The sequence below is a fragment of the Planctomycetia bacterium genome (assembly GCA_021413845.1).
Lineage (GTDB): Bacteria > Planctomycetota > Planctomycetia > Pirellulales > PNKZ01 > PNKZ01.
Genome location: JAIOPP010000118.1, coordinates 1 through 56,782, shown reverse-complemented (window position 1 = coordinate 56,782; position 56,782 = coordinate 1). Strand labels below are relative to the sequence as shown.

Sequence of the window (56,782 nt, the reverse complement as noted above, 5' to 3'; positions counted from 1 at the left end):
GAAGTAGATGGTTGCGCTGCGGCGTGTGCAGTCCGCGAAATCGCAAGCGTGAGCGGCTTGACGGTTTACGGGGCGATCGTTTGCGGGTCGACGTGCGACGCGTGCTACTTCGCCTTGCGGGCCGCGTGCAGCTGCGCGCGGGCTTGGGCGATCGTGCGGTCGCGGATGGCGAGCAGCTCGTCGGTGTTGGCCGGCATTTTAATCGCCGCTTCCAGCTGTGCTGCGGCCGTCGCAGCGTCGAGGTCTTTCACGTCGACGGCTTTGTTCGTCAGGACCGAGATGACGTCGTCGGCCACTTGCACGAAGCCGCCGTCGACGTAGAGCCGGCGTTCGTTGTCGCCGCGCTCGATGCGCAGCTCGCCGAAGCCTAAGCGGCCGATCATCGGGCTATGGCTGGGTGCGATGCCGATCTCGCCGTCGAACAACGGCAAGGCGACGAAATCGGCCGTGTCGTCGACGAGCGTCGCTTCCGGTGTGACGACGACGACGCGCATCGTGTGCGTGCCGCGGACGGGAGTTTCGGTTGCTTGCGACATAGCTTAGCGCTTGACCTTCTTGGATTGTTCTTCGGCTTGCTCGATCGGGCCGACGTACAAGAACGATTCTTCGGAGAGGTGGTCCCATTTGCCGTCGCAGATTTCTTCAAAGCTGCGAATCGTGTCGGCGAGCGAGGTGTATTCGCCGGACTTGCCGGTGAATACTTCGGCGACGAAGAACGGCTGCGACAAGAAGCGTTCGATGCGGCGAGCGCGATGCACGATCAGCTTATCGGTCTCGCTCAATTCATCGACGCCGAGAATCGCGATGATGTCTTGGAGCTCGCGGTAACGTTGCAAGGTCCCTTGCACGCGGCGAGCGACGGCGTAGTGGCGATCGCCGACGTAGGCCGGATCGAGAATACGGCTCGACGACGCGAGCGGATCCACGGCCGGATAAATTCCTTTTTCCGAGATCGAGCGTTCGAGATAAAGGAACGCGTCGAGGTTGCCGAACGCCGTCGCAGGAGCAGGGTCGGTCGGATCGTCGGCCGGCACGTACACGGCTTGCACGGACGTGATCGCACCCTTGGTCGTCGAGGCGATGCGCTCTTGGAGCGCACCCATTTCCGTGGCGAGGGTCGGTTGATAACCGACCGCGCTCGGCATACGACCGAGAAGAGCTGACACTTCCGAACCGGCTTGCGAGAAGCGGAAGATGTTGTCGATGAAGAGGAGCGTATCGGCCCCGGTGGTGTCGCGGAAGTATTCGGCCATCGTCAGAGCCGAGAGGGCGACGCGAAGACGCGCGCCGGGCGGCTCGTTCATCTGGCCGAACACCATGCAGGTTTGCTCGATGACGCTGCGGCCGGTGTTGCCGATCTTCGTCTCTTGCATTTCGAGCCAGAGGTCGGTTCCTTCACGCGTGCGCTCGCCGACTCCGGCGAACACCGAATAGCCGCCGTGCTGCTTAGCGATACGAGCGATCAGCTCGGTGAGAATAACCGTCTTGCCGAGACCGGCACCGCCGAAGAGACCGGCTTTACCGCCGCGGACGAACGGCGTGAGCAAATCGATGACCTTGATCCCGGTCTCGAAGACTTCGGTCTTCGTGGTGAGGTCGGTGAGCGGAGGAGCGGCGCGATGGATCGGCCAGCGATCTTCGGCATCGACGGGCCCCCGATTGTCGATCGGATCGCCGGTGACGTTGAACACCCGACCGAGCGTTGCCTTGCCGACCGGCACGGTCACGGGCTTGCCCGTGTCGACGCAATCGAGGCCGCGAATCAAACCATCCGTGCTGCCGAGCGCGACGCAACGCACGCGCCCGCCGCCGAGATGCTGCTGCACTTCGCCGGTGAGGTTGATCTTCATCCCTTTTTGCTCGGAATGGATCGTGACGGCGTTGTAGATCGCCGGCAAATGGCCTTCCGCGAATTCGACGTCGAACGTCGAACCGATGACCTGCGTGATGTGACCGATGTTGTTTGCTGTTGCGGTAGACATGGCTTCTGTTTCGCTGGTGGAGCGGGATTCAGTTATTGAGTCGTTATGCGTTGATCAGGGTTTCGAATGACTAAGGTCTAATGACTAATGTCTAAAAAGTGTTACTTCAGTCATTAGGATTTAGTCATTAGTCATTATTTATTTTTGAGTGCTTCGACGCCGCCGAGCACTTCCATGATCTCGCCCGTAATCTGGCTTTGCCGAGCGCGGTTGTAGGTCATCGCGAGTTTCTTGATGATCTTGTTGGCATTGTCGGTCGCGGCTTTCATGGCCGTCATTCGTGCGATCTGCTCGCTCACGGCCGCATCGAGAAAGAACTTGAAAAGCTTCACTTTGAAGCTCGTCGGCACGACCTCTTCGAGGATGCTCTGGGCCGACGGCAAGAACTCGTACTGCACTTCGGCTTTCACTTCTTTTTTCGCCGCGGCCGCATCGGCTTCCGTCTTCGCCGCACCTGGCTTCGCGGCCCCGTCGAGGCCTTCCAAGGCACCGAGCGGCAGCAGCGTTTCGACGGTGACGTATTGTCGCGACATCGTCTCGAAGCGCGTGTAAGCGACGTCGAGGCGATCGAGCTTGCCGGTGAGGTATTCGTTGAGATAACGCTGCGCGAGGACTTCGACTTCATCGAACCGAGGCTTGTCTTCGAAGTGCGTAAACGTCACATCGGCCGTGATGTTACGCGTCTTGAAGCCCGAGATGCCGCGCTTGCCGGAGATCTCGACGGACACGCTCGGGACGGCTGCCTGAAGCTCGACGACGCGGGCCGCCGCGGCCCGAATGATGTTGGAGTTGTACCCGCCGCAGAGACCGCGGTTGCCGGTCAGCACTAACAGCTTCGCGATCTTCACTTCCGGCCGCGCCTCAAGCAACGGATGGCTGACGGCGAGGCCGGCATTAGCCAAGTCGGCGACGAGCGAGGAGATACGCTTCGTATAAGCCGAGGCGGCCGAAGCACGATCCATCGCCTTCTTGAAACGCGCAGTCGCGATCAGCTCCATCGTCCGCGTGATCTTGCGGATGTTGCGGATCGCTTTGCGACGTTTATCGAGTGCGCGAGCCTTAGCCATGTGCGTTCGTTCGCGGAAAAAACTGGTTGCTTAAGAGTACTTATTCGAGCGATTCGAGAGACGTTTACTTCTTGGCGAGGTCGGCCTTGTGGGCGGCGTATTGCTTTTGGAACTCGACGATCGCCGCTTCGAGCGCGGTGATGGTTTCGGCGTCGAGCTTCTTCGAGTCGGCCAGGCGCTTGCGAACTTCCGACTTCTGCTCGCGCATGTACGCTAAGAATTGCTTCTCCCAAGCGGCGACTTCGTTGCGCGGCACCTTGTCGAGAAACCCGCCGTTGCCGGCGAAGATGCTCATGACTTGGTCGATCACGTCCATCGGCTGGTATTGGCCCTGCTTCAGCAACTCGATCATGCGGTAGCCGCGGTCGAGCTTCGACTGCGTCGCGGCATCGAGATCGGTACCGAGTTGCGCGAACGCTTCGAGTTCGCGGAACGCAGCGAGTGCGAGACGCAAACCACCGGCGACGAGCTTATGCTTCATCGCCGGAATCTGAGCGGCGCCACCGACGCGGCTGACCGAGATACCGGGGTTCATGGCCGGACGTTGACCGGAGAAGAACAAGTCGGGCTGCAGGTAGATCTGGCCGTCGGTGATCGAGATCACGTTCGTCGGGATGTACGCCGAGACTTCCCCTTCGAGCGTTTCGATGATCGGCAAGCTCGTCAGGGAGCCGGCGCCGAGATCGTCGCTCAGCTTTACCGAACGCTCCAAAAGACGGCTATGGGCGTAGAACACGTCGCCGGGATAGGCTTCACGGCCCGGCGGGCGACGCATGAGCAACGACAACTGACGATACGCTTGGGCTTGCTTCGAAAGATCGTCGTACACGATCAGCGCGTGTTGACCGGAGTAGGTGAAGTATTCGGCCATCGCGGTGCCGGAATACGGCGCGACGTATTGTAGCGGAGCAGGGCTCGAAGCACCGGACACGATGACCGTGGTGTAATCCATGGCGCCGTTCTTCGTGAGCGCGTCGATCACGCCGGCGACGGTCGAATCCTTCTGACCGACTGCGACGTAAAAGCACTTCACGCCCGAACCTTTTTGGTTCAAGATCGCGTCGATGCCGATCGCGGTCTTGCCGGTCTTACGGTCGCCGATGATGAGCTCGCGCTGGCCGCGGCCGATCGGCGTCATGGCGTCGACCGCCTTGATGCCCGTTTGGAGCGGTTCGCGAACCGGTTGACGACCGGCGATCCCCGGCGACATCGACTCGACCATGCGTCGATGCGACGTAACGATCGGGCCCTTGCCGTCGAGTGGGTTGCCGAGCGGATCGACGACGCGGCCGAGCAAGGCCTCGCCGACCGGAACGCTCAGGAGTCGCCCGGTGCTCTTAACCTCGTCTCCCTCGGCAAGCGTCAGGTAATCACCCAGGATGATTACGCCGACGGAGTGTTCTTCGAGGTTGAAAGCGAGGCCGATGGTGCCGTTGGCGAATTCGACCATTTCGCCGGCAGCAACGCCCGCGAGGCCGTAAACGCGCGCAATACCATCGCCCACTTCGAGGACTCGTCCGACTTCGCGGACGTCGATCTGGGCGTCAAACTGCTCAATTTCCCGTTGGAGAACTGAAGCTATCTCGCCGGCGTTGAATTTCATGGACGCTCCTATTGATCAACTGTTCTTTGAGTCGTGCGAGGCTGTTGGAGAGGGAACCATCGAGTACCCGATCGCCGACGCGCACGATGAGTCCGCCGATCAAGCTCGGATCGACTTCTTCGACGAGGACGACATCGCCCCCGAGAAGCGTCTTGAGCCGGGCTTGTAAGGCGGCGCTTTGCTTGGAATCCATCGGCACGGCGGAGACGACGGTCGCCTCGATCCGGCCCCGGAGTTTATCGAGAATACGGTGCGCTTCGTCCCGGATCGGTCGGATGATTTCCAACCGCTCGTGCGACGCGAGCACCTTTAAAAACTTAACGAACAACGGCTCGGCCTTCGGCAAAGCCCGATCCACCATCTTGAACTTCTCTTCCGCATCGACGACGGGAGAGGCGAACAGCCGATCGAGCTTCGGGTTCTTCGCCAAAACGTCGTCGATCCAGGAGTCGAGTTCGCCGACGACCGCTTCGCTGCGGCCGGCTTTCTCGGTTGCCTCGATCAACGCCTTCGCGTAGGCATCGGCGATGCCTTGCGCACCGACGTCGATGTCGGCTTCCGGCTTCTTGATGTCGATTTCGGCTGCGGACATGGATCGAGACTCTTAGTTCAACGGTTCGTTCAACGGCAACTAGTTCGCGAAGACGGGCCTCGCGAAACTATTTACCCGAAGTTAATTCAACTGGGCCGTGCTCTTGGGAAACTTCGCCATCGCTTCGTCGATCAGTCGGGCATGGTCGGCGGGCTTCAACTGTTGTTGCAGCACCTTGCCGGCCAGATACACGGCCTGTTCGGCGGACGTTTCGGTGAGGTGCTTCAGGGCTTGATCCATCGCCGTCTGCACTTCGCGCTTCCCGCGATCCATTTCGGCCGCCGCTTCGGCGCGAGCCGCGGCGACGATCTCTTGCTTGGTGTGTTCGGCATCGCGACGAGCTTCGTCGAGAATACCGCGCACTTCCAAATGGGCCGCTTCCAGCTTCTTTTGATACTCCGCGAGCATCGCCTTCGCTTCGCGATTGGCTCGCTCCGCTCCCGTGATGTGCTCGGCGATGTGGTGCTCGCGCGCTTCCAAACCGGAAGCGATCGGGCCCCAAGCGAACTTACGCAAGATCACGACGAGCAGAAAGAACACGGCGGCGGTGAAGATCGCCATGTCCTTCTTAATCTCGCCCGGATCGACGTTGGCATCGCCATGCCCGAGGTGAGCATGGTCGCCGTGGGCATCATGCGCGTCCGCCGCAGCGGCCGGAGCCGCCGTTGCGACCGTCGGAACGGCAACGATGCAGGCGATCGCCGCAAGCAGCGCCGCTACGTTAGTTCTCAGCAAAAGCATCACGGCGGTACCCATATTCCCGGGAAGCCAAGGAAGACGAAGAAGCGTTCGATACGTCGGAGAAACTACTTGCCGACGCTGTTCAAGCAGACGACCAACGCGAAGAAGGTGAAACCTTCGATGAGCGCGGCCGCGATGATCATCGCCGTTTGAATGTTGCCGGCCACTTCCGGTTGACGGGCCATGCTCTCGTAAGCGCTCGAGGCGAGCTTACCGATGCCCAACGCGGCACCGAGCGTAACCAGACCGGCACCGAACGCGGCGCTGAAGCTGATCAACGGAACCGGAGCGGTGGTGACGACGGCGGCACCGGCCGGAGCGGCAGGGGCTTGGGCCATGGCCGGAGCGGCCGAGAATGCCAAGACGATAACGGATGCGAGCACGAACTGAGCGAGCTTGTTCACGGATAAGACTCCTAACTGAGATCAAAAAAAGCGAACTGTAAGGGATTAACGGGATGCGGCGAACCGACAACAACTCAGGCCCGACGGCGGACGTACGAGAATCGGCCTAATGTTAGTGTTGATGCACCGCAGCGCCGATAAACAAAGCGGAAAGAAACGTAAACACATACGCCTGCAGGAAGCAGACGAATAATTCCAAGCAACTGAGCAACGTCGAACCGACGATCCCGGCAAACGACACCGTGCCGTAAATCGCGGTGGAAGCGTTGGCTTCGGCCGCGATGACGATCAGGCCGAGGATCGACAGCAACACCAAGTGCCCGGCGACCATATTGGCAAGCAACCGAATCGCCAACACGCCATGCTTGATGACGAGCCCGAGCAGTTCGATCGCGAAAATCATCGGCTTCAGGAAAATGGCGATCGGGGTCGGCAGATCCATCGTCGGAACCTGATTCTTCCAGAAACCGATGGGGCCGAACTTGATTATGCCGGCGATCAACGTCGTGGCGAACGTGCAGCAGGCGAGGGCCAGCGTGACGCTGAACGATCCGGTCGGCGCACCGACCCAAGGGAGCATGCCGCCGAGATTGCAGAGCAAAACGAAGAAGAACATCGTCCAGAGAATCGGCAAGAACCGATCGCCGTCGTGCTTATGCACGGCGCCGTGGATATGGCCGACGCCGTAGTCTTCTTGTTCTTGATCGTGCGGAGCGTGTGAGGTGTGGTCGTGTTCGTCGTGGCTGTCGATCGCGGGCCGAGCGATGCCGTCGCGAATGAACAGGAGCGACGCCTCGAACATGTTCCAGAAGAAGCCCTTGGGCGCGAGGCCCGAGGCGACCTTGGGAGCCAATTTCGTGAAGATGAACACGATCAGAGCGGCGATCGCCAACTCGATGATCATGAACTTCGAGATACAGAAGCCGGATTCCGCAGAGTAGAAACTCGACAATTTGCCGAACGGCTGCGGAATGACGATCTTGCCCGACAATTCGTGATTGACGTCGGCGATCGTGGCGTGGTGCGCTACGGCATCATGCTTCAAGAAATCGAGATGCGGCGGCAGTTCGTCGATGCTCTTGTAATGCGCGGGCCACAGCACCTTCGGCACTTCGAAGTAGTAACTGTCTTTGATGTGGAGAATCGGGTCGGCCATGGCGCTACGCTCCCACCTTCGTTGTCGTCGCGGTTGCCGCACGTTTCGCTAGTTGGGCCAGCGGCGCGATTAAGAGCGTCTTCGTCGTCAAGGAGACGAGGAAAAACAGGACGATCCAGTTCAGCAGCCCGGCCTCGGCGAGCGGACCGCCACGCTGTGAAACCAAGGTTACGGTAGTGAGCGGCAAGGCCATTGCGATGCCGTCTCCGGCGAGAATCCAACCCACGGCGTTCGGCGTGACGCTATGAATCGAAGCCAGGATCACGGCCGAGATGGTACCGCAAAGACAAACGGCCGCGGCCAGAAACGTCGCTTGAGCGCCGACCGCGCCGTGTTCCCCATAGGCGATCGGCGCGGCAATCGCCAACACCACCGCAACGACGCCGATTACCAGCGCGCAGCGCGACACGAGCGATTGCCGTGTGACGAATGCGGTGTATCGGTCCATCAAGGGGTTCACGTTCGCTCCCACCATCTTACTGACGTATCTAACGCAGACTGTTTCTATCTCTAACGACCCCAGCAAACCGGCTAAGGCTCGCGATCGGACGTTCGCTTTTCTTGATCTAGTACCGCATCGATCTCCCTGGCGATCTCGGCCGTCGACGCCGAGGTCGCACGAGGCGAGTCCGCAGGCTTCACTACCTTCGATCCCCAGAGCTTCCGTGCGGCATTCTCACTTTTCTTAGCGGCGCTGTTCCGAGCAGCGCTCTTCTCGGCAGACCGCACCAAGAGCATCAACTGCCAAGCCCCGAGAACCAAACCGACGACTAAACCGATCGGGCTCCAATAACTCGTCGCCAGCCGACCATCGAGCCATTGGCCCCCCAAGATCGGCAAGACCGTCATCAAGGCCACGGTCGTGATCCGCGACACCCATTGCATGGCTTCGGCAATCGGCGATCGCGAACCGGGTGACTCTGAAGGTCGATCCGCCATAGACAACTCGCTTTCGCGACTGCTTTACTCGGAGCGACAACCAGCGCTAACGCATTGATGGCCGGTCGCATTCAGAAGTCTGATTCCAGCATCATCCTGGAAAGGAGTTAGCCCGAAAGTCTGGGAAAACTCCGTCCGAAGACGCGCGGAGAGCGAGCAGGCAACGATTCGTTAAGGTGGTTAATCTATCGGAGGGTTTGGGCAGTGTCAACGATACATCGTGTTTTTTTTCACAAAGTTTTTTGTAATCTGTAACACAAGTAAAGACAATGGTTTATGGAAATCGTTCGCGCGGTACGAATTCATTTTGAGAGAGTGTTTCCAAGGTAAAAATTGCCGATTTGTAAGACCCTGTCGTTCCGGCAAACAGATCGCAAAAACTCGACTAACTCTTTTGTCACGAATGGGATAGGCCTGTCACGGTTCCTTCACGAAAACTACCGCTTTAGAGCGGTCGCAGATTGCAACCGGGCACAGTTTCGGTTAAACTCGGAAAACTGCTTTTCTTTCCTCTCTCGTGCTTGTCGCGACAGGGCACTAGCCCGACGTCGCGAGGAGTCCCGCCTACGAGGGAAGTGATGCACTTCGGATTGCGACCGGCATCCTCTGTCGGCTCGCGGTTTGAAACTCGGCATAAACGGACTTGTCTTGGAATCGCGCGTCAAGGTTTCCCCAACCTTCGCTCGGTTCGACTGCGACCGACTAGGACAGTCGGCGTGGTACGGCATCTCCGTCGGACGGTCAGGGACGACGTAATTCATGGCATCGGCTTGCGCACGTACTCCGGCTACGGAGTGTGCGGAGCCCCTGGTCGGGAGACGCCGCCTGATGACCGCCGAAACTCTCAATAGCTATAGCGCCAAAGACCTAGCCGAAATGGCGAAGAATCGCCGTGTCCCCGGCTGGCATTCGATGCGCAAAGACCAACTGATCAAGGCGCTGCTCAAAGCAGTTCGCCTAAAGGCCAACAAGTCGAAGGCGCAGACCGCGGTTCGCTCGACGGCAACGCAGTCGCGAACATCGACTTCACGCACGTCGCCTTCGCGAACCACACCCTTGCGAACGGCTGCCGCGAGCAAGCCCCTGCAGCCGGCGCAAGCCCCCGCCGCACGCACGAACGGCACTTCCGGCATCGCTGCCAACGGCTCGGCTCGCAACGGTTCTTCCACCAACGGCGCAACGCACACGACGAACGTGCAGAACGGCGTCGCCTCGCGAGCCCCCGTCGCCGGCCGACCGATCGCGACCTCGAAGCCTGCGGCCTCGCAGCCGAACGCTAAGACCGCGGCTTCCACGACGGCTCACGTGACGCGCCCCGCCATCGCTCGCCCCGCGCCTGCCCCGCGTCGTCCGGCACCGGCTCCGCAGCCCCCTTCGGAAGGCGCCTAGAAGCTCGGCGTCATTCGTACGGCCTCGACGATCAAGAAAGACTTGGCGTACCTCTCGGTGCAAATGGCGGCCGGCAAAAACGGTCGCGGCATTCCGAAGGTCATTAAAGACCGCCTCGTCGTCATGGTGCGCGACCCCTACTGGCTTCAAGTCCATTGGGAGCTGTCCCGCAACGGCGTCGAACGGGCTCAAGCAGCCCTCGCCCAAGAGTGGCACACCGTGAAGCCGATCCTCCGTCTCGTCGAAGCGACCGACGGCGGCACGACCAGCGCCGTGGAAACTCCCCTGCGCGATATTGAGATCCACGGCGGCGTCAACAATTGGTATGTCGATGTTCCCGATCCGCCGAAGAGCTACCGCGTCGACATCGGCTACCTCACGACGAGCGGCCGGTTCTATGTGCTGGCCCGCAGCAACGTCGTGACGACGCCGCGCGCCGGCAGCAAAGACGACATCGATCAAAACTGGAGCGACATCGCTTCCGACTTCGAGCGGATCTACGCTCAAAGCGGCGGTGCCGACGGCGACGGCAACGGCAGCGTCGAGCTGCAAGAAGTGTTCGAAGAGCGGTTGCGCCGCCCGATGGGCTCGTCGCTGATCTCGCGCTTCGGTCCCGGCGTCGATGGCCTCCTCGGCGGCCGACGTCCGTTCCATTTCGAGATCGACGCCGAGTTGATCGTGTTCGGCAAGACCGATCCGGATGCGAAAGTGACGTTGCAAAACGAGCCGATCAAGCTTCGGCCCGACGGCACGTTCACGGTGCGCTACAGCATGCCGAACGCTCGGCAAGTGATTCCGGCCGTGGCCGCCAGCGCCAACGGCTTGGAACAACGAACCGTGGTGCTCGCCGTCGAACGCAACACGAAGACGATGGAACCTCTCATCCGCGACGGCGGCAACAACGCGGCCAGCAATCCGGAATAGTCGCCGGCTTAAGCGGCGGCGAAGCGAAATACGGCGAGTCCGCTCGGCGCGTGGAAACACGAAGTCGAGCGGACTCGCTTCGTTTATTACGTTCTTCGTTTAGCGATTCGCCTCGCGAGCGCCGGCCCGTTTTCTTGCCTTGGCCTTCGCCGTCCTTTACGATCCTCGTGTCCTTCCGCATTTCGCACCCCCACGCTCAGGACTCGAATATGGATCGTCGCACGTTTCTTCAGGCCGGCGCTGCGGCGCCGCTGACTTCGCTCACTTCGTTCTCCGCCCTCTCTTCGCTCGCGCATGCCGATGTCGCTCGGGAGCGCAAGCCCCGTCGGGTCGCCCTCATCGGTTGCGGCTGGTACGGCAAGTGCGATCTGTTGCGGCTCTTGCAGATCGAGCCGGTCGAAGTCGTGGCGATGTGCGATGTCGATTCGAAAATGCTCGCCGAAGCCGCGGACATCGTCGCCGCGCGACAGGTCTCGAAGAAGCGCCCGCGCACGCATGCCGACTATCGTGAACTGCTGGCGGAGAAAGACGCCGAGATGGTGCTGATCGCCACGCCCGACCATTGGCACGCGCTGCCGATGATCGCGGCGGTCGAGGCCGGGGCCGATGTCTACGTGCAGAAGCCGATCAGCGTCGATATCGTCGAAGGGCAAGCGATGCTCGCCGCCGCGCGGCGCACGGGCCGGGTCGTGCAAGTCGGCACGCAGCGCCGCAGCACACCGCACCTGATCGAAGCTCGCGACCAAATCGTGCGGCCGGGCAAGCTCGGCAAAGTCGGGCTCGTCGAGATTTACTGCTACTATCACATGCGCTCGAATCAGAGCGTGCCCGACAGCGCTCCGCCGGCGAATCTCGATTACGAGATGTGGACCGGTCCGGCCCCAATGCGGCCGTTCAACAGCCTCGTACATCCGCGTCGTTGGCGCTACTTCCAGGAATACGGCAACGGCATCGTCGGCGATATGTGTATCCATATGCTCGACACGGTGCGCTGGATGCTCGACCTCGGCTGGCCGAAGTCGGTGAGTTCGAGCGGCGGCATCTTAGTCGACAAGCAAAGCAAGGCGAACATCAGCGATACGCAATCGGCCGTGTTCGACTTCGGCGACGTCGAGGTAGTGTGGCAACATCGCACTTGGGGGAGCGCGCCCGATCCGCAATATCCTTGGGGCGCGACCCTCTACGGCGATCAGGGAACGCTGAAGGCCAGCGTGAACAGCTACGATTTCATTCCGAACAAGGGAGACCCGATCCATCGCGACGTCGTGATGGAGCTGGATAAGTATCCCGAAGACCGCGACGAGAAGGACTTGGAGAAGCAAGTCGCGCCGGCGATTCGCGGCCACATGCGCGATTGGCTGCAAGCGATCGACACGCGCGGCAAGCCGGTCGCCGACATCGAGCAAGGCCACATCTCGACCGCCAGCTGCATCCTCGCCAATCTCTCGTCCGACCTCGGCCGCACGCTCCACTGGGACATCGCAGCAGGAAACATCCGCGGCGACGAAAAAGCCAACGAACGCCTACGCCGCCCCTACCGCGCACCATGGATCCATCCGGAAGTGCGCACGTAGTAGCACGTTTCCTTGCCTTTATCCCGGCGTTCCACTACCATTCCCCTGTCCTCTGCCATGTTCGTGCTGAGTCGCCTCATTTTCCGGGGAGCCTATAATAAGTCCGTTGGGTGCCTGAAGAACGTTCTCGGCCGCGTGTATAGCCGACGCCCGGGCTCTTCGGAGTTTCCGGATCAAGCGGACGGATCACACAACCCGAGGACCGGTGTGCCCACCGTTTCTACGGTTAAACGGGCTCTCGAAAACCGCGTCGCCACGGCATTACGGTGGAGGATTTTTTTCGCTCTGAAGTAGTCATGCTCGAAGAACTGAAACCGGCCGATCTTGCTTCCACCGACCTTCCTCAAGAGGTTGCGGCGAAGTGCGATCGGCTGGTTTCGTTTATGGCCGGCCTCGGCCGGTGCGTGGTCGCCTTCTCGGGGGGCGTCGATAGCACGGTCGTCGCGCAAGCGGCCCGTCTCGCGCTCGGCGAAGCGGCCACGGCCGTCACCGGCAACAGCTCGAGCCTCGCCGCCGGCGAGCTCGAAGAGGCCCGGCGCTTGGCCGAGCGGATCGGCATTCGCCACGAGATCGTCGCGACGCGCGAGTTCGACCAGCCGGCCTACCTCGCCAATGGGCCCGACCGCTGTTACCACTGCAAGACCGAACTCTACACGCGGCTCGAGGAGCTCGTCGCGATGTTCCCGGACGCGATCGTCGTCAACGGTGCCAACCTAGACGACCGGGGCGATTACCGGCCCGGCATGACCGCGGCCCGCGAACATCGGGTGTTGAGCCCGTTGATCGAATGCGGGTTGACGAAGGCCGACGTTCGCGCGCTCGCCGCGCATTGGCAACTTCCGGTGTGGGACAAACCGGCCTCGCCGTGCCTCAGCAGCCGGATTGCGTACGGCGAAGAGGTCACGCCGGAGCGAACCGCGATGATCGACCGCGCCGAGCAATATCTGCGCAGCGTCGGTCTGCGCGAGCTGCGCGTGCGCTACCATAAGGGAGACTTGGCGCGGCTCGAAGTCCCGGCCGAAGCGATCGCCCGACTCGCCGAACCGCAACTGCGGCGCGACCTCGTCGAGCATTTGCGCACCCTCGGCTTCAAGTTCATCACGCTCGATCTCGAAGGTTTCCGCAGCGGCAGCCTGAACCAGATCATCGGCGTCGACATGCTCACCCGCCCGCGCAGCTAACGCGGCGCTCGCAATTTCGCGGCCTGCGGGATTGCTCCTATGCCCCTCGCGACAGGCTCCTCTTTCTCGCCGGCGGCAAACATGCGACAACCGTAGCCGTCTGCTTTCGCGGTTTGAGTCTGCCACGTCGTCGGAGCATCACCGTGTCGCCAGTCGCACCATCGTCCCCCATTAAGCTCTCGGCCGGCGGCCCGAATCCGCGCTTCGCCGTCGCGTTGTTGTTGCTCATCAACCTGATGAACTACGTCGACCGCTACGTGCTCGCGGCGGTCATCCCGAAACTCCGTGCGGAGTTTTTTCCCAACGGCGGCGAACATGCCGACGCCGAACTCGGCTCGCTTGCGCTCGCGTTCATGATCTCTTACATGATCGCCTCGCCGATCTTCGGCTGGATGGCCGATCGGATGTCGCGCTGGTTGATCGTGGCCGGCGGCGTGATCGTGTGGAGCCTCGCGTCCGGAGCGTCGGGCCTTGCTCAGACGTTTACGATGTTGCTCGTCACGCGCATCTTCGTCGGCATCGGCGAAGCGGCGTATGGGCCCGCCGCGCCGACGATCATCGCCGACCTTTATCCCGTCGAGCGGCGCGGCAGCGTGCTGGCTTGGTTCTACGTCGCGATTCCCGTCGGCAGCGCTTTGGGCTACACCTTCGGCGGCCTCATGGCCGAGCATTCTCACTGGCGCTGGGCGTTCTATCTGTCCGTCGTGCCGGGCATCTTGCTGGGCGTCTGGGCGTTGTTCATGCGCGAGCCGTCGCGCGGCGGCGCTCAAGCGACTGCGCCGAAACGTGCGGCCAAATTGGCCGACTATCTCGTCTTCCTTAAGACTCCGTCGTATCTGCTGAACACGCTCGGGATGACGATGATGACGTTCGCCGTCGGCGGCATCTCGTATTGGATGCCCGACTACGTGCATCGCTTCCGCAACGGCGGCGACCTCGGGAGCGTGAGCTTCACGTTCGGCGCGATCACGGCCGTCGCCGGACTCACCGCCACGCTGCTCGGCGGCTACGTCGGCGATAAGCTCCGCACGCGCTACTCCGGCTCCTACTTTCTCGTCTCGGGCATCGGCATGTTGTTGGGTTGGCCGTTGTTTCTCGCGGTGTTAGTGACGCCGTTTCCCTATGCCTGGGGGCTCATCTTCTTGGCCGAGTTCTGCTTGTTCTTCAACACCGGTCCCTCGAACACGATTCTCGCCAACGTCGTGCATCCGGCGGTGCGGGCTTCGGCCTTCGCGTTCAACATCTTCGTCATTCACGCGCTCGGTGATGCGATCTCGCCGCTGCTCATCGGCTGGATCAACGGCCGCAACGACGGCAACATGAACTACGGATTCGCCGCCGTAAGCGTCGCGATTCTCTTTTCCGGCGTGTTCTGGATCCTCGGCGCAAAGCATTTACAACGCGACACGGAACTCGCCGACACGCGCTTGGCGGCGTAACTCATGAATCGACGCTACCTCATCGCGATCGCAATCGTGGCGGTGTTGGCCGGCGGTGTGTGGTATGCCTACCATCGTGTGAAGTCGATAGTAGGAGATGCCTACGCCGTGTGGTGGGTCGCCGATCTTGTGATCCATCATCTCGATGCGAACGATCTTGTTTGGCCTAAAGACTGGAGCGATCTTCAGGACGACTTCGAAGAACTCACTACGAAGGAAGGCCGCCCATGGACGTTTGAAGAGTTGCGCGCTCGTGTCGAAGTCGATTGGACAGCTGATTCCGGCAATCTTAAAACTTTGGCGGAGAGAAGCCCACGGAAACCGCTGCGAGTTATTTGGCTTCGTGACGGAACCGATGTTTTTTACGAAGGCAAAGAACCGAATGAAATGATCGCGGAATATCTCCGAAGCGGTATATCGGAGCGCAGGAATTAAATTACGCCATGCCGGCCGACACTTCTAATCTCGATACGCTTAGACAACAGATCGATCAGCACGGCTGGGCAACGACTCCCGCGATCATCGAGCCTGATTTGTTGGACGAAATCATCGCTGAAACGGCCGTGGTCGAAGCGAAGCGGCGCGGCGGCATGCGTGATCCATTGGCGATCTCGGCCGGGATCCGGACTTTGGCGATTCATCCGAGCGTGCGGCGCGTGGCGGAGTCCGTGCTTGGCCCGAGGTGCTTCGTGGCTCGCGCGTTGCTGTTCGATAAGACCGAGCGGGCCAATTGGAAAGTCGCGTGGCATCAAGACCTCACGATCACGGTGCAGCACCGCGTCGACGTGGCCGACTTCGGCCCCTGGTCGGTTAAGGAAGGGATCGTGCATGTGCAGCCGCCGGTCGAAGTGCTCACGCGGATGCTCGCCGTGCGTGTGCATCTCGACGACTGCCATGTCGACAACGGCCCGGTGCGTGTGCTTCCCGGCAGTCATCTCCATGGCCGACTCACTGCGGATGAGATCGAAGCGTGGAAAGTGCAGCACCCTGCGGTCGAGTGCCTCGCTGCCCGAGGGGCGATCCTTGCGTTCCGTCCGCTGCTCGTGCATGCTTCGTCGCCGGCGCGCGTGCCGGGGCATCGCCGTGTGGTGCATTTTGAATTCGCCGCGGATGATCTTCCCGCCGGCTTAGAGTGGCACCGCCGGAGCTAGCAGCGTGTTTCGGCGGCGTTTCCGTCGAAGTGGTGAGGATGATTGCGAAATCGTGGTGCGAGCCTTACGATCAACGGCTGCGGTGCGCACTGCCTCTCACTTAGGTGTCGCGTCATGTCCTCTGCTTGCATGAAGCTGGCGGTGATCTCGGTCGTTCTCGTCGAGATTCTCTTCATAGGGAACGCGATGCCGAACACGGCATCGGCCGATGAGCCCGACGGGAAGCAGAACTCTTCGCCACTGCAGCCGTTCGTGCTGCTCGTCGGCGGGATGACTTACGATCTTGCGAATCCGCTGCCGATTTGGGGCGAACGGATCGCGGCGAGTTCCGAAAGCTCAGGCGAGTCGCCGACTTACACCGGCATGCTCGGCGCGCTGGTGCGCGAAGGCTATCGCTACGGCGGCACGGTGACTACCAAGAAAGGGCGCATGGAACTTCCCGAGGCTCTCGCAGCGGCGACGACAGATAACGCCTCAACGCAACCGAATCTCTTCGTCTTGGAGTTCTCGGATTCGGCTCGTATCGACGGGCTCGGCATCAAAGCGCTCGAGTTGGCGGAGTGCTTGAAGGAACTTCGTCGAGCGACCGGTCGCCCGAGCGCGCAGATCGTGGCGCATAGCGCCGGCGGGATTGTGGCGAGAACGTATTTGCAAAGCGCGCTGCCGGGCATTCGCTATGCCGGCGATGTGCGCAGCCTGATCACGATCGGCACGCCGCATCTCGGCTCCGATCTCGCGACGCATCTCGGCGATTGGCTCGGCACTCGGGCCACGTCGCTCATGCCCGGCGCTCCGCTGATTCGGCAATTGAATGAAGAGCTCGATTTGCCGGCCGAGGTTCGGTTTGCGGCGATCGTCGTGCGCGGGCTCGGGGCCGATCTCAAGGGAGAAGGCTCCGCTTACGATGAACTGCTCGATCGAAAACTATTGGAGTCGTTGCCGCTCGACTATCGCCGCGGCGGCGACCAGATCGTGCATGTCCGGAGCCAGAATCTCGCACTCGCGTCGTGCGCGCGGCGCTACGAGCTTGTCCATCGCCGGCCGGTGCAATACTTGGCCGTGCGCGTCGAAGATCCTTCGCCGCAAGACTCTTGGCCGTGTCAGACGACGGTGCATGAGGTCTCGCCCGGCGATGCTTCGGTGCAGTCGGCGGTGCAGGCGTTTCTCACGGCCTCGCGAGACGATGACGCAGGCTCGGCATCAACCAAAGAGCGAAACGCCGCCATCGGCATGATCCATCTGTTGCATGCCCGCTGCCGTGCGCTGTCGGCGGTCGAAGCGGGTGCCGACGGCGAACATCCCTGCTGCCAAGTCGTCTCGTCGAGCGATCTCGCGATCGGCGAACTGCGAAGCGAAGCCGATCGCATTACCGCTTCGTTCACCGGCACGGCTCGCTCGCGCGGCCCGTTCCGCGTGTTCACCTACACGACGAAGCCTGAAATCAACATTGCTGGATAGGCAAAATTTTTGCGACACGCAACATTGCTGTTACGACCCCGCATTCAGCGTCAACAAATTCTTCCCTGCCGCCTCTTCCTTCACGCTCAGGTCCCCCGCCACTGCCATCTTCCGGATATCTTCCGTGATCTTCATCGAGCAGTATTTCGGCCCGCACATGCTGCAGAAATGCGCGCTCTTGAAGGTCTCTTGCGGCAGGGTTTCGTCGTGCATCCGGCGGGCCGTTTCCGGATCGAGCGACAAGCGGAACTGTTCGTTCCAATCGAACGTGAAGCGGGCACGGCTCAGCGCGTCGTCGCGCTCGCGGCAACCTTTGCGATGTCGCGCGAGATCGGCCGCGTGGGCCGCGATCTTGTACGCGATCACCCCTTGCTTGACGTCTTCACGATCCGGCAGGCCGAGGTGTTCTTTCGGCGTCACGTAGCAGAGCATCGCCGCGCCGCTCCAGCCGGCCAAGGCCGCGCCGATCGCGCTGGTGATGTGGTCGTAGCCGGGAGCGATGTCGGTCGTCAACGGGCCGAGGACGTAGAACGGCGCCTCTTTGCAAACCTTCATCTGGCGCTTCACGTTCATGTCGATCTGGTCCATCGGCACATGGCCCGGCCCTTCGACCATGACTTGCGTCCCCTTCTTCCAGCCGCGCTCGGTAAGCTCGCCGAGCACGTCGAGCTCGGCGAATTGCGCTTCGTCGCTGGCATCGGCAATACTGCCGGGACGCAAGCCGTCGCCGAGGCTCCATGTGACGTCGTATTGCTTGAAGATGTCGCAGAGATCCTCGAACGATTCATAAAGCGGGTTCTGCTTCCGATGCGTCATCATCCACTTCGCGATGAGCGATCCGCCGCGGCTGACGATGCCCGTCACGCGCTTGGTCGTGAGGTGCAGATGTTCGTAGAGGAGTCCGGCATGGACCGTCATGTAGTCGACCCCTTGCTTCGCCTGATGCTCGCACATGTCGAGGAAGTGCTGGGGGCGCATGTCTTCGATGTTGCCGCCGAGCTCTTCGAGCATTTGGTAGATCGGCACGGTGCCGATCGGCACGGGAGAGCTGTCGATGATCGCGGCGCGAATCACGTCGATGTTCTTGCCGGTCGAAAGATCCATGACGGTGTCGCTGCCGTAATGCACGGCCGTGTGGAGCTTTTCGAGTTCCGAAGCGATATCGCTCGTCACGGCCGAATTGCCGATGTTGGCGTTGATCTTGCAGCGCGCGGCCACGCCGATCGCCATCGGTTCGAGATTCTTCGTGAGATGCACTTTGTTGGCCGGAATGACCATCCGGCCGCGCGCCACTTCGTCGCGCACCAATTCCGGTTCAAGCTCTTCGCGCTTCGCCACGAATTCCATTTCCGGGGTCACGACGCCGGCGCGGGCTTGTTCGATCTGGGTCATAGCGAAGCACATCTCCGTAACGAAAAAGGGCCGAATTCGTTCCCGCCCGGCGCCATTGGCGTCCGTTCGCAAGGAAGGGAGCACCAAACGGCCTGCAGCCGACGATTCGGGTTGTCTCTTGAAAATCAACCGGGCCAACGACTTGCGCTCGCCCCACAACACATTCGCGTTTTATCGTACCGCTCTGGGGGAAGAAATGCAAAACGCAAAACCCAAATTGCGGGCTCGCGCGAGCCATCGGCGCACCGGTTGCGTAGAGTAATTGACCGCCGATTTTCATTCACGCAGCGGGAGCGACTCATGCGTTCTATTCCTACGCTCGCGCTGTTCCTTGCCGATGCATTTCTCGCGGCGATGCTCATCGTGGCGACGTCGGCCGTGGCGCAAGAACCTGTCGCCCCGGCCGCAACGGGCGCGCCTGTCGTGCTTCCCCCCTCGCGGCTCTCGGCTGCCGAGTCGCAAACGCTCGTTGCGTTTCACGATGCCGCGCGGAAAGAGGTCGGCGTCGGGCCGGTCCGGTGGTCGCCCGAGGTCGCGGCGTTCGCGCAGCAATGGGCCGACCACATCGCAGCGACCGGTAAGTTCGAACATCGGCCGTACGACGTCGCCACGTCGGAAACCGCGCCGCTTGAGCCCCAAGCGGCGAAGCAGATCTATGGGGAAAATTTAGCGATCGGCAATTCGCCCGACTACGGCCCGGCCGACGGCGCACAAGGTTGGTATGCCGAAAAGAAAGACTACGTCGCCGGAATGCCGATTCCCACCGACTTCGCCGAATTCAAGGCCGGCCATTACACGCAACTGGTTTGGAGCAAGACGACGAAGATCGGCGCGGGGAAAGCGGTCGTGCAGGTCGGCGAGTTCAAAGGCTGGACCGTGATCGTTTGCAACTACGACCCGCCGGGAAACTATGAAGGGCGTGCGCCCTTTGCGGAAAGTCAGAAGTAGAAATGCAAAATGCAAAACGACGGAAATAGGCTCACGATCAAACCGATCGTCGCCGCACAACACGCCTCCGTACTTTTGCCTTCTGCATTCCGACTTCTGACTTTCACAGCGGCGGCAGCACGTCCGGCTCGATTTGGAAGCCTTCGGCCAGTGAGTTCGTCATGTTGAACAGGCCGGTGATCGCCAGCACTTCGCCGAGCGCTTCGGTCGAGAGGCCGAGTTTGCGAAGCGCAGTCGTGTGCGAGTTGACGCAATAAGCGCAGCCGTTCGTGGCCGACACCGCCAGCGCGATAATCTCGCGCGTCTGCGGATCGAGCAGCCCCTTGCGTCCTTCGGCTTCCGGATGCATGAGCCGCTTCAAACTCGTCCAAACCAATTCCAACTCCAGCGGATTCACGGCCAGCACGCGCCACATGTTCGGCACGAAGTTGATGTTCTTCGTTCGCTTGATGTCGGCGAAGATTTCGGCGACCCGGCCCGACGCTTCGCTTTCGGCGATGGGGCGCACCGTCGCGACGCGCGGCTCACCGCTTACGACAAGCTTCGGGGCTTTCGCTTTTTTCTCGGTTTTCGTCCGGTTCGCTGATTTGTTTGTCGCCATCATGAAGTTCCCTGGTAACGCTGACTAAAACGGACTTATCGCTGAAAATCGGGAATTGCTCGAATCATGAATTCATCGAAGAGCGGAACCGTAAATGCCATATCACCATGAGCAGGGCTATAGACCATTCCTTTTTGAATGAGCTTGGCTCGCACCGGCCCCAGACTTGTCACTTTTACGTTCAACTTCTCGGCAATGTCTGCCGTTCGCTGCGGCCCGGAGCCGAGTTCCGCCATTGCGCGTAGATAATTCTTTTCTCCAGGCGTGAGTCGGTCGAACCGTACCCGAAAAAAGTTTTTATCTAGTCGAGGAATCACAGCTGCCGTAGCGTTACGAACGACATCGACCGTGATGGGACTGGCTGGAGCCGAGTTCCATGATTGGTAGCCCCATTCCTGCACGAAGTACGGATAGCCTTTCGTGAGTCGATAAACTTCATCGAGTGCCGTCTGCTCGAATACGACCCCGGCAGCCTGTGCCGGTTCGCGCAATGCTCTTGCAGAATCGTTCTCCGACAGCGCACCGATGTCGGGAAAGGAGAACAGACGCTCCGCGTATGACTTGGCATCGCCCGCAAGTCCCGGCAAGATCGGCAACCCAGCGCCGAGCAGAACGACCGGGAGTTGTTGTTGCTGGATCTTGTGCATCGCCATGATGATGGCGGCCAGTTCCTTGCTACTAAAATATTGAATTTCGTCGATCAAAATCGCGACGGCTGTCCTACGGTTCTCCGCGGCTTCACCGATCGCTACGAAAACACTCGGAAGATCGATTTCCAGATCGCCGCTGTCGGCGGTTCCTTTCTCCGGATCGATATCCAGCCCATAGGTCATGTCGTCGACCGTGACCTTCAAGGCACCGACGAAACTTCGTAGGACTGCGAGCCCGCGTTTTACTTTATCGCCGACTCCGGCCATTCGATCGAGTTCGTATAGCAGTTTCCTCAGGTAGGGTGCGATCAACGACCCCAGAGGCTTCTCTTCGTGGGCTTCGACGGCGATCGTGCGATAGCCATCGGCTTGGGCTAACCGTTCGATCTCATTCAATAAAACAGTCTTACCGACCCCGCGCAGGCCCGTCAGTAGCATGCTTTTTTCAGGGCGTTTCTGCCTGACTCGGCCAAGCAAGATACGTGCTTCAGCCAAAACAGGATCGCGCCCCACCAACTCTGGCGGCGGCGCTCCGGCACCTGGTGAAAACGGATTTTTGATGGGATCCATGATGCAATTTATAACAACTTATAGTGAATTATAGCAAATTATAGTGGACTTTGGCTATAAATGGTTGTAGTCGGCTTTGGTTAGATTCTAAGCTTTGAGTCCGCTCTTTTGAGGAGGCAGCGAGTAGGCTCGGAACGGCTTTCGCAAAGTCGAACTCTTTGCGAATTTAGGGGATTTCCGCCGCATCCTTGGTTGGACTCCGGCCAATTTCTTCCTATGATTCACCGTCTGCATAGCTTTGCCAAGCGACATACACGTGTCACTGCCCGAACCGAAGGAATTTGCCGATGGCCAAACAGGGCCCTCGTAAAAAGCTGCCGAAAGAACTCGCCGTCATCAATGCCGACAATTGCACCGGCTGCGAGTCGTGTCTCGAGGTCTGTCCGGTCGACTGCATCATCAAACTGCAGCAATACGACCAATTCCACAACCTGCAGAGTTGGTGCCAGATCGACCTGGAGCGGTGCGTCGGTTGCGAAGTGTGCGTCCATATCCCGCAGAAGAAGACGAACCCGTACGAATTGACGGTCTGCCCGTGGGACGCGATCGAAATGGTCCCGACCGAGCAAGTGGCGATCGCCGTGGCGCAAAGCGGCGGCCCGCCGGACTACATCCGGGCCAACTGGGACCGGCTGGTGGGCACGGCTCAGCACCTCGCCGAGATGAAGGCGAACGAAGGGGCGAAGTAGGGCTTTTCTTTCGCTGCTTGATTGGCGTACGGGGAACGATGCAATGCTCGACCTGTCGTAAGCGCAGTACATATTGCGTGCGTCTGCACTTTGCGAAGCAGTGAAGGTTATTGGACAGCACATGTCCATTTCATCGAGCAAGATTCGAGCTGAATTGCTGTCGAAATGCTTGCCACTTTTTGTAGAGATGCGTGAATTGACGCGCGTTCGATTCACCAAGCAGGCGTCCTATATTCTCGCCGGGGTCGACGAATATGAAACCGCGATCATAGCGCTTGCCACGTTGAACGACGGTCAAATCAGTGCGGGTTGCCTGAATGGCAAAAATGCCTGCCCTGTGTGCGGCAACGACACGCATGCCAATCATCCACATGGTTGCCGGAATTGCAGCGAGGCCTTTATGGCAGCTTATGATAAGCTCGATTCTTCCGAAGGCTTCGCGACGTGGGCTATATAGCTCGCATCTAGGACCCCTACGCCCCGACCTTATCGACGGTGCTGAGCATATAGTCGATGCTTTCCTTCGCGAGCCGTTCCGACCCGAGCGTGTAGTCGAACACTTCGACCGAGACCCAGCCCCGGTAGTCGATCTCGGCCAGCGCCTCGAAGATCGGCACGAAGTCGAGCGCTCCCATGCCGGGCCCGCGCAGGTTTGGGTCGTTGGCGTGGAAGTGAACCATCTCGCGACGGTATTTTCGGACGAGATCAGGAATTGGGATCGCCTCGCTCGACATCGCTTTGCAGTCGAGGTGCAGGCGACAGTGCGACGAGCCGATCATTTCGCAGAGCCGTACTCCTTCGGCGGCCGTGTTCAGGAAGTTGCCGTCGGAGGGGCCGAGCGGTTCGATGGCGAGCGTCACGTCGAACTCTTCGAGCGTCGGCATGGCGCGCTCGATCGTTTCGGCGGCGAAGCCCAGCGCTTGCTCCATCGAAACGCCGGGCAGCACGTTGCGCTGCAGCGGCGAACCGAACACCATCAACGAGCCGCCGAGATCGCGACAGAGTCGGGCCAACTCGATGAGATAGTCGCTCGTCTTGCGGCGCACCGCTTCGTCGTGTGTCGTGAGATAGTAGCCGGTCGTCTTGGCGAGCAGCCAGTGGAGGCCGATCACGTCGAGCCCGGCCGCTTCGGCTTGCCGGCGCACTTCGACACGCTTCGCGGCCGAGATGTCGCGTGCATCGAGGGCCATCGTAAACGGCGCGATCTCGATTCCCGTGTAGCCGCAGTCGCGCGCGAAGGCAAACGCCTGCTCGAACGGCATGTCTTGAAAGGTCTCGTTGCAAATGGCGAATTTCATAAGTGCGCGGGCTTCCGAAAGCGAGGGAGGCAAAAGATCGCAAACCAATTCCAAATCAAACGGTCGATAGACGCAATCGACCCAAGAACGATAGGATACGGGATATTGCACGGTGTGCAATGTTTCACGGTTCGTGGTTCCTCGTTCGTGGTTTTAATGTTCGTGGTCCTCATTACCCTCTTCCTTCTGCTTTCTGCTTTCTCTCCTGACCTCCGACCCCTGACCCCTTGCCGCTCCCATGCTCACCTACGATCCCGACGAAGCGATCGCCCACTTGCGGAAGCGAGATCGAGATCTGGGGGCGATCATTCGCGCGGCCGGGCCGTTTACCCTGAAGCCGCCAAAGACGATCGACCCGTTCGAGGTGCTGTTGCGGGCCATCGTCAGTCAGCAGCTTTCGGGCAAGGCCGCCGCGACGATTCTCGGCCGGGTCCATGCGCTGTTCGTCACCACGAAGAAGCCTGATCCGGAAGCGCTGCTGCTTCTCTCGACGGAGTCGCTCCGCGCGGCCGGCCTGTCGGGAAATAAAGTGCTGGCCGTGCGCGACCTTGCCGCGAAGACGCTCGACGGCACGGTGCCGACCCCGCGTAAGCTGCGCGCGATGAGCGACGAAGAGATCGTCGAACGGCTGACGCAGGTGCGCGGCATCGGCGTCTGGTCGGCCGAGATGTTATTGATGTTCTCGCTCGGGCGGCCCGACGTCCTGCCGGTGGCCGACCTCGGCGTACGGCAAGGGTTCATGTACACTTACGCCCTCGAAGCCCCCCCGACGATCGCCGCCCTCACCGAGCACGGAGAGAAATGGCGCCCCTTCCGCTCAGTCGCCAGCTGGTACATGTGGCGCGCGGCGGGAATGATGAAGGAAGAAAAGCAGAAGGGGAAGAAGAAATAGTGGTCGGTGATCAGTGGTCGGTGGTCAGTTGGAGACGACCCGAGGCCGACGTGATCGTGACCAACCGCCGAACACTTGCCACCTCCGAACTTTTGCATTTTGCATTCTGACTTCTGCGTTTCCCCCTCTGACCCCCGACCCCTGACCTCTGACCCCTCTTTCTCCCATGAACCTCGCCACCAAATTCGAATCCGGTCTTTCCTACGACGCCTTCCTCACGAAGTACGGCACGGCTGAGCATCAGAATCGCTGGGCCAAGATGCATGCGGCGATCAAGCTCACGCCCGCGCAACGCGCGCTGCTCGGATCGTTCACGCGCGAGATGAAGGTGTTTTGTTTCGCCGGTGCATGGTGCGGCGACTGCGTGAATCAGTGCCCGATCTTTGATCACTTCGCGCAAGCGACGTCGACGATCAACATCAAATACTTCGATCGAGACGACAACCCGGACCTCGGCGAGAAATTGAGCGTCTGCGGCGGCGCTCGGGTGCCGGTGTTGCTCTTCGTGAGCGAAGACAATTTTCAAGTCGGCATGTACGGCGACCGGACGTTGTCGGCGTATCGCAAGGCGGTCGCGAAGCTTTCGGGCGAATCCTGCCCGACGGGAATCGTGCTCCCCGGCGAATCGGAGCAAGCCGAGGTCGTTCAAGACTGGCTCAACGAGTTCGAGCGCGTGCAGTGGATCTTGCGCACCTCGGGCCGGCTACGGAAGCTGCACGACGATTAAGCTGCCCATGCAGGCTCGTTCGCAGCACGGATCATCGAGCACCCAGCACAGGCTGCTTCATCCCATTGCGCAACACATACCAAGCCACGACGCCGAGCGCCGCGGCGACGACGAGCGGGTGCGGGCCGGAATCTCCTTCGCAACTCACTCCGAGTCGGACTTTCTCGCGGTAGCGCTTCCAAGCTTCGGCCGCGGCGACGATCTCGCTTCCATCCGCACGGCCGGCGAGCGAGCGAGCCTCGGCCGCGGCGTTGGCTTCGGCTCTTTCGGCACGTTGCTTGCCGAGAAACCAGCCGCCGTAAAGACTCGCCGCGATGAGCAGAATGCCGCAGATGGTACGCACGACGGTTCCTTGGCGAGGCCGTGAGATTTCGGAAGGGTCTGGGCCAAGCATTTTGCAACGCTCGCGCCGCGCCGCGCGTGGATTCGCGCCGGCTGTTCGTAAGTCGCCGCTCCCGCGAGGCTTAATAGAAAAAAGGCGCCGGCTCGGGCGATTGGCGTCGGCATCCGCTGCGGTGAAACGACAACAGCGCGTGGCGTTTCGGCAACACCTGTGCAGCACGACAATTGCGCAGCACGATGGCCGAGTCTGGCACTCTTACGCCAAGTTTGCTCGCCGAGCCCTCGTGACGTACGTTTTCAATGCGACCCATCGTGAAACGAGAATGCATCTGCCGGTCGTCACGTCATCGCCGTCCTGCCGCCGCTCGCACCGTCGGTCTCGACTTGGAGAAGCCGCTCATGTCAGCTCCCGTACAGCCGATGGATCTCGATCGCTTGCTGCAAGGGCAGCAGTTGCCCGCCTTGCCGCAGAGCGCCATGCGGCTCTTGGAATTGTCGAAGAATCCCGACAACGGAGCCGGCGAATACGCGGTGCCGATCGAAGCCGACCCGGCTCTCGCAGCGCAGGTGTTGAAGTTCATCAACTCGTCGTACTTCGCGTTCGGTCGCGAGATCCTCAGCGTGAAGCTGGCGATCAGCCTCGTCGGCGCGCGGGCCATCAAGAACTTCGTGCTCTGGACCGCCGTGTTCAGCGTGATGCCGAATCCGAAGTCGGGCCCCTTCGACTTGAAATGCTTACGGCAAGATTCGCTGCGCCGCGGCTTGTTCACGCGGGCCTTCGCGAAGTTGCTGGGGCTGAAAGAAGCGGAAGATCTCTTCGCCGCCGCGCTGTTGCAAGACATGGCGATCCCGTTGTTGGCGAAAGCGCTGCCGAAAGAATACGGCGTATTGATCGAGGCCCGTTGCAAGCGCGGATTCGCACTGGCGCAGTTGGAAGAAGCGGTGTTCGGCTGGAACCACGGCGAAGCGGCCGCGCGGCTCGTCGGGCAATGGAACCTCCCGGCAACCTTCGCCGATCTTATTCGCAGGCACACGATGCTCGAAACGCTCGTCGCAGAATCGCCGGGTGCGAATGCCGCGTCGATCGTGGCGCTGTCCTCTCTCCTACCGTCGGGGGTCGATAGCGTCTGGACGCAAGGGGCGAAGTTCGACGACTACTACCGCCGAATCGGAGGCGAATGCGGGCAGTCGCCCGAAGAACTGCTCGAAGCGGTCGACCACGAGTTCTTGGAGTTTGCCCCGGTGTTGCATCTCGAAGCCCCGGCGGCGACTTTGGCCGATCGCTATCGCGAAACGCTGCAACCGGTCGCGACTTAACCTCGCTCGATATATTGTTCGCATCCTTCTTGCATCACAGCTGATACCGAGGCTGCAAGCACGACACTTCCACACGACACTTAGCGACGTCGAACCACCGCGTCGGGTTTACGCATCCTTCATCGAGAAAGCGAAGTTGCACGCAAAGCAAGTATTTGAATTCAGTTAGTAGGCCTTCGTAAATTTCTCGCGGTTTTCTCTTAGCGCCGAAGCAGCGCGTTCGTACGATGCTCGCGATTTCCTCCTGATGCGTCGGCGTGGTCCGGTCGATAAGGGGATTAGCGGAGAGAGACGCATTGGCGGGATTTGCATCGAGTGTAGAATGGAGTGAGAGAGAAGGAAGGCATCGAGCAGAAGGACATCGTTCGTGTCGCTCAATCGAATTCGCTACCAACGCTTGCTCCGCGAAGCAGAGGGTTACCTCGAGCTCGGATTGCCTCATTTAGCCGTCGAAACGCTCGGCAAAATCGACGAGCCCGGTACGTTTCACGGCAAGCAGTTGTATCTGCTCGGCGAAGCGTTTCGAGCGCAAGGCCGGTTCTCCGAAGCGATCGAAGCATTGCAGGCGTCGGCCGATAAGGCCCCCAGCAAGATCGATATCTATCTCGCGCTGGCTTGGTGCTATAAGCGCGTCAGCCGGATCGACTTGGCGATCGACGCGATGCAGAAGGCCCTGGAGATCGACCATTCTTTGGCGATCTTGCACTACAACTTGGCGTGCTACTGGAGCCTGCTTCCCAATAAGGAACAAGCCATCCAGTGCCTCAGCGAGGCCCTGCGCCGCGACCCGGACTACCGCGACCTCATCGCCGGCGAATCCGACTTCGACCTCGTGCGCCACGACCCCGATTTTCAATCGCTGGCGAGCGTCACGGTTTAAGATTACTCGTCGACGCGCGCTGCGGCCTCATCGGCTATGAGCGTCCAACGAACTCCTTCGCCGGTCCCGTCTCCCATAAAGCGAATGAAACGCGATTTATGGTTCCGATTCAAGCTCACGATCGTATCGTGTAGCCGACGCTTGGAATCTTGATCCGGATGCGGCGGCAACGGATCGTCGATCCGAACCGGCCAGTTCTCTTCTTGAAAGGCCGACAGGATCATCTCTTGGTTCGGCGCGGGTACTTTGAACTGCTTCACGATCACGCCGTTGACGCGCAGCTCTTGCATGTCACCGTCCCAGCGCGGTAGCACGCGCGGCGCAGGTTCGGCTGCCGGCGGCGGCGCAACCTTCTTCGCTGCCGGCTCGGCCTGCGGCGGAGTTGCGTCCGCCACATGATCCATTTGCGTTTCGAACACCCCCAACGCATGCGCCGCTTCCACGCCGGAGTCCGTCAGCACGAAGCACGTCTGCTTCGTAAACGAGAGTCCTTTGGTGCGACGGAACGACCGTTGCGATTCGCCCGGCAAGGTCGTTTCGCGGGCATGCTCGACATAGCCCTTCATCACGAGCCAGCGGAGATCGGAATTGATGAGGTCGACCGAACGGAGTTCGCGCAGCTCGAGCGCGAAGTCCCAATGGTCGGTTTGCACGTCGTCGGCATACTCTCGGGCCTGCAACAGAAACGTCAGGCCTGCGATCATCCGTTGGGAAAGCGGCTGGGCTGCATGATGGGCCGGAGGAGCTTCGGCATTCGCGGCATCGAACGACGCTGCCTCGACGCGCGCATTTCCATGCGGCGGCGAGGTGCGAAAGTCCGAGAATGGGCGATGCAGAGGATCCATCAAGTGCCTACCGAGCGACCCTTGGGTCAGAGCCCAAGGAAATCGAAGTTCGTCAAAACTACTCTCGCCAACTTGACATTAGTAAATGTAAGTAGACAAGGGTGATTGTGACGACTGCACGGTATAAAGCAACTGCGATATTTGGATATTATAACTTTTTTTGTTGCACGAATGGAATTTGCGCGGTAGGCGACCAACGCGATCGATTGCCGACCTTATCCAAAGTAGGTAATTCAGGGGTTTTGATTACCGAGAGGCTGATTTACGCGTTGCACATTTTCAGTGCTGTGCGAGCTGTTTTGCCAAGATAGATAGACTGGATAAGTCTCTCGTAACCACCCACCATTTGATCCAGCGACCAATTCGCTTGGATATGCTTTCGCCCGGCTTCTCCCAGACGGCGGCAAAGCTCGGGATCCCGAAATAACTGCTCGATCCGCGAGCCCATTTCTTCGACGTTTCCCGGCTCGACGAGATACCCGCTGACCCCTTCGTGAACCGTTTCGGGAATCGAGCCGACGCGAGTCGCCACGACCGGCTTGCCGCACGCTAGGCCTTCCATGATCGACACCGGATTCGCTTCCATATGCGAGCTGAGAACCAGCAGGTTCGTGTGTGCGAGGAGTTCCGGGATGTCGCGGCGCGTGCCGAGGAATCGGACTGCCGAACCGATGCCGAAATCGCTCGCCATCCGTTCGAGCGTCGGCCGCGCGGCCCCATCGCCGATCACCAGGAATTGTGCTTTCGGAATGCGTGCATGGACGAATGCCGCGGCGCGGAGGAACAATTCGTGGTTCTTCTCGGGCCGCAGGGCCGCGACGATCGCCGCGGTCGGTGCGCCGGCCGCAAGACCGAGCTCGGCCCGAAGTTCGGCGCTCGGCTCCAACGGCCGGAACCGATCGACGTCGACCCCGTTGGGGATCACGAACACCTTCTTCTTCGGGCAACCTTCGTGCTGCGCCAGATACTCCCCATGAGGCACGGCGCAGCCGATGAAACCGTCGGTAATCGGTTCGAGCAGGCGGTTCGGCAACTCGACGTGGTCGGGCAAGCCCGTCGAATGCAAGGCCGACAACACGACGGGAACCCCGGCGCGCCAAGCAGCCAAGCGGCCCCAGAACATTTTGTCTCCCCCGGTGCCGACCGTCACAATCGCGTCGATCTTCCGCTCGACCATCAGCTTCGACAACCGCCCAACGACCTGATAGTCGTACTTATGACGAATCAGTTTCTCTACGGCGGGAATCTCTTGCGCGAGCACCTCGCCGAGCGGGCCGAATTCCTTCAAGCAACAGAGCTCCGGCAGAAACCGGCTCCGATCCATGCGCCGCACCAAATTCACAAGCAACGTCTCGGCCCCGCCGACCGGCATCGACGTGATGACGAACAGCACCTTGAGCGGACCACGCTCGGAAAGCGGAAGCAAGCGGCGACGACGATGGAACATGGCTGGCTCGGAGGGGTCGGGGGTCAGGGGTCGGAGGTCAGATGAGAAGCCGCTTTGCGCTTCGGTGTTCTTCCATCGTGGCGGCGTTAGGCCTTCGTCATTCCGTTCGGTGCGGTCGGCTTCCAAGTTTGCACGGCACTCGCCGAGTAGTCGTAGCGCGGTACTTTGCGCTTTCTCGGATCGACGGTGAGCCAGTTGCGGAAGCGGAGCATGTCGTCGTCGGCATGGATCCGTTGCATGTGAAACGGATCGTCTCCCGGGAAGTTGTAGGCGCCGTAAGCCGAGCAAACTCCTTCGTAGCCCGCCTCGTAGGCCATCTCGAACGCCAGCGGCTGCATGTTCGCAGGCATGCCGAACGGAAAGGCGAAGTGTCGCACCGTCCGACCGATCGCTTGTTGTAGCTCTTCGCCGGCGACGACCACTTCGTCGAACAATCGCGTTCGATCGTCGATCTTGCCGATGTCGGGGTGCGTGCGCGTATGAGCGCCGATCTCGATTCCCCGTTCCGACCAGCCGCGTAGGTCATCGAGCGAGTTGGGTCGAAAAGTCTTCCCCATGCGCACATCATGCGGAAACGGCACGCCGTAGCGCACATGATGCAGCGTCACGAAGTAGGTGCAAGGGATATTCTCGCGCACCAAGAGCGGCAGCGCGAAGTCGTTGTTGTCGGCATAGCCGTCGTCGAACGTCACGGCCACGGCCCGGCGCGGATTGCCGCTTCGGATGCGCTGCTGCGCCTCGCTCAGCGAGACGACGTCGACGTTCTTCTTCAACCACGCCATCTGCCGGGCGAACAGTTCCGTCGGGCATGTCCAAGCGTTGGCCCGATCGTCGGCCACGCGATGGTAGAACAAGATCATCACCGGCGCGCGCCGCCGCGTCTCGTCGCACCGGTTTCGCCAGGCGCGATAAGGGCGCGTGCCGTGGAAATAAGCGCTCAACAGCGCATGCTTGCCTGACGTCATATTCGCTCCGCCTTTAGCGGCTCTCTCCGACTCGGTCGCGGGATGCAGTCACGAAAAAAAATCCCGGCGATACGGTCTCTCGCAACTCTCGGTTACGGGGCGCAATACGCAAGCGAGTACGGTACGAATTCCGGCCGTCGTGGAGTTCCACGCTCGACGCCGCAACACGACCTCCTTCCTGTGTTTACGCTCCGCGACGTCGGTTGCGATTCGGCAACATGGCCCCCCTCAAGACGCCTCAAAACCGACCCGAAACCGTGGTTTGCGCTCTGCCGGCGTCATCGAGCCCGTTTGCGACCTAAGTTTCGATAGCGAACCACTGCGCCCGTGCGCGCACACGACTCGCCGCGCCGAACCGCGCTCCCATTGAGAAGTCCCTCGCAGAGACTGCCATGTCCGCACCCGTCCCGGTACTTTCCGATATCGTCGGCCTGTTCATTCGCCATCCGTTGCGCTGGGCGCTGCCGGCCGTCGTCGTCGCGGCGATCGCTTCGCTGTACGCAGTCACGAAGCCGGCAACTTGGGAAGCGGCGCTCACGTTGACCGTCCGGGCCGAAGCGACGGGCAACCAAGGAGGCGCCGGCAGGTTTCGCGATCTCTCGGAGATGAAGACCGTGCAAGAGACGGTGCTCGAGCTTGCTAAGAATCGCGCCGTGCTCGAGGCGGCGCTGCGCAAGGTCGGGCTCCCGGCGAATACGAAGGTCGCTGCCGGCGCTTGGCCGAGCGGTGCCGATATCGACGACCTTAGCGATGCGCTGAAGCTTGTGCCGCCGAAAGGGGCCGAGTTCGGTTCGACCGAGGTCTTCTACTTGAAAGTGAAAGATAACGATCGGGCCCGCGCCATGGCGTTGGCCGATGCCGTGGCCGATGAGCTTCTCGCGCGCTTCCAACTACTGCGGAGCGATAAGGCTCAGAGCATGGTTCGCGAGCTGGGAGTCGCGGTCGATATCGCCCGTCGTGACTTGCAAGAGTCGGTCACGACGCTCGGCGCTTTCGAGACGCGCATCGGCGGCGACCTCGCCGAGTTGCGCAACCTCGAACAACTTGGTTCCGGCGACAGCGATCTGCGCAAGCTGGTCGTCGAGCTCGAAAGCGAGTTGCGCCAAGCCGAGAACGCCGAGCGCAATAACCAAGAACTGCACAACTTGCTCAGCGCCGCGCAAGCCGATTCGTCGCGCTTGCTCGCCACGCCGAACCGCCTGCTCGAATCGCAACCCGCTTTGCGCCGGCTTAAAGAAGGGTTGATCGACGCGCAACTCCGCACGAGTCTGTTGCTCGGCAGCCGCTCGCACGAGCATCCCGAAGTTCGGGCCTCGCTCGATGCTCAGGAAGAAGTGCGCCGACACCTGCATGCCGAGCTCGCGGCCGCCGCGCAAGGCGTAGCCGGCGAACTCGACGTCGCTCACGAACTCGTCGCCGATCGACGTCAGAAAGCCGCCGCGGCCCGAGGGCGGCTTGATCGCCTCGCCTCGTCGCGTGCCGAATATTCTTCGCTGAATTCCCAGATGCAGTATCGAACTCGGCAAGCGGAACAATCGGAGCGGCAACTCGTCGACGCGCGGGCCGCGCAGGCCGGCGGCGCCGCCTCGAACCTCCTGACGCGCCTCGACAAAGCCGACGCCGGAACGAAGCCGATCGGACCCGGCAAAACGACGTTGCTCGGCATCGGCATCGGCGGCGGACTCATGTTCGGCATCGGTTGCCTCCTGCTGACGACCCGCCTTCCCGACGGTTCCGCCACGACGACGCAAGCGCAACCCTCGCAGGCTGATGCACAACCGGTTTCCGCAGCGCCCGCCGCCGCTTACTCGTCGAGCGACTTGCGAACTGCTCGACCGGAGAACACGCGGCCGGCGAATGCGCGAACGACCGAGCGTGCGCCGCTCATTACGTCGGCGGTTTAGTTCCCGCTCGTTTCGATATTCGAATTGGCTCGCTCCTCATTACGTCTCGAAAGCACGCTCATGCCGAACCTCGCACTCCTCGACGCCGACATCGTCGGTCCGCCGTCCGAGTCGGAAAGTTCCGAACCGCGCCGCAAGGTCCGAGTCTTGCAAATCGTCAACGGCGAGCATTATGCCGGAGCCGAACGCGTGCAAGATCTGCTCGCCGCGTCGTTGCCGGAATTCGGCTTCGAGACCGTGTTCGCAGCGGTTAAACCGGATCAGTTCCCGCTCCGTCGTCGCAACCAAGGGGCGCCGCTGTATGAAACTCCGATGCGCGGCAAGTTCGATCTTCGCCCGGCGCGCGCGTTGGCCGAGATTGCGCGCCGCGAAAACTGCGCATTGATCCATACGCACACCGTTCGCTCGGCGATGGTCGGCCGCGCCACCGCCTGGCTGACCGGTTTGCCGATGGTGCATCATCTGCATAGCCCGACGTCGGACGACTCCACGCACTCGCTGCGCAATTGGTTCAACACGGTCGTCGAGCGTCGCAGCACGTCGCACGTTGCAGGCGCGATCGCGGTGTCGAAGAGCTTGGCTGCTTACGGCGCCAAGCATGGCATCCCCGCCGAGCGGATTCATGTCGTGCACAACGGCGTTCCGCTCGCCGGCCCGCTCGCGGCGCGAGCGACTCCCGTCGGCACGTGGACGATCGGCTGCGTCGCGTTGTTTCGTCCGCGTAAGGGATTGGAAGTGTTGCTCGACGCCGTTTCGCTCTTGAAGCGAGAAGGGATCGATATCCGTCTCCGCGCCGTCGGGCGTTTCGAGACCTCAGCATATGAACGGTCGATCCATGCGCAAGTTGCGCGGCTCGGCCTCGGCGAACAAATCGAATGGCGCGGCTTTCGCGGCGACGTGGCCGCGGAGTTCGCGGCGATGGATCTCTTCGTGTTGCCGAGCCTGTTCGGCGAAGGGTTGCCGATGGTCGTACTGGAAGCGATGTCGTACGGAGTTCCGGTCATCGGCACGCGTGTCGAAGGAATTCCCGAAGCGTTGCGGGCCGATGTCGACGGCCTCATCGCCGAGCCGGGAGATGCCCGTTCGCTCGCCGAGCGGATCTCGAGCGTGATCGACGGCTCGATCGATTGGCAACAACTCCGCAGCTCGGCCCACGCCCGCCAAGCGGAAAGCTTTTCCGACCGCAGCATGGCGGAAGGAGTCGCGAACGTCTATCGACAAGTCCTCGCAACCTGCAAACGGCCAACCAAGCAACAAGCCTAGCGCTCAACTGAACTCTGCTCACTGACCCCCGACCCCTGACCCCCGACCCCTATTCGCCATGCCCTCCACCGTAGAACTTTTCGGAATGCACATCGACCCGCTTCGGATGCCCGAAGCCGTGGCGCAAGTGTGGAATTGGATCGAGGAAGGCTCGGGCACTTGCCGCTACGTCGTGACACCGAACGTCGATCATGCCGTGATGTTGCGCGACGATGTTCGTCTTCAAGCAGCCTACAAGCACGCTTCGCTGGTTCTTGCCGATGGCTTTCCGGTCGTGCTGGCTTCGCGGTTGTTGAAGCGTCCGTTGCCGGAACGGGTCGCCGGTAGCGATCTTGCGCCGGCGCTCTTCGCGTCGGCGACGGTTGAGCGGCCCATGAGCATCTACTTGCTCGGCGCTGCGCCGGGAGTTGCCGATCGGGCCGCGGTGAACATCGCAAAGCGTTGGCCGAATGCCGTGGTCGTCGGCACGTACAGCCCGCCGCTCGGGTTTCAGAACGACACGCTCGAGAACGAACGGATCGTCGCGCGAATCAATGCCGCGGCGCCCGATGTGTTGGTGCTCGGCTTCGGAGCGCCGAAGCAAGAGCATTGGATCGCGGCTCACTACGACCGCCTCAACGCGAAGACGGCGCTCTGCATCGGGGCGACGATCGACTTTCTCGCCGGCGAGCAATCGCGGGCCCCGCTCTGGATGCAAAAACTGAATCTCGAATGGCTGCATCGGCTCGCCGGCCAACCGCGGCGACTCTTCAAACGCTACGCGCGCGATGCCGTAGTGTTTCCGCAATTGGTCTGGAAAGAATGGCGCAACGGGCCTAAAGGCTAGTCGCCGTTGGCATTCATCGCGGCTGCTTGACTTTCGCGGCGCGTCGGCGAAGCTATACGGTTCGTTCCCCGCCTTTGCTTCCCCTCTCACGACCCGCCCTCGGAGAATTCGCCATGCGCCTGTGTCGCTTCACGCACCAAGGAAAATTGCAACTCGGGCTCTACGGCGAACAGTCGATCGTGCCGCTCGCGGCAGGCGCCGCCGCTTACGAAGCCGCGACGCATGAGAAGCTCGGCCTTCTGAAGAGCGACGACTTGCTCGACTTCCTCCCGCCGAAGGGGAAAGGTTTCGCTGCGGCCTCGAAGCTCAGCCAATGGGTCGAACGGAACGACGGCAAGCTTCCTGCCGAAGCCGCGATCGCGACGGCGAGCGTGCAGCTGCATGTGCCGATTCCGAATCCGAATAAGCTCTTTCTGTTGGCCGGCAACTACAACGAACACATTCAAGAAGGGGGCGGCCTCGCAACGGAGCGCGCCGAAACCTTCCCGTACGTCTTCATGAAGCCGCCGACGACGACGCTCGTCGATCCCGGCAAGGCCGTCGTCATTCCGAAAGTGTCGCCCGGTGCGATCGATTGGGAGCTCGAGCTCGCCGTCGTCATCGGCACGCGTTGCAAAGGGATCGCCGAGAGCGATGCCTTGAGCGTCGTCGCCGGCTACACCGTCGTCAACGACATCAGCAACCGCAAGTTCCGCCCGAACGAAGCGCGCAAGAAGCGCGATAAGGATGCGTTCTTCGATTGGCTGCACGGCAAGTGGCACGATTCGTTCTGCCCGATCGGTCCTTGCATCACGAGCGCCGACGCCATCCCCGATCCGCAAGCTTTGGAGATGAAGCTACTGCTCAACGATCAAGTGAAGCAAAACTCCTCGACGAAGGCGCAGATCTTTCCGGTCGCCGCGGTGATCGCGTTCATCTCGAACATCGTGACGCTGGAGCCGGGCGACATCATCAGCACCGGCACGCCGGCCGGCGTCGGCAGCGCTACGGGCACGTTCCTCAAGCCGGGCGACACGCTCAAGGCCGGCATCGCCGGAATCGGCACGCTCGTCTCGCCGGTCGTGGCCGAATAGGCACGCGCCGGAGAAACACAAGGAACTTCGTTATGCTCGTGCGCGTGGCCGGCTTGCTCGCCGCGACGATCCTTACGACGATCTTCACGGTTGCGCCGCGCGTCGGCGCAGCCGAAGAAGAGCGGGTCGTGCTGTTCGAGATGGTCTCGTGCGCGCCGGTTCCGAAAGGCTACGAAGCCCAACGGCGCGATTTCGAAAACGCAGGCCCATCCGGCAGCACGTTGATCTTGCTCACCACGCCGGCGAACAAGTCGCGCGTGTCGATTACCGTCGAAAAACAAAAACTGATCGGCAAAGATCAAAAGGTCGCGGCCTTCAAGACCTACGTGAACGGCATCCACGGCCTGTTCACGAAGAAAGGCTATCGCACCGTCGAGATCGAGCACCCGGACAGCCGGACGCTCGATCCCGACCAAAAGCTCGACCTGCGCCTCAAGCTGCAAAAAGACGGGGCGTTTTTATACGTCGACGCGCGGATCTTCTTCACCGATCAAGGCTACACGGTCTGGTCGGTGGCCCAGAACGAAGAGGAGCGAAAGCTGCTCATGGCTTGGGCCGCGACCGTGCGACCGAAGTGAGGGAACAGGGGTCGGGGGTCGGGGATCAGGGGTCGGAAAGGAAGCGGCCTTGAGCCATCCGTCCTGACCACCGACCTCTCACCCCCGACCCCTTCTCTTATTTACTCGCGTACGTCTTCGAGTGCCCGGTCGAGGCTACGCTCACGGTGTACGACTTTCCGTCTGGCGCGACCGAGAGCTTCAAGTGCTCTCCTTTGCACTCCGCTTCTTTGTTCGCAATGAATTCATCGGGAGCGTTGTTCGTCGTGCCGTCGGGTCGCAGGTTCTTATGCACTTGGTAGATTGCCTCGATCGAAGGCGTCTCTTTGAGCGCCGCGAACATCAGCGGCCCGCACCCTTTCGTGGTGCCGTTGTTGACGATTGCCACGCGCGGCGAAATCGACTTGATCAACACCGGGTTGTTGCTCACGTCGAGCCCGTGATGGCTCACTTGAAACACGTCGACGACCCCCACGCGATTGATCGGGCAGACCAGATCGAACTCTCGATTCCAAGTGAGATCGCCCGTGTTGAGGAAATCGAAATCGCCGAACTGCAATAACGTCACCACACTGTTGGCGTTGTCGGAATTGTCGACCGGCTTCACTTGGTTCGCGGCACAGCAGTCGTTGGGCTCCGACTTTCCGCCGGTTTTCGTATCGCCGACGGCGATGAACTTCTGCCGAGCTCCGAGACACTGCAGCTTGAGCGATGTCGCCCCTTCGCCGAGCGGCTTCAGCGTGTAGACGTCGCCGGGCGACACGACCGAGCGCTTATCGGCCTTAAACGCAAGATACTCCGGCGAGGGCTTGTCGCGCAGCCCTTCGAATTGGCCGTTGTCGTGAACTTCGCCGATCGGCAACACCGAAGCCAGTTGCGCTGCGCCGCCGAAATGGTCGACGTGGAAGTGCGTGGTGATAAGGTGGTCGATCTTCTTCAACTTCGCCACATCGACGGCGACATGAAAGATCCGATCGGCATCGCGGCGGCCGGGATTGCCGGCGTCGATCAAGATCGATTCGCCGGCCGGCGTGACGATCAGCGTGGCGGCTCCTCCTTCGACGTCGACCCAATAGATATCGAGCGTGCGCGGCTGGTCGGCGCCTTGCGCCCGGCCGTCGGCAAGGAAAGCGATCGTCGAAAATACGGCGAACCACAGCGAACGCAAATGGACGAGGCGGGGCATGCGATGTTCCTCAAGCCGTCGCGCCGCGGCAACGTCTCGTCGAACGCGAGACGTGCCCGTAGCGGCTACCGGCGGTGAGGCCAGCATACCATCGGGCTCGGCGGAAATAAAATCCCCGCCGAGCCCGACGTGATGAGCTGCTTTTACATGGTCGGCGCAGGGCTCATCGAAATCGTGGCGTGTTCGCCGGGTGCGTATTGCTTGCCCGTGAGAATCGCTTTCACGAACCCGACGACTTGCACCATCGTGCTCGAAGGGGCGTCCCAATACTCGGCTTCTTCCACATCGACGCGCAGCAGCGCGAGTTGCGGATCGTCGAGTCCTTGGGGAAACCAAGCCTTGTAGAGCGGGTTCCAAAGTTCCTCGGCCATCTTCCGATCTTTTACCAACACGCCACGGCCCGACACCGAGACGTAGCGATTGTGTGCGGCGTCGGAATAGCTGACGTTCACGGCCGGCCGCTCTTCGGTTTCATCCACTTTGAGCGAATCTTCCGCGGTGAAGAACCAAAGCTCGCCATCGAACTTCGTTTGCTGCGTCGCCATCGGCCGGCTATGCAAGGTGCCGTCCGGGCGGCTCGTCGTGAGCATCGCGATGTTGATATTTTTGATGAGGTCGTGGACGCGTCGAATCGCAGCATCGCGCGAAGGGGTCGTGGTCACCGAAGTACCTTTCCGAAGAGAATGTCGTTGGCGAGCATCAAGTAGCGGTTATCGTCACGGAAAAGTAAGCAAATGGAGTGCCGTCGGCTTCCCCCGGGCCCGACCCTTGCCCGGCTGCGAGGATTACGGGATGATTTGCGTTCTTTCACCCTTGTCGCCGCCGCCGGGCCTGAACATCGACGCTCCAACCCGACCCTAAATCCACCATGTTGAAACACTCGCTGATCCATCCTCAACTCAACGACATCCTCGGCCGGGCCGGACACCATGCCAAGATTCTGATCGCCGACGGGCACTATCCGTCGTCGAGCAAGAAGGGGCCGAACGCCGAAATCGTCTGCCTGAATCTCGCGCCGGGAATCGTGAGTTGTGCGCAGGTGCTCGAGGCGATTCTTTCGGCGGTGCCGATCGATTGCGTGAACACGATGATGTACGAAGAGAGCGATCCCTACACGCTCGGCGGCGATCCTCCGGTGTGGGACGAATACCGCGCGGTCTTGAAGAAAGCCGGCATGGATCTGCAACTCGAGCCGATCAAGAAGTGGGATTTTTACGAACACGTCACGACCCCCGACCACGTGCTCACCGTGCAAACCGGCGATATGCAACGCTTCGCGAATTTGTTGTTGTCGATCGGCGTGCGGATGGAGTGAGTGCGACGGAGTTTCCAACCCTAATTTTTAGGAAGGCGATTTCATGGACGTTAAAGATTCGATTCTCTCGACGCGAGGGATGAGCTCGATGGTGCTCACGAAGTACCTCAGCGATCTGGAGGATGCCGACCTGATGCTGCGCCCCACGCCGGGCTGCAACCATCTCGCTTGGCAACTCGGCCATCTGATCAGCTCCGATGCGCAGCTGATCGACGGCGCGTGCCCGGGCAAAAGCTTCGAGCTTCCCGCCGGCTTCGCCGAAGCGCACGCGAAAGATAAGTGCGGCTGCGACGATGCCGCGAAGTTCCGCACGAAGCAAGAGTATCTCGACCTGATCGCGAAGGCGGACGCCGCCTTGACGAAAGCGCTTCAGGAAATGCCGGTCGAGCAATTCGATGCGCCGAGTCCGGAGTGGATGCGGTCGTTCTTTCCGACCGTCGGCCACATGTTCACGCTGATCGCCACGCACGCGATGATGCACGCCGGACAATTCGCCGTCGTGCGGCGTCAACTCGGCAAGCCGATCTTGATTTGATTTTCGCGCCCCACACGCCCTTCTCTTTTCACGGTGCCGCCATGCCGATCATCGACGCTCATCAGCACTTTTGGCAACTCTCGAAGCCGAAGCCGTACGACTATGCTTGGATCGGCAAGCCGGGGAAAGAGGCGATCAACCGCGATTACTTACCGGCCGATTTAAAGACCCGAATGGATGAGGTCGGCGTCACGCATACCGTGTTCGTGCAGACGCAGCATCATCTCGAAGAGAATCGTTGGGTGTTGCAAATGGCCGCGGAAAACCCGTGGATTCTCGGCGTCGTCGGCTGGGTCGACCTGCAATCGCCGGAGTGTGAGCGGCAGCTGCTCGAGATGCGCGAACACAAGAAGTTCGTCGGCGTGCGGCATATCGTGCATGATGAACCGGACGACGATTGGATCGTGCGGCCGAACGTGATTCGCGGTCTGAAGGTGCTCGAGAAGCATGGCGTGCCGTACGATCTGCTCTTCTTCGTCAAGCATTTGAAGCACGCTGCGACGCTGGCGAAGCAGTTGCCGAACCTGCCGCTCGTGATCGATCACTTGGCGAAGCCCGAGATCAAGAATCCGAATCACGCCGAAAGCATCGCCGCTTGGCTGCCGCAGCTCACGGCCGCGGCGAAATATCCCAACGTGTATTGCAAGCTCTCGGGTATGGTCACCGAAGCCGATTGGAAAGCCTGGAAGCCGGACGATCTTCGCCCGTACGTCGATCACGCGCTCGAGTTGTTCGGGCCGGAGCGTTGCATGTTCGGCAGCGATTGGCCGGTGTGCGAACTTGCAGGCTCGTACAAGCAAGTCTTTTCGGCGTTGAACGAAGTGCTCGGCCCGCTGAGTGCGAGCGAACGAGCGGCGATCTTCAGCGGCACCGCGACGAAGTTTTATAAACTCCAGGTGTCGTAAAATCGCGTTTGGTTTCGCGTCGGATGATCAGCCGGAGGGCGTTAGCCCCCGGTTCGGAAGCGGAATCGACAGCGCACCATAACCGGCCCAGACTGGACCGGACGCTAACGCGTTCCGGCTAATGAGATTGTTAATGCCTTACGCGGGTGTTGCGCCGGGAGGCGGGGTGCCGCCGCCGGCTTTGATGTATGCCGAGCGGTTCTGGGCGTAATCGGTCGAATCGGGATCGTCGAGCCCTGCGGCTTCGGCGACGGTCGAGCCGGCTTGCGCGGCGTCGAACATTTTCGCTAGGTACCTGCGGCACCAGCCGCAACCGGTGCCGGCCCCGAAGCAGTCGCTCATTTGCGCCGCGCGCCGCGGCCGCTCGATGCGAAGAAAGTTTTGCAGCTTGCGCTTCGTGACGTGAAAGCAGAGGCAGACTTCGTCGTCGAGCTGCATGGGGTTAGTAAGCTCCGTCGCGCGCTTCGAAGTGCGTCGGCTTGTCGAGCGACCGGCCGCCGCGCAGCGTCCAATCGACGATCCACGCGAGCAACCGCGCGATCGGCACAGTCGGATAGCCGAACAATCCGTGGCCGAGTTGGCCGTTGCTCAGGAGCGCGTCGGAAGCTTCTTCGCCGACGAACGTCGCCGGCTTGCCGAGGCCCGCCGCGAGCGTCTCGCATAGTCGCCGCACCGACAACGTCTCCGGGCCGGCGAGATTGAACGTAAACGCCGGCGCTGCCGCGCGCTCGAGCGATTGCAACACCGCGGCGTTCGCATCCCCTTGCCAGATCGCGTTGACGCAACCCATCGAAAGATCGATCGCTTCGCCGGCGTAGATGCGGCGCGCCATATCAGCCAACACTCCGTAGCGTAGCTCGCAAGCGTAGTTGAGCCGCACGATCACGGTCGGCGTGGGGCGCGGCAGGGAAGTGCCCGAGCCGGCGCACTCGGCGAAGTATTCGTAAATGCGCTCGCGTCCGAGCGTGCTCATCGCGTATTCGCCGACCGGTCCGACGGGATCGGTCTCGCGCGAGCCGCCGAGTCGCACGTCGGTGAGCGGATACACGTTGCCGGTCGAGAACGCCACGATCCGGCTACCGGCATAACGGCGGCAGATGAGGGTCGGCACGTAGACGTTCATGCCCCAGGTGAGCGCCTTGCGTCCCGTCGAGCCGAACTTCAAGGCCGACATCGCGACGACGTTCGGCGCGTCGGGCAAGCGGGCCGTTTGCTCGGGATCGGCCAGATCGCAACGGACGGTCTCGATGCCGACCGCTTGGAGCTGCGATTCGGACTTCGGATCGGAAAAGCGCGACACGCCGATCACGCGCCGCTTCACGCCGGCCGCTGCGCTCGCACGGACGGCCATGCGGGCGAGCGTCGGCCCCATCTTCCCGGCCACGCCGAGGAACACGATATCGCCCGGCACGCGCGCGAGCGCGGCGACGACGGCCGGCGTCGGACGGCTGAGCAATTCCTCGAGCGCAGCGTCGTCGGCGATGACGTCAGGCAACGACGGCTCGACAAGTGATGGGCCGGCGAGCGGTTGGGAACGATCTTTATTCGTCATCCATCGTTCCTTAAACCGCATCGCAACCGCGCACCGATTTAGCTCGGTGCCACGGCCAATTGCTCGAGCGCTCGCAACGACGCTACGACGTCGTCCGGCGAGACGTCGCTCCACTCCTTTAGTTTATGGTGCAGGATCGCCAGTTTATAGGCCTCGAACGCCTCGCGCAGATCGTCGGGCAAGCTCGGGAGCTTCTCGAACGGCCGTTGCGGCGACGGCAGATCGAACGGCGCATCGCCCGAGCCGGTTTCCGCGTACTCCGCGTCGTCGGCACCCTCTTCGTCGCCGAAGTCGGGGCCTTCATGGCTCGGGCCGGAGTGGGCATCGGCGTCGAATTCCGAAGGGTCGCGAATCTCGGTCGCGGTTCTGCCGGCTTCGTTCGCGCTCGCGGCCGGCGGGGCATCTTCATCGAGTTCCGCAGCGACGACTTCGCCGGCTTGCGGTTGCGTTTCGCTCGGGCCGCCGAGGGCTTCCCAGCGCTGCGTGCGCATCGCATTGACCGACCAGCCGCTTTGCGACGCTCCTTCGAGCCAGGTCTCGGCGTCGTTCCATTCGAGAGCCGCGAGGAAGTGGGTCCAGTACAGGCCTGCGTACGTTTCGTAGACGTCGCCGAAGCGGGTGAAGGTGCGTCGCAACCGGCCGACGTGCTGCGCCGTGACTTGGCCGACGAGCCGGCTCCAGGTTTCATCGGCGTAGTCGTGCGGGGCGGCGGAGGCGGCGATAAGCCGTTCGCGCCATTGGGCGACGATCTTTCCCTTTTCCCAATTCGTGCGGCTGATGAGCCGGCTCCAGAGGCCGACGAAAGGCTCGGAGGTTTCCAGAACGAAGTTCGATTCGGCGGAGTTCGACTCGGAGGCGATCGATTCCATGCGGCGGCGGATCCTTTCCAGCGCGATTTCCATTCGGCCGCGGCGTGCGGCCGGTTAAGCGACGAAGGTCCGATTTTACGAACCGCTTCCGCGGCGCACCAACGGCTAGGCCTGAGCCGCATCGTCGACAAAGTCGCAAACCGCGCCGGGCCGCATCGTTCGACGCAAAAGGGCCCGTCGATTTTCATGGACGCGCGTGGGGATAATATGTCGACGCTTCCGGAATGCCGCGCGGGATGCGCGCTGCGGAGCTCGGCCGAGGCTCGATTCGCCTATTGCGGCGGCAGGGCCGATTCTTCGGCAATGAAGCCGCAATCCTTGTGCGAGCCGTCGCAGAAGGGGCGGCGCTGCGAATGGCCGCAGCGGCAGAGGGCCACGAGCGGCTTGTCGGTCGGCAGCGTGAACGGGTTGCCGTCGGCGTCGACGAGCGTAAACGGCCCGGCGATGACGAGCGGCCCGTTCTTGCGAGTGCGAATGACGACTTCGGACATCGGATGGGCTCCCTGAGAGTAGCAGGCACGTTCCACGTGCCGTAGCCACAAGCGTCGTTCTAAGTAGAAGCCGGATCGCGCCACAGACGGCCCACGTGGCGGACGGCACGTGGAACGTGCCTGCTACTATAAACAACTACGCCCCTCGGCGAAGACTTTCTTCGACGAGGGGCGCGGCGTATCGGCAAGGCTTGCGTACGGGACGCGAGCCGAGATGCGTTTCGTTGACTACTTCGCCAACACGAGGTCGGCCTTCTTCTTCGCCGCCACGACTTCTTCTTGGATGCTCGCAGGGACGCGGCGGTACTTGCTGAACTCCATCGAAAAAGTCCCTTGGCCTTGGGTCATGCTGCGGAGATCGGTCGAGTAACCGAACAACTCAGCCAACGGCACTTCGGCTTCGATGACGGCCGTCGTGCTGTTCATTTCCGTGCCGATGATCAAGCCGCGGCGGCTCGTCAGTTCTCCGGCAACCGTTCCTTGGAACGACGTCGGCACTTCGACTTCAAGCTTCATGATCGGCTCAAGCAGCACCGGCTTCATCTTCAGGAAGTATTCGCGGAAGCACTCTTGCGCGGTCAACTGGAACGCCATGTCGGACGAGTCGACATCGTGGTACTTGCCGTCTTTCAACACGACCTGCAACCCGACGAGCGGGAAGCCGGCCACGGGGCCCTTGCCCATGCAAGCGCGGAAGCCCTTCTCGACCGACGGAATGTATTCCCGCGGAATGCGGCCTTGCACGACGTCGTCGACGAAGACGAAGTTTTCTTCGGCGTCTTCCGGCAACACTTCGAGCGTACCTTTGATACAGCCGTATTGGCCGGAACCGCCGGTTTGCTTTTTACGCGTGTGATCGAAGTCGACGTTTTGCGTCGGGGCTTCACGGTAGCTGACCTTCGGCGCACCGACGAGGACGTCGACCTTATACTCGCGGCGGATGCGCTCGACGTAGATTTCGAGATGCAACTCGCCCATCCCGGCGATCAGCGTTTCCGAAGTTTCTTCGTCGGAGCTGACGCGGAACGTCGGATCTTCCTTGATGAAGCGCTGCAGGGCCTTCGTGAGCTTGTCGCCGCCGTCGCGATTCGCCGGCGTGATCGACATCTTGATGACCGGTTCGGGCACGAACATGTTTTCGAGCGAGCAGTACTTCTGATCGGCGGCGAACGTGTCGCCGCTCGCGCAATCGACGCCCATCACCGCGATGATATCGCCGGCCCCTGCCGAATCGATTTCTTCGCGCTTGTCGGCGTGCATCCGCACGATTCGGCTGAAGCGTTCTTTCTTCGTCGTACGTTGGTTCACATACGTTTCGCCCTTCTTCATCGTGCCTTGGTAGATCCGCATGAAGGTCAATTGACCATACGGATCTTCCACGATCTTGAACGCCATCGCGACGAGCGGCTTAGCCGGGTCGGGCGCGAGCGGGAACGGCTCGGTGGGGTTGTCCCATTGCTTGGCGCGCACTTCACGGTCGAGCGGCGACGGCAGGAAACGCGTCACGGCGTCGAGCAACGGCTGTACGCCCTTGTTCTTAAAGGCCGAGCCCATAAAGACGGGCGTCAGCTCTTGTGCGTGGGTTGCGGTGCGGATCGTCTTATAGATCAGTTCGAGCGGCACATCTTCCTCGGCCAGCATCAATTCCATCATCTCGTCGCTGAACATCGCCAGCGCTTCGAGCGTGTGTTGACGGGTTTCTTCGACTTCTTCCTTCATCGCGGCCGGCACTTCTTCTTCGCGAACGTCTTCCCCCTTCGGGCCGTCGAAGTAGAGGGCCTTCCGACGGAATAGATCGATTACGCCTTCGAACTTGTCTTCCTTGCCGATCGGCAATTGCATGAGGACGGCGTTCGTGTCGAGCTTCTCTTTCAATTGCGCGACGACGCGGGCGTAGTTCGCACCGGTGCGGTCCATCTTGTTGATGAACGCGAGGCGCGGCACGCGATAGCGCTTCATTTGGCGATCGACCGTCATCGACTGGCTTTGCACGCCGCCGACCGAGCAGAGGACGAGCACGGCGCCGTCGAGCACGCGGAGCGAGCGTTCGACTTCGACCGTGAAGTCGACGTGCCCCGGGGTGTCGATCAGGTTGATCTTATGCGGTGCGATGTCGAGCTCGTCGTGTTTCCATTCGACCGACGTGGCGGCGCTGGTAATGGTGATCCCGCGCTCGCGCTCGAGGTCCATGTAATCCATGGTAGCGCCATCGCCGTCCCCCTTCACTTCGTTGATCTTGTGAATGCGGCCCGCGTAGAACAAGATCCGCTCGCTGAGCGTGGTCTTGCCGGAGTCGATGTGAGCGGAGATACCGATGTTGCGATAGTTGGCGAGGTCCATGGTTTACTCTCGTCTGAGAAACGAAACGCCTTGGGAAAGGGACGGGGAGAAGTAGAAACGATTACCGAAAAACTGACTACGTCGATTGATTCTTAAGAACGGACTCTTGCGACCGCCGGCAAGTTCGCGGCGGCACCTTCTGTATTGCGCCGTTCGTCGCGGTAAGCCGCAAACGAAAACCGATTCCGACAAACGGAAACCCCTGGCTCGCAGCGGTTTCGGTTGCGAGCCGAAATAGCCGTCAGGTCAGGGGTGGGCGTCGATTCGTATGCTGCCGATCGAAAGCTTTCGGACCGCACGGCGGCTCTGTGGCGAGCCCGACAGCGGACGTTGCTCGGGGGCGGAAACCCCGGCAGCGCCTAGGCGACTGTCGTAACCGTAAATTCCGAAGCCTTTCTATGTTAAACAAATTCTACCGGGAGCAAAGGTCAAATAGGAAATCGGGGTTCTGCGGGGCTCATGCGGTCGGATAAGCCCAGGCGGATCGATCCTACTTAAAGCTTGCCCTGCATGCGGTTTAACGACGATAACCCGTTCGCAGCCATGCACTTTGGAATGGCGAGCCCAATCGGGCATGGACTATCGGCAGGATGCCTATGAGGAGCAGCCCGAACGCGATCAGGCGTTCCTAAGGAGCAGCGTTGCCGGAGAGGACACCTCGCAAGCGGTGCTTACCTCACGGACATACCGGTCTCGCAGACGATTGTCCGTCTCGCGAACCCGCAAGCGAGTAAGCGGCCGGGCATTAAGCCATCGAAGCGGCATCGCTTCAGGCAACTGACCACCGACCCCTTTCTCCTAGTGCCCGAACTCGCCGCGGCGGCGTTCGAGTTGCGATTGCAGCCGTTGCACGATCGAGCTGTGCATCTGGCTCACGCGGCTCTCCGAGAGATCGAGCGTCGCGCCGATTTCCTTCATCGTCAACTCTTCATAGTAGTAGAGGATGATGATCAGGCGTTCGTTCCGGTTCAGGCCCTTGGTCACGAGCCGCATCAGGTCTCCCTTTTGGATGCGGCGGGTCGGGTCTTCCCCCTTTTTGTCTTCGAGAATGTCGATCTCGCGGACGTCTTTATAGCTGTCCGTTTCGTACCACTTCTTGTCGAGGCTGATGAGCCCGACGGCGTTGGCCTCGACCATCATCTTTTCCAACTCTTCGACGCTGATTTCCATCCGCTGCGAGAGTTCGATTTCGGTCGGGGCTCGGCCGAGCTTGGCTTCGAGCGTCTTCAAGGCTTCGTTGAGCTTGCTGGCTTTCGAGCGAACCAAGCGCGGCACCCAATCCATGGTGCGCAGTTCGTCGAGCATGGCGCCGCGAATACGCGGAACGCAGTAGGTCTCGAACTTGACGCCGCGCGTCATGTCGAACGCGTCGATCGCGTCCATCAGGCCGAACACGCCGGCCGAGATCAAGTCGTCGAGCTCGACCCCTTCGGGCAAGCGCGCCCAAATCCGTTCGCCGTTGTATTTGACGAGCGGCAGGTATTGCTCGACCAGACGATTTCGATAGTCCTGGTTCTCGGGATCGGCTTTGAAGGCGTCCCAAACTTGAGCAATATCTTCGGCAAGAACCGTGGCCATGCAATCCTCCGTGAATGCCGCTAACAGCGTTAATCCGCTTTTTCGGCCGAACTTCCTGTTCGCGCCGCAAACTTGTATCTCAAACGAGTCGTTCTATGAACGGGTCTTTTTATTTCTTGGTCTTCGCTTCCGACTTCAGCGCCAGCTCATTTCGCAGCTTCGACGTCACACCCTCTTCGACTAGGAAAAAGGCAATCCGTCCGACGACGGCTCCCAACGCGGTGAACAGCAACAACGCCAGCGAAGCTTGCGATAGCACGTTCCCGGCCTCGTCGCCGAGCAACCAGCCGCGCATGATCATGATCGTGAACGCCGCCGAACCGAGGATCCCTGCGTATATTCTTTCCACCGCAGACGACTCCGAACGAACGAGCCCGAGCCACCGTCGCAAATTCCGAGTTTGCCATGCTCAAACTTCGCAATCCGCAAAGTTTGCCGGCCGAACCGGGAGTAGGTCTAGCGACGGTAACCGCTGTTATCGACATCGGAGAACCAAAGGATGAACGGAAAACGAAGAATGCTTTGAAAATCGATTTTCGTGTGCTTCGTGCGTTCGTAAACCAGTCGACGAACGAGCGCGAAGTCGGCGAAATCGCCGAGCGTGTTTCGGAATCGGAAGGAATCGAGATGTGAACCAGGCGACGTGGCTTCGCGAGCGCGGCGACGAACGGTTATTCGGCGCGGCGACGGAAGTGGGTATGGAGCGGCGACTCGGCTTCAACCAACCGCGGCACTTCGATCGCTAGGCGATCCATGCCGGCCGACGCGAGACCGTCGGGCACTTCGAGTAAGAACGGATGTTGCTCTGCGCCGGCGCGCGGCACGCAAGGGTCGAACGGCAACTGGCCGGCAGCGGTGACTTTCAAGCCTAAGAACCGGCGGCAAGCACGATCGAGCCGCGCATGCACTTCGGCAGCCGCAGCGTCGTCGGCTGCGCAGTTCGCGAGCGAAAGGATTTGCGCCTTCAGCGGATTGTCTTGGCAAACGAGTTTCACGGCGGCATAGGCGTCCATCACCGCAACGGTATCGGGATGCGTGACGAGCAGCACCGCATCGCCGGCTTCCCAGAAGCGCCGCATCACCCGCCCGCTCCCCGAGCCGGCGTCGATGAGCACGTAGTCGGCATGGGGCCCGAGCCCTTCGAGTTGTGCGATGAGCCGTTCTTGCGCTTGCGGCGTGCAGTCGGAGGGATCGGTGAGCCCGCGCGAAGCCGGCAGCACTTGAATGCCTCCCGGTCCCCGTTGCAGAACTTCATGGACCGTGCGCCGTCCGGCCAGCACGTCGGCCGCGCCGTATTGTTCGTCGATGCGGCACAGGCCTGCGACGTCGGGCCCGGCGAAATCGGCATCGACGAGCACGGTGCGACGCCCTTCGCGCGCTAACGCCACGGCCAAGTTCAACGCCACGGTCGTCGTTCCGACGCCCCCTTTTCCTCCCGCCACGACGACGATCTTCGGCGGCGGCGCATCGTTCAGACCGCCGCCACGCCCGGCGCGGAGCACCAGTTTTCGCAGATCGTTGGCTTGGTCTGGGAGCATGTGAGGAGGAAAATGAGAAGGCAGAAACTAGAAACCAGAAGGAAGCTACAACGCGTCTCCTTCAATAGCCCGACGTGGATACGTCGGGGGAGAAGACGCTAAGCGGCAAGTTGCCGCCGACTTTGTACCGGCGGTTCCATCCCTAGCACGACGCGCGACAATCGCGAGGCGTCGGCCGGGGAGATGTCGTCGGGCACGCTTTGCCCGTCGGTCAGGTAACTGAGCGGCAAGCGGCTCGCACGGACCAGCGGCAGAAGGTTGCCGAGGCTTGCCGTTTCATCCAGCTTGGTCAACAGCAGATGCGTCGTGCCGACGGTCGCGAACTGGCGGGCCATCTTCTCGAGCGACGAAGCGCTGGCCGTTGCACTGAGCACCAGATGCACTTCGTCGGCCGCGGCTTCCACTAAGAAGCTCTTGAGTTCTTGAATCTTCACGTCGTCGTGAGGGCTTCGGCCGGCAGTATCGAGCAGTACGAGATCCATCGACGACAAGCTGTTCACGGCGTCGCGCATCTCGCGCGGCGTGCTGACGACGTGCATCGGCAAGTCGATGATGTCGGCATAGGTACGCAGTTGTTCGACGGCGGCGATGCGGAACGTGTCGACCGTAATCAGGCCGACGCGTTTCTTATCGCGCAGACGAAAGTTGGCGGCGAGCTTCGCGATGGTCGTCGTCTTGCCGACGCCGGTCGGTCCGACGAGCGCGACCAACTTGCGCCGGCCCGAATCGAGCTGGATCGGTCCGGAAACCGCGATCTCTTCTTCGATCATGCGCGAGAGCCGCGCCTTGACCATGAGCGGATCGTCGACTTCGCCGGCCGAAGCATCGCGGCGGACGCGCTCGACCAGTTCCCGTGCGACTTCATCGCTCACTTCGGCTTCGATCAAGTCGGTATACAAACGGAACAGCGTCTCGGGCAGGTCTTGATGGCCGGTGCCGCGCGAACGGCGGCAAAGGTCGGCGACGAGCGCTTGGAGTTCGCTGATCTGCGTTTTCACTTCGTCGTGCGGGCCATGCGCCGGAGCGATGGCTGCGCGCCGCGCAGGAGGAGCGTAGGCCGGCTCGCTATACGTCGGCTCGTAGGCGACGCCGCCGTCGACGATCGAATCGATTCGGCTCGCAGTGTTCGATTGCGCAGTGTTCGATTGCGCGGTGCGCGGTTGCGGCGCGTGAGCGGGCTTCGGTACGCCCGGAGCTGCCGCATCTTTGCGCCCCCCGAACCGGCTCGGCACGTTCACGTCGAGCGCGGCCGTTACTTCGATGCGCCGCATGCCGGGAATCCAGCGCAGCAGACCGGCGTTCCCCACTTCGCGCGTGTGCAACACCGCGGCGGTCGGACCCAGATCGTTACGCACCATCGCCAACGCTTCTTGCATCGTGGCGGCGCGGTATGTCTTTACTTCCATGAGTTCCATCTCGAAGGAAAGTGTGAACGAAAAATGCAAAACGCAAAACTACGGAGCTCAACCGGTCTTCATAACTTCTGCCTTCTGCATTTTGACTTCTGACTTTTATTTTGCGTCTGCAACCATCGCGACCGACTCGATCGTCGTGTCACGCGTGATCTCGTTGTAGCTGAGTACGGCTAACAGCGGGAGATGAGGTTGCGTCATCTGCTTCAAGGCGGCTCGAATCTGCGGGCTTACCAACACGATCGGCTGACGATTCTGGGCCGAGAGCTTTTCCACCTCGCGAGCCATCAGTCTGCACGTCGCTTCGATCGCTTGCGGCGACATGCGAATGAACAGTCCTCGTTCCGTATGCTCGAAACCGGCACGAATGCGGTCTTCCAAGGCCGGATCAAGCGTGATGACGTAGAGCCGTTTCTCCGCATCGCGATAGCGCGTGCAAATCGTGCGGGCGAGCTTATGGCGAACGAACTCGGTGAGCAAGATCGGATCTTTGATTCGGCCGGCATGATCGCCGAGAGTTTCGAGGATCTTCGCCAGCTGGCGAATCGGCACCTGCTCGCGCAACAACATCTGCAGCACTTGTTGCACGTCGTTGAGCTTCATGATGCCCGGCACGAGCTCGTCGACGACGGCAGGCGACGAGGTCTTCAATTCGTTGACGAGATGCTTCGTCGCATCGCGTGTGAGGATTTCGTCGCCATGCCGACGAACCGTTTCGGTGAGATGAGTCGCCAGCACGCTGACCGGCTCGACGACCGTATAGCCTTGCATTTCGGCTTGGTCGCGCTGCGCCGGCTCGATCCAAACGGCCCGCGTGCCGAAGGCCGGCTCGCGCGTTTCGATGCCCGCTACGCGACCCGTGGTCATTCCGGAATCGATCGCCAGCAGCATGTTCACGTAGACCATGCCGTCGGCCACCGCGGCATCGGCGATCTTGATCCGATACGCATGCTGATCGAGTCGCATGTTGTCGCGAATGCGGACCTTCGGCATGACGATGCCGAGCTCCATCGCGATATTCTGGCGCACGCGCTGCACTCGATCGAGCAAGTCGCCGCCGCGCTTCGGATCGGCCAAGCGAATGAGGCCGACGCCGATCTCGACTTCCATTGGATCGACGACGAGCAGGTCTTCGATTCGCTCGTCCTTCGGCTTCTTGTCGGCCGTGGTCTGGGCGACGTCGGCCGCTTTCTTGTCCGACTTGGTCTTGCGCATCGTCGTAAACGCGAACGCGATGCAGGCCACGGCGATCGACAAGAGCGGCACTTTGGGGAGGCTCGTAAATACGAGCATTCCCAAAAAGCCGCCGGTGACGAACAGCGCTTGCGGCCGCGCGAGCAACTGGCCGACGAATTGTTGCGGCAGGTTCGAGTCGGTGCTCGAGCGCGTCGTCAGCAAGCCGGCCGCCAACGAGATCAAGAACGCCGGCACTTGGCTGACGAGCCCATCGCCGATCGTAAGCTTCGTGAACACGTGAGCCGCTTCGGCGAGCGTCATGCCGCTCTCGAACATGCCGATGAACAACCCGCCGACGATGTTCACCACGGTGATGACGATGCCTGCGATGGCATCGCCGCGCACGAACTTACTAGCACCGTCCATCGCCCCGAAAAAGTCCGATTGGGCCGTGATTTCCGCACGTCGGCGCTGCGCTTCTTTTTCGTCGATCACGCCCGCGTTCAGATCTGCGTCGATCGCCATTTGCCGACCGGGCATGCCGTCTAACGCGAAGCGGGCCGCCACTTCGCTGATGCGCGTGGCACCTTTCGTGATGACGATGAACTGAATTAACACGATGATGACGAAGATGATGATGCCGACGACCGCTTTATCGCCGGCGACGAATTCGCCGAAGCTGCGCACCACGTCGCCGGCCGCATCGAGGCCGTGCGTTGCGCCGCGCGTGAGAATGAGTCGCGTCGTCGCGACGTTGAGCACCAGCCGGCCGAGCGTGGTCGCGAGCAAAAGCGAAGGAAAGACGCTGAACTCCAGCGGCGTGCGCACGTAGATCGTCGTCAACAGCATGATCACCGCCACGCTGATGTTGAGCGCCAGCAAGACGTCCAACAGGACGACAGGCAGCGGCATCAAGATCACCAAGACTGCGGAGATCAGGCCGATCGGGAGTACGAGATCTAGTCCCCACGAAGTCGACGAACGGGCGCCGACAGCGGGTGCGACGGGAGGCATTTCTGCTCTCGATTCAAAACGGGAGAAGTGCGGTTTCGAGGAGGCTCGGAAGAGGGGCGGACAGTATCTAAATCGCCCCGAGGCGTCCAGGGCAACTCATGCGGCGCTCACAACTCACGCCTCCTCGGTCGAAGCGGAAGACGGCGCGCGAAAGCAATGCAGGGAGTGCCCGAGTCGGTCAGGCGAAAAAATAGCAATCTAATCCCGTCGTTTTTGATGACAGTCTGCCGGCACGTTCCCGCGGCGAGAAACAAGATGAAGCTCCGCGCGCAACGCCGGCAAAACGGCTTCTCCCCTTCCCCCGCGACCCTCGATTTGGTTTAAGTCGGTCGCCGCCCGAGGACGATCCAAGGGCGCAGCGGCACGGACCACGCGTCTTTGTCTCGCCTCGAACGGCGCCCTTTTTTTGCGGCGGTCCACGACCCACTATGTCCGACTTTCGACATTCGTTTCCGAGCTACCATGCGTTCCGCTGTTGCCATCGCCGCGATCCTCGTCGTTCTCACCTCGGGCTGCGGTCCGACGAATGAGAACGCCGGAGGTTCGCGCGTGGCGAAGTTGCGCGAAGCGGTGGTCGAGAAGCTGAAGCCCGCGAAGCCGGTCACGGTCGAGCCGGCGGAATTGAAATACTACGACGATCTTCCCGCAGCTCTGGCGCAAGCGAAGGTCGAGCGGAAGCCGCTGCTCTTGATCTTTGCGGCCGACTGGTGCTTCCATAGCCGGCAATTGCTGACGGAAGTCCTCACGCGCAACTCCGTCCGCCCGCTAACAGACCGTTTCATCTGCGTCCGGATCGACGTCGATCGCTCGCCGGAGCTGTGTGCGGAGTATCGCGTCAGGGCTTACCCTACGTTGGTGTTCGCGTCACCAAGCGGCGCAGCCTTGAGTCGGCTCACCGGAGCGCAGCAAGACGAAGTCGTCACGCAGGAAATGACCGCCGCGCTCACGACCGTCGCCGATCGACTGGCGATGCCGCCGAGCGCCGCTCCGCTGCAACGTTGAAGTTTGCCGAGCTAACCTGACGTAAATGACAACTTGTCGTACTCGCTTGTCGTCGGCGGCATCGGCAAGTTAAACTTGAGTTCTTCACTTCGCTCTCGGTTCCCTTCGCAGCGTTTCCTCGATGCCATCTTCCTCCGTTCCGCCTCCCGCCGCCGCCTCGAAGAAGGAACGGAAGTGGATGCCGCGCATGTGGATCGGCATGTGCTTCACGACCTGGCTCGGGCTGCTCGTTCGGAACCGGTTCGCCATCAGCCCTCGCTATTGGATCAAAGGGGTGCTGATCACGTTGATCAGTCTCTTCAATTCCGGCTTGTGGCTGATCGAGCAGTTGTTGTTCGGCATCGCGATCCGGCGGACGAAGATTCAGCCTCGGCCGCTGATCGTCTTAGGGCATTGGCGCTCCGGCACCACCTGGTTGCACGAACTGCTCGGGCTCGACCCTCAGTTCACTTCGCCGAGCACCTACGAAGTGATGGCGCCGAACCATTTCACGGTCTCGAAGTTTTGGGTGACGCGGCTCTTCTATTGGCTGCTCCCTTCGCGGCGACCGATGGACAACATGCCGATGGGTTGGGACCGGCCGCAGGAAGATGAATTCGCACTCTGCAATCTCGGCGTTCCTTCGCCTTATCTCACGATCGCGTTTCCGAATCATCCTCCGCAACATTGGAACTACCTCACGCTCGAAGGACTCACTGCGACGGAGCTCTCTTATTGGAAGCGATCGCTTTACGCGTTCCTGCAAAAAGTGACGTTCGTCCATAAGAAGCGCATCATCTTGAAGTCGCCGCCGCACACCGGTCGAGTTCGCACGTTGTTGGAAATGTTTCCCGATGCGCGGTTCGTCTACTTGGTGCGCGATCCGTTCGTGTTGTTTCCTTCGACCGTGCATCTTTGGAAACGGCTATACGAAACGCACGGCATGCAGGTGCCGAACTTCGCGGGTGTCGAAGAGTATGTGCTGGAAACATTCACGCGACTCATGGATCGCTTCGAGGCCGATCGAAGTTTGATTCCGGCCAATCGGCTCTACGAGATGCGCTACGAAGATCTCGTCGCCGATCCGCTCGGGCGAATGCAATCGCTCTACGACCAACTCGAGCTCGGCGACTTCGAGCGCGTCCGCTCCGCGATGGAGCAATACTCGTCGCAGACTTCCGACTATAAAACGAATCGCTACCAATTGACCGACGCCGAACGTGAGGAAGTCAACCGCCGCTGGAAACCGTATATCGAAAAGTATGGGTACCGCGAAACCGCAAGCGTGAAGTAACGCTATTCAACAGCCCCGGACGCGCCGTCGCGAAGCGCAGAGCGTTGCTCGCTAAAAGCTCACTCCTTCCGCGTCGGAATCGAATCGCCGCGGCATTCTTTGAGCACGAAGCCGCCGTCGATGCGGAGCGTCGCGCCGGTGATGTAGTCGGCATCTTCCGAGGCTAGGAATGCCGCCGCACGGCCGATATCGGCCGGTTGCCCGAGCCGACCCCATGGGATCGTCGGGGCGACTTCGTTCATTTTATCGAGGCCGAACACCGCTCGTTCGTTCGGCGTATCGATCCAGCCCGGCTCGATGAGGTTGACGTTGATCCGATGCGCGTTCAGCTCGGCCGAGATGGTGAGGGCCAAGTGATTCAGGCCGGCCTTCGCGGCGTTGTAAGCCGAGCTTAAGCCGTAGGGCATTTCGGCGTGGACGCTCGAAATGAAGACGATCTTGCCTTGGCAGCCCGACACCCCTCGAGCCTCGTCGCGCGCTGCGAGCTTGTTCGCAATCATCTGCCGCGCGACCAATTGCGACATATGAAAACCGGCCGTGAGCGTCCCTTGAATCGTCCGGTCGAAATCAGCCGGCTCGTATTCCAGAAACGCCTTGCGACGGTTCCAAGCCGGGTTGCTGATCAAGATGTCGATGCGCGGAACTTCGGCCAGCGCCGCGGCGAGCAAAGCCTCGCAACCGGCTCGCGAGAAGACATCTGCTTCGATCGAGATGCAAATCGCGCCGAGCGCTTCAAGCTGCTTCTTCGCATCCGCCAGATCCGGGCTGCCGGGCCGATCGTTGATGACGACCCGCGCTCCGCCGCGCGCCAGCTCCAGCGCGCACCCGAACCCGATGCCGCGTCCCGAGCCTGTGATCAGCGCCGTCTTGCCGGAGAATTTCATGTTGCCGACTGGGTTCGAATCAAACACTGCCGCCGAGATGGCGCACGATATCCCCCTCGACCATGAAGATCACTTCTTCGGCGACGTGGGTCGCCATGTCGCCGAGCCGTTCGAGATTGCGCGTGACCGAATAGAGCTTCAACAGCGCATCCAGCTGCGCTGGGTTGCCCCGAATCGCATCGCGCAGCGTCCGATAGAGTTCGTCTTTCAGTTGATCGACGGCATCGTCTTCGACGAGGACTTGCCGCGCGAGCTCGACGTCGCCGTTGACGAACGCATCCATCGCATGCTTGACCATCGAGCGCGACTTCTCGGCGATATCGCGGAAGTCGACTTGCGCGTCGGTCGGCTCGACGCCGCACAGGTAGACGACGTTCTTGCCGATCTTCTTGGCGAGATCTCCCATCCGTTCGAGATCGTTGTTGATTTTGAGCGTGGCGACGACGAAGCGAAGATCGCCGGCGACCGGCTGATGCAGCGCCAAAATCTTTTGGCACTCCGCTTCGATCTGCACTTCGAGGTTGTCGATTTCCGCGTCGGCCGCGATCACTTCGCGAGCCAGCTTGGGGTCGCGATTCACGAGCGCCTGCACGACTTTCGCCACCGCGTCTTCGACCGTGCTGCTGAGATACAGCAAACGTTGCTTGAGATCGTGGAGCAAGCGGGGAAGATTACCGGCCATGAAGGGCTTCCGTACAGGACGACGAATAAGCGAAAGCGGAGGCCGTCGCCGAGTCTCGTGCGCAACGAATGGAGCCGTGCATTCGACCTCCGTGTCGACCGAGTGTCAGCGTAACGTCGAGCGGAATGAGCGTAAAGTCTCTTTCGTCGTGCCGGCCGAGCGTGTCGAGCCGAAACTGCGGATTCGTTTCGACTCGCCGAAGACCGGTCGCTTTCTGCCAGTTTCTTACGAGGCTCATCAGCCT

The 56,782-nt window shown here is 61.0% G+C and carries 58 protein-coding genes (1 of these 58 cut by a window edge); 26 read left to right on the top strand and 32 right to left on the bottom strand.

Translation table 11 applies throughout. The annotated features are described in order from the left end of the window. A protein-coding gene (locus tag K8U03_21220) for a hypothetical protein (GenBank protein MCE9607415.1) crosses the window boundary here: on the top strand, positions 1-7 show its 3' portion. Its footprint begins 1,073 nt before the window's first position; the window shows 7 of its 1,080 coding nt (coding positions 1,074-1,080); its start codon lies off the left edge, out of view; the stop codon is at positions 5-7. 97 nt (positions 8-104) lie between these two features. Here K8U03_21220 and atpC read toward each other — a convergent pair whose 3' ends face one another. From atpC to K8U03_21170, 10 genes are all read right to left on the bottom strand, one after another. Then, positions 105-536, bottom strand: coding sequence for an ATP synthase F1 subunit epsilon (atpC, locus tag K8U03_21215; GenBank protein ID MCE9607414.1), 432 nt, complete (start codon positions 534-536; stop codon positions 105-107). A gap of 3 nt (positions 537-539) precedes the next feature. Continuing rightward, positions 540-1,982, bottom strand: coding sequence for a F0F1 ATP synthase subunit beta (atpD, locus tag K8U03_21210; protein MCE9607413.1), 1,443 nt, complete (start codon positions 1,980-1,982; stop codon positions 540-542). 134 nt (positions 1,983-2,116) lie between these two features. Further along, the gene (gene atpG, locus K8U03_21205; GenBank protein MCE9607412.1) at positions 2,117-3,049 is read right to left on the bottom strand and encodes an ATP synthase F1 subunit gamma; all 933 of its coding nucleotides are present in this window, start codon (positions 3,047-3,049) and stop codon (positions 2,117-2,119) included. 64 nt (positions 3,050-3,113) lie between these two features. After that, positions 3,114-4,652: a F0F1 ATP synthase subunit alpha gene (gene atpA, locus K8U03_21200; GenBank protein MCE9607411.1), complete on the bottom strand. Its 1,539-nt coding sequence runs from the start codon at positions 4,650-4,652 to the stop codon at positions 3,114-3,116. After that, on the bottom strand, positions 4,603-5,244 hold the full coding sequence (gene atpH, locus K8U03_21195; protein MCE9607410.1) for an ATP synthase F1 subunit delta: 642 nt from the start codon (positions 5,242-5,244) through the stop codon (positions 4,603-4,605). The genes atpA and atpH overlap by 50 nt, the downstream gene beginning before the upstream one ends. 81 nt (positions 5,245-5,325) lie before the next feature. Further along, a complete protein-coding gene (gene atpF / locus K8U03_21190) occupies positions 5,326-6,000 on the bottom strand; it encodes a F0F1 ATP synthase subunit B (protein MCE9607409.1) in 675 nt (224 codons plus the stop codon). Positions 6,001-6,050: 50 nt separating this feature from the next. Beyond that, complete coding sequence (gene atpE / locus K8U03_21185) at positions 6,051-6,323, bottom strand: ATP synthase F0 subunit C (GenBank protein ID MCE9607408.1); 273 nt, start codon at positions 6,321-6,323, stop codon at positions 6,051-6,053. A gap of 178 nt (positions 6,324-6,501) precedes the next feature. Continuing rightward, complete coding sequence (gene atpB / locus K8U03_21180; GenBank protein MCE9607407.1) at positions 6,502-7,545, bottom strand: F0F1 ATP synthase subunit A; 1,044 nt, start codon at positions 7,543-7,545, stop codon at positions 6,502-6,504. Between the two features lie 4 nt (positions 7,546-7,549). Then, positions 7,550-8,005 (bottom strand): hypothetical protein, encoded by a 456-nt coding sequence (locus K8U03_21175; GenBank protein MCE9607406.1) that lies wholly within the window; start codon positions 8,003-8,005, stop codon positions 7,550-7,552. 71 nt (positions 8,006-8,076) lie between these two features. Continuing rightward, positions 8,077-8,430 (bottom strand): AtpZ/AtpI family protein, encoded by a 354-nt coding sequence (locus K8U03_21170; GenBank protein ID MCE9607405.1) that lies wholly within the window; start codon positions 8,428-8,430, stop codon positions 8,077-8,079. Between the two features lie 882 nt (positions 8,431-9,312). Here K8U03_21170 and K8U03_21165 point away from each other — a divergent pair. From K8U03_21165 to K8U03_21130, 8 genes are all read left to right on the top strand, one after another. Further along, a complete protein-coding gene (locus K8U03_21165; GenBank protein MCE9607404.1) occupies positions 9,313-9,873 on the top strand; it encodes a Rho termination factor N-terminal domain-containing protein in 561 nt (186 codons plus the stop codon). Positions 9,874-9,936: 63 nt separating this feature from the next. Further along, complete coding sequence (locus tag K8U03_21160) at positions 9,937-10,797, top strand: DUF4912 domain-containing protein (GenBank protein ID MCE9607403.1); 861 nt, start codon at positions 9,937-9,939, stop codon at positions 10,795-10,797. A 209-nt stretch (positions 10,798-11,006) separates the two neighbouring features. Continuing rightward, entirely contained in the window at positions 11,007-12,371 is a 1,365-nt protein-coding gene (locus K8U03_21155; protein MCE9607402.1) for a Gfo/Idh/MocA family oxidoreductase, read from the top strand. A gap of 296 nt (positions 12,372-12,667) precedes the next feature. Further along, complete coding sequence (gene larE, locus K8U03_21150; GenBank protein MCE9607401.1) at positions 12,668-13,552, top strand: ATP-dependent sacrificial sulfur transferase LarE; 885 nt, start codon at positions 12,668-12,670, stop codon at positions 13,550-13,552. Between the two features lie 236 nt (positions 13,553-13,788). After that, positions 13,789-14,991 (top strand): MFS transporter, encoded by a 1,203-nt coding sequence (locus K8U03_21145; protein ID MCE9607400.1) that lies wholly within the window; start codon positions 13,789-13,791, stop codon positions 14,989-14,991. Between the two features lie 36 nt (positions 14,992-15,027). Beyond that, complete coding sequence (locus K8U03_21140) at positions 15,028-15,426, top strand: hypothetical protein (protein MCE9607399.1); 399 nt, start codon at positions 15,028-15,030, stop codon at positions 15,424-15,426. Positions 15,427-15,581: 155 nt separating this feature from the next. Beyond that, entirely contained in the window at positions 15,582-16,142 is a 561-nt protein-coding gene (locus K8U03_21135; protein MCE9607398.1) for a phytanoyl-CoA dioxygenase family protein, read from the top strand. Between the two features lie 114 nt (positions 16,143-16,256). Continuing rightward, positions 16,257-17,600, top strand: a complete 1,344-nt coding sequence (locus K8U03_21130; protein ID MCE9607397.1) for a hypothetical protein — start codon at positions 16,257-16,259, stop codon at positions 17,598-17,600. Positions 17,601-17,630: 30 nt separating this feature from the next. Here the strand turns inward: K8U03_21130 and thiC are convergent, their stop codons facing one another. Further along, positions 17,631-18,992: a phosphomethylpyrimidine synthase ThiC gene (gene thiC, locus K8U03_21125; GenBank protein MCE9607396.1), complete on the bottom strand. Its 1,362-nt coding sequence runs from the start codon at positions 18,990-18,992 to the stop codon at positions 17,631-17,633. A gap of 300 nt (positions 18,993-19,292) precedes the next feature. Here thiC and K8U03_21120 point away from each other — a divergent pair, with 300 nt between their 5' ends. Beyond that, positions 19,293-19,940: a hypothetical protein gene (locus tag K8U03_21120; protein MCE9607395.1), complete on the top strand. Its 648-nt coding sequence runs from the start codon at positions 19,293-19,295 to the stop codon at positions 19,938-19,940. Positions 19,941-20,043: 103 nt separating this feature from the next. On the opposite strand, the gene K8U03_21115 is transcribed toward K8U03_21120, so the two are convergent. Both K8U03_21115 and K8U03_21110 read right to left on the bottom strand, forming a co-directional pair. Then, the gene (locus K8U03_21115; protein ID MCE9607394.1) at positions 20,044-20,541 is read right to left on the bottom strand and encodes a carboxymuconolactone decarboxylase family protein; all 498 of its coding nucleotides are present in this window, start codon (positions 20,539-20,541) and stop codon (positions 20,044-20,046) included. A 35-nt stretch (positions 20,542-20,576) separates the two neighbouring features. Then, positions 20,577-21,761, bottom strand: a complete 1,185-nt coding sequence (locus K8U03_21110) for an AAA family ATPase (GenBank protein MCE9607393.1) — start codon at positions 21,759-21,761, stop codon at positions 20,577-20,579. 287 nt (positions 21,762-22,048) lie between these two features. Here K8U03_21110 and K8U03_21105 point away from each other — a divergent pair, with 287 nt between their 5' ends. Both K8U03_21105 and K8U03_21100 read left to right on the top strand, forming a co-directional pair. After that, complete coding sequence (locus tag K8U03_21105; protein MCE9607392.1) at positions 22,049-22,450, top strand: 4Fe-4S binding protein; 402 nt, start codon at positions 22,049-22,051, stop codon at positions 22,448-22,450. A 70-nt stretch (positions 22,451-22,520) separates the two neighbouring features. Then, entirely contained in the window at positions 22,521-22,907 is a 387-nt protein-coding gene (locus K8U03_21100) for a hypothetical protein (GenBank protein ID MCE9607391.1), read from the top strand. Between the two features lie 16 nt (positions 22,908-22,923). Here the strand turns inward: K8U03_21100 and K8U03_21095 are convergent, their stop codons facing one another. Further along, positions 22,924-23,748 carry a sugar phosphate isomerase/epimerase gene (locus K8U03_21095; protein MCE9607390.1) on the bottom strand — a complete coding sequence of 275 codons (825 nt, stop codon included), beginning with the start codon at positions 23,746-23,748 and terminating at the stop codon, positions 22,924-22,926. Positions 23,749-23,986: 238 nt separating this feature from the next. On the opposite strand from K8U03_21095, the gene K8U03_21090 reads away from it, so the two are divergent. After that, positions 23,987-24,640 (top strand): DNA-3-methyladenine glycosylase, encoded by a 654-nt coding sequence (locus K8U03_21090; GenBank protein ID MCE9607389.1) that lies wholly within the window; start codon positions 23,987-23,989, stop codon positions 24,638-24,640. Positions 24,641-24,806: 166 nt separating this feature from the next. Further along, positions 24,807-25,367 carry a thioredoxin family protein gene (locus tag K8U03_21085; protein MCE9607388.1) on the top strand — a complete coding sequence of 187 codons (561 nt, stop codon included), beginning with the start codon at positions 24,807-24,809 and terminating at the stop codon, positions 25,365-25,367. A gap of 31 nt (positions 25,368-25,398) precedes the next feature. On the opposite strand, the gene K8U03_21080 is transcribed toward K8U03_21085, so the two are convergent. Next, complete coding sequence (locus tag K8U03_21080) at positions 25,399-25,710, bottom strand: hypothetical protein (GenBank protein MCE9607387.1); 312 nt, start codon at positions 25,708-25,710, stop codon at positions 25,399-25,401. Positions 25,711-26,108: 398 nt separating this feature from the next. On the opposite strand from K8U03_21080, the gene K8U03_21075 reads away from it, so the two are divergent. Both K8U03_21075 and K8U03_21070 read left to right on the top strand, forming a co-directional pair. Then, positions 26,109-27,026, top strand: a complete 918-nt coding sequence (locus tag K8U03_21075; protein ID MCE9607386.1) for an HDOD domain-containing protein — start codon at positions 26,109-26,111, stop codon at positions 27,024-27,026. A gap of 367 nt (positions 27,027-27,393) precedes the next feature. Continuing rightward, positions 27,394-27,906: a tetratricopeptide repeat protein gene (locus K8U03_21070; protein MCE9607385.1), complete on the top strand. Its 513-nt coding sequence runs from the start codon at positions 27,394-27,396 to the stop codon at positions 27,904-27,906. A gap of 2 nt (positions 27,907-27,908) precedes the next feature. On the opposite strand, the gene K8U03_21065 is transcribed toward K8U03_21070, so the two are convergent. The 3 genes from K8U03_21065 to K8U03_21055 all read right to left on the bottom strand — a co-directional run bounded on the left by K8U03_21065 (position 27,909) and on the right by K8U03_21055 (position 31,163). Next, entirely contained in the window at positions 27,909-28,751 is an 843-nt protein-coding gene (locus tag K8U03_21065) for a hypothetical protein (protein ID MCE9607384.1), read from the bottom strand. Between the two features lie 262 nt (positions 28,752-29,013). Next, positions 29,014-30,198 carry a glycosyltransferase gene (locus tag K8U03_21060; protein MCE9607383.1) on the bottom strand — a complete coding sequence of 395 codons (1,185 nt, stop codon included), beginning with the start codon at positions 30,196-30,198 and terminating at the stop codon, positions 29,014-29,016. Between the two features lie 86 nt (positions 30,199-30,284). After that, positions 30,285-31,163, bottom strand: a complete 879-nt coding sequence (locus K8U03_21055; protein ID MCE9607382.1) for a polysaccharide deacetylase family protein — start codon at positions 31,161-31,163, stop codon at positions 30,285-30,287. A 392-nt stretch (positions 31,164-31,555) separates the two neighbouring features. Here K8U03_21055 and K8U03_21050 point away from each other — a divergent pair, with 392 nt between their 5' ends. The 5 genes from K8U03_21050 to K8U03_21030 all read left to right on the top strand — a co-directional run bounded on the left by K8U03_21050 (position 31,556) and on the right by K8U03_21030 (position 36,807). Next, positions 31,556-33,067 (top strand): hypothetical protein, encoded by a 1,512-nt coding sequence (locus tag K8U03_21050; GenBank protein MCE9607381.1) that lies wholly within the window; start codon positions 31,556-31,558, stop codon positions 33,065-33,067. A 60-nt stretch (positions 33,068-33,127) separates the two neighbouring features. After that, a complete protein-coding gene (locus K8U03_21045) occupies positions 33,128-34,330 on the top strand; it encodes a glycosyltransferase (protein MCE9607380.1) in 1,203 nt (400 codons plus the stop codon). A gap of 58 nt (positions 34,331-34,388) precedes the next feature. Further along, positions 34,389-35,156: a WecB/TagA/CpsF family glycosyltransferase gene (locus K8U03_21040; GenBank protein ID MCE9607379.1), complete on the top strand. Its 768-nt coding sequence runs from the start codon at positions 34,389-34,391 to the stop codon at positions 35,154-35,156. A 113-nt stretch (positions 35,157-35,269) separates the two neighbouring features. Next, positions 35,270-36,229, top strand: coding sequence for a fumarylacetoacetate hydrolase family protein (locus K8U03_21035; GenBank protein MCE9607378.1), 960 nt, complete (start codon positions 35,270-35,272; stop codon positions 36,227-36,229). A gap of 32 nt (positions 36,230-36,261) precedes the next feature. Beyond that, on the top strand, positions 36,262-36,807 hold the full coding sequence (locus K8U03_21030; protein MCE9607377.1) for a hypothetical protein: 546 nt from the start codon (positions 36,262-36,264) through the stop codon (positions 36,805-36,807). A gap of 97 nt (positions 36,808-36,904) precedes the next feature. Here the strand turns inward: K8U03_21030 and K8U03_21025 are convergent, their stop codons facing one another. Together K8U03_21025 and K8U03_21020 are read right to left on the bottom strand one after the other, a co-directional pair. Next, positions 36,905-37,972, bottom strand: a complete 1,068-nt coding sequence (locus tag K8U03_21025) for an MBL fold metallo-hydrolase (GenBank protein MCE9607376.1) — start codon at positions 37,970-37,972, stop codon at positions 36,905-36,907. A gap of 143 nt (positions 37,973-38,115) precedes the next feature. Next, entirely contained in the window at positions 38,116-38,562 is a 447-nt protein-coding gene (locus K8U03_21020) for a pyridoxamine 5'-phosphate oxidase family protein (GenBank protein MCE9607375.1), read from the bottom strand. A 278-nt stretch (positions 38,563-38,840) separates the two neighbouring features. Between K8U03_21020 and K8U03_21015 the strand changes: the two genes are divergently transcribed. From K8U03_21015 to K8U03_21005, 3 genes are read left to right on the top strand one after another with little or no spacing between them, the layout of a single operon-like run. Further along, entirely contained in the window at positions 38,841-39,287 is a 447-nt protein-coding gene (locus K8U03_21015; protein ID MCE9607374.1) for an RbsD/FucU family protein, read from the top strand. Between the two features lie 43 nt (positions 39,288-39,330). Next, positions 39,331-39,822, top strand: a complete 492-nt coding sequence (locus tag K8U03_21010) for a DinB family protein (GenBank protein MCE9607373.1) — start codon at positions 39,331-39,333, stop codon at positions 39,820-39,822. Positions 39,823-39,863: 41 nt separating this feature from the next. Beyond that, a complete protein-coding gene (locus K8U03_21005; GenBank protein ID MCE9607372.1) occupies positions 39,864-40,727 on the top strand; it encodes an amidohydrolase family protein in 864 nt (287 codons plus the stop codon). A gap of 138 nt (positions 40,728-40,865) precedes the next feature. On the opposite strand, the gene K8U03_21000 is transcribed toward K8U03_21005, so the two are convergent. From K8U03_21000 to flhA, 10 genes are all read right to left on the bottom strand, one after another. After that, positions 40,866-41,165 carry a (2Fe-2S)-binding protein gene (locus tag K8U03_21000; GenBank protein ID MCE9607371.1) on the bottom strand — a complete coding sequence of 100 codons (300 nt, stop codon included), beginning with the start codon at positions 41,163-41,165 and terminating at the stop codon, positions 40,866-40,868. A 4-nt stretch (positions 41,166-41,169) separates the two neighbouring features. Then, the gene (locus K8U03_20995; protein ID MCE9607370.1) at positions 41,170-42,279 is read right to left on the bottom strand and encodes an NAD-dependent epimerase/dehydratase family protein; all 1,110 of its coding nucleotides are present in this window, start codon (positions 42,277-42,279) and stop codon (positions 41,170-41,172) included. 38 nt (positions 42,280-42,317) lie between these two features. Continuing rightward, positions 42,318-43,148, bottom strand: coding sequence for a hypothetical protein (locus tag K8U03_20990; GenBank protein MCE9607369.1), 831 nt, complete (start codon positions 43,146-43,148; stop codon positions 42,318-42,320). A gap of 272 nt (positions 43,149-43,420) precedes the next feature. Then, on the bottom strand, positions 43,421-43,639 hold the full coding sequence (locus tag K8U03_20985; protein ID MCE9607368.1) for a CDGSH iron-sulfur domain-containing protein: 219 nt from the start codon (positions 43,637-43,639) through the stop codon (positions 43,421-43,423). Between the two features lie 228 nt (positions 43,640-43,867). After that, positions 43,868-45,979, bottom strand: a complete 2,112-nt coding sequence (fusA, locus tag K8U03_20980) for an elongation factor G (protein ID MCE9607367.1) — start codon at positions 45,977-45,979, stop codon at positions 43,868-43,870. Between the two features lie 798 nt (positions 45,980-46,777). Continuing rightward, complete coding sequence (locus K8U03_20975) at positions 46,778-47,557, bottom strand: FliA/WhiG family RNA polymerase sigma factor (protein MCE9607366.1); 780 nt, start codon at positions 47,555-47,557, stop codon at positions 46,778-46,780. A gap of 109 nt (positions 47,558-47,666) precedes the next feature. Then, entirely contained in the window at positions 47,667-47,906 is a 240-nt protein-coding gene (locus K8U03_20970) for a hypothetical protein (protein MCE9607365.1), read from the bottom strand. 322 nt (positions 47,907-48,228) lie between these two features. After that, on the bottom strand, positions 48,229-49,095 hold the full coding sequence (locus tag K8U03_20965) for a P-loop NTPase (protein MCE9607364.1): 867 nt from the start codon (positions 49,093-49,095) through the stop codon (positions 48,229-48,231). 98 nt (positions 49,096-49,193) lie between these two features. Continuing rightward, entirely contained in the window at positions 49,194-50,501 is a 1,308-nt protein-coding gene (gene flhF, locus K8U03_20960) for a flagellar biosynthesis protein FlhF (protein MCE9607363.1), read from the bottom strand. A gap of 105 nt (positions 50,502-50,606) precedes the next feature. Then, positions 50,607-52,697 carry a flagellar biosynthesis protein FlhA gene (gene flhA, locus K8U03_20955; protein ID MCE9607362.1) on the bottom strand — a complete coding sequence of 697 codons (2,091 nt, stop codon included), beginning with the start codon at positions 52,695-52,697 and terminating at the stop codon, positions 50,607-50,609. Between the two features lie 462 nt (positions 52,698-53,159). Here flhA and K8U03_20950 point away from each other — a divergent pair, with 462 nt between their 5' ends. Further along, positions 53,160-53,699: a thioredoxin family protein gene (locus K8U03_20950; GenBank protein MCE9607361.1), complete on the top strand. Its 540-nt coding sequence runs from the start codon at positions 53,160-53,162 to the stop codon at positions 53,697-53,699. 121 nt (positions 53,700-53,820) lie between these two features. Next, positions 53,821-54,972, top strand: a complete 1,152-nt coding sequence (locus tag K8U03_20945; protein ID MCE9607360.1) for a sulfotransferase — start codon at positions 53,821-53,823, stop codon at positions 54,970-54,972. 59 nt (positions 54,973-55,031) lie between these two features. On the opposite strand, the gene K8U03_20940 is transcribed toward K8U03_20945, so the two are convergent. Continuing rightward, positions 55,032-55,856, bottom strand: a complete 825-nt coding sequence (locus K8U03_20940; protein ID MCE9607359.1) for an SDR family oxidoreductase — start codon at positions 55,854-55,856, stop codon at positions 55,032-55,034. Between the two features lie 19 nt (positions 55,857-55,875). Then, positions 55,876-56,538, bottom strand: coding sequence for a phosphate signaling complex protein PhoU (gene phoU, locus K8U03_20935; GenBank protein ID MCE9607358.1), 663 nt, complete (start codon positions 56,536-56,538; stop codon positions 55,876-55,878). Positions 56,539-56,782: the final 244 nt, after the last annotated feature.

Coding starts and splice junctions, on each gene's coding strand:
- larE (MCE9607401.1), top strand. CDS start 12,668: ATGCTCGAAGAACTGAAACCGGCCGATCTTGCTTCCACCGACCTTCCT.
- atpE (MCE9607408.1), bottom strand. CDS start 6,323: ATGGCCCAAGCCCCTGCCGCTCCGGCCGGTGCCGCCGTCGTCACCACC.
- K8U03_21055 (MCE9607382.1), bottom strand. CDS start 31,163: ATGACGTCAGGCAAGCATGCGCTGTTGAGCGCTTATTTCCACGGCACG.
- K8U03_20975 (MCE9607366.1), bottom strand. CDS start 47,557: ATGGCCACGGTTCTTGCCGAAGATATTGCTCAAGTTTGGGACGCCTTC.
- K8U03_21005 (MCE9607372.1), top strand. CDS start 39,864: ATGCCGATCATCGACGCTCATCAGCACTTTTGGCAACTCTCGAAGCCG.
- K8U03_21010 (MCE9607373.1), top strand. CDS start 39,331: ATGGACGTTAAAGATTCGATTCTCTCGACGCGAGGGATGAGCTCGATG.
- fusA (MCE9607367.1), bottom strand. CDS start 45,979: ATGGACCTCGCCAACTATCGCAACATCGGTATCTCCGCTCACATCGAC.
- K8U03_21060 (MCE9607383.1), bottom strand. CDS start 30,198: ATGTTCCATCGTCGTCGCCGCTTGCTTCCGCTTTCCGAGCGTGGTCCG.
- K8U03_21025 (MCE9607376.1), bottom strand. CDS start 37,972: ATGCCCCGCCTCGTCCATTTGCGTTCGCTGTGGTTCGCCGTATTTTCG.
- K8U03_21130 (MCE9607397.1), top strand. CDS start 16,257: ATGTCCTCTGCTTGCATGAAGCTGGCGGTGATCTCGGTCGTTCTCGTC.
- K8U03_21165 (MCE9607404.1), top strand. CDS start 9,313: ATGACCGCCGAAACTCTCAATAGCTATAGCGCCAAAGACCTAGCCGAA.
- flhA (MCE9607362.1), bottom strand. CDS start 52,697: ATGCCTCCCGTCGCACCCGCTGTCGGCGCCCGTTCGTCGACTTCGTGG.
- K8U03_21050 (MCE9607381.1), top strand. CDS start 31,556: ATGTCCGCACCCGTCCCGGTACTTTCCGATATCGTCGGCCTGTTCATT.
- atpC (MCE9607414.1), bottom strand. CDS start 536: ATGTCGCAAGCAACCGAAACTCCCGTCCGCGGCACGCACACGATGCGC.
- K8U03_21085 (MCE9607388.1), top strand. CDS start 24,807: ATGAACCTCGCCACCAAATTCGAATCCGGTCTTTCCTACGACGCCTTC.
- K8U03_20985 (MCE9607368.1), bottom strand. CDS start 43,639: ATGTCCGAAGTCGTCATTCGCACTCGCAAGAACGGGCCGCTCGTCATC.
- K8U03_21105 (MCE9607392.1), top strand. CDS start 22,049: ATGGCCAAACAGGGCCCTCGTAAAAAGCTGCCGAAAGAACTCGCCGTC.
- K8U03_21000 (MCE9607371.1), bottom strand. CDS start 41,165: ATGCAGCTCGACGACGAAGTCTGCCTCTGCTTTCACGTCACGAAGCGC.
- K8U03_21120 (MCE9607395.1), top strand. CDS start 19,293: ATGCGTTCTATTCCTACGCTCGCGCTGTTCCTTGCCGATGCATTTCTC.
- atpF (MCE9607409.1), bottom strand. CDS start 6,000: ATGGGTACCGCCGTGATGCTTTTGCTGAGAACTAACGTAGCGGCGCTG.
- K8U03_21090 (MCE9607389.1), top strand. CDS start 23,987: ATGCTCACCTACGATCCCGACGAAGCGATCGCCCACTTGCGGAAGCGA.
- thiC (MCE9607396.1), bottom strand. CDS start 18,992: ATGACCCAGATCGAACAAGCCCGCGCCGGCGTCGTGACCCCGGAAATG.
- K8U03_20995 (MCE9607370.1), bottom strand. CDS start 42,279: ATGACGAATAAAGATCGTTCCCAACCGCTCGCCGGCCCATCACTTGTC.
- atpH (MCE9607410.1), bottom strand. CDS start 5,244: ATGTCCGCAGCCGAAATCGACATCAAGAAGCCGGAAGCCGACATCGAC.
- K8U03_21020 (MCE9607375.1), bottom strand. CDS start 38,562: ATGCTCACGACGAGCCGCCCGGACGGCACCTTGCATAGCCGGCCGATG.
- K8U03_20940 (MCE9607359.1), bottom strand. CDS start 55,856: ATGAAATTCTCCGGCAAGACGGCGCTGATCACAGGCTCGGGACGCGGC.
- K8U03_21035 (MCE9607378.1), top strand. CDS start 35,270: ATGCGCCTGTGTCGCTTCACGCACCAAGGAAAATTGCAACTCGGGCTC.
- K8U03_21115 (MCE9607394.1), bottom strand. CDS start 20,541: ATGGCGACAAACAAATCAGCGAACCGGACGAAAACCGAGAAAAAAGCG.
- flhF (MCE9607363.1), bottom strand. CDS start 50,501: ATGGAAGTAAAGACATACCGCGCCGCCACGATGCAAGAAGCGTTGGCG.
- K8U03_21040 (MCE9607379.1), top strand. CDS start 34,389: ATGCCCTCCACCGTAGAACTTTTCGGAATGCACATCGACCCGCTTCGG.
- phoU (MCE9607358.1), bottom strand. CDS start 56,538: ATGGCCGGTAATCTTCCCCGCTTGCTCCACGATCTCAAGCAACGTTTG.
- atpA (MCE9607411.1), bottom strand. CDS start 4,652: ATGAAATTCAACGCCGGCGAGATAGCTTCAGTTCTCCAACGGGAAATT.
- K8U03_21065 (MCE9607384.1), bottom strand. CDS start 28,751: ATGGATCCTCTGCATCGCCCATTCTCGGACTTTCGCACCTCGCCGCCG.
- K8U03_21155 (MCE9607402.1), top strand. CDS start 11,007: ATGGATCGTCGCACGTTTCTTCAGGCCGGCGCTGCGGCGCCGCTGACT.
- K8U03_21095 (MCE9607390.1), bottom strand. CDS start 23,748: ATGAAATTCGCCATTTGCAACGAGACCTTTCAAGACATGCCGTTCGAG.
- atpB (MCE9607407.1), bottom strand. CDS start 7,545: ATGGCCGACCCGATTCTCCACATCAAAGACAGTTACTACTTCGAAGTG.
- K8U03_21045 (MCE9607380.1), top strand. CDS start 33,128: ATGCCGAACCTCGCACTCCTCGACGCCGACATCGTCGGTCCGCCGTCC.
- K8U03_20990 (MCE9607369.1), bottom strand. CDS start 43,148: ATGGAATCGATCGCCTCCGAGTCGAACTCCGCCGAATCGAACTTCGTT.
- K8U03_21160 (MCE9607403.1), top strand. CDS start 9,937: ATGGCGGCCGGCAAAAACGGTCGCGGCATTCCGAAGGTCATTAAAGAC.
- atpD (MCE9607413.1), bottom strand. CDS start 1,982: ATGTCTACCGCAACAGCAAACAACATCGGTCACATCACGCAGGTCATC.
- atpG (MCE9607412.1), bottom strand. CDS start 3,049: ATGGCTAAGGCTCGCGCACTCGATAAACGTCGCAAAGCGATCCGCAAC.
- K8U03_21170 (MCE9607405.1), bottom strand. CDS start 8,430: ATGCAATGGGTGTCGCGGATCACGACCGTGGCCTTGATGACGGTCTTG.
- K8U03_21110 (MCE9607393.1), bottom strand. CDS start 21,761: ATGGATCCCATCAAAAATCCGTTTTCACCAGGTGCCGGAGCGCCGCCG.
- K8U03_20945 (MCE9607360.1), top strand. CDS start 53,821: ATGCCATCTTCCTCCGTTCCGCCTCCCGCCGCCGCCTCGAAGAAGGAA.
- K8U03_21145 (MCE9607400.1), top strand. CDS start 13,789: ATGAACTACGTCGACCGCTACGTGCTCGCGGCGGTCATCCCGAAACTC.
- K8U03_21135 (MCE9607398.1), top strand. CDS start 15,582: ATGCGTGATCCATTGGCGATCTCGGCCGGGATCCGGACTTTGGCGATT.
- K8U03_20965 (MCE9607364.1), bottom strand. CDS start 49,095: ATGCTCCCAGACCAAGCCAACGATCTGCGAAAACTGGTGCTCCGCGCC.
- K8U03_21015 (MCE9607374.1), top strand. CDS start 38,841: ATGTTGAAACACTCGCTGATCCATCCTCAACTCAACGACATCCTCGGC.
- K8U03_21030 (MCE9607377.1), top strand. CDS start 36,262: ATGCTCGTGCGCGTGGCCGGCTTGCTCGCCGCGACGATCCTTACGACG.
- K8U03_21075 (MCE9607386.1), top strand. CDS start 26,109: ATGTCAGCTCCCGTACAGCCGATGGATCTCGATCGCTTGCTGCAAGGG.
- K8U03_20950 (MCE9607361.1), top strand. CDS start 53,160: ATGCGTTCCGCTGTTGCCATCGCCGCGATCCTCGTCGTTCTCACCTCG.